Below are 44,728 nucleotides of genomic sequence, written 5' to 3' on the forward strand. Positions count from 1 at the left end.
TCCCTGCCGGGCGCCGAGAGCAGGGCCAGGGTGCACAGCCCCGGAGCGGCGATCTGCCCGTCCCCGGACGGCGCCCGCTCCACGGCCCGCAGCAGCAGACTCTCGGTCTGTACGACCTTGGTCGTGCCGGCGACGGCGGCCGCGGCCAGCGCGGGCGCGGCGGTGTCGGCGTCGGACAGCACGGTCGTGGACGCCTCCGCACCATCGGCCGCCGTCGCGCCGGACGCCAACGCGGCCGCCTGGTCGAGGAGTTCCTCGATGTGCTGGCCCAGCCGACGGTTGTACAGCCGCAGGACGAGCCGCAGGCGCGGGTTGAGCCGACGGGCGGTCAGCGCGGCCCGGATGTTGGTCTCGTCGTCGTCATGGACGAGCGCCAGCGCGGCGGCCCGTTCCACACCGGCCTCGGCGAGCACCGCCTCCGTCAGCTCGAAGGCCTCCAACACCCGCTCGCCGTCGGCCCGGTGGGCACTGCCGCCGTTACCGCCGTTGCCACCGCTCCCCGTCGTCCCGTTGCCGCCGTTGCCACCGCCCAGTCCGACGGCGGCGCTGACCACCCGGTCGAGCAACGCGGCCGAGGCGGCCCGGGCCCGCCCCACCACCGGGGGCCGTGCCGTGCGCTCGCTCGGCGGCACCACGAGGGTGACCTGCTCGCCGTGGACTCCGCGCAACTCGGCCGCCAGCCGGTGCGCGAGCCCGTCGTCACCGCAGACCACCATGTGCGCCGCCGGGGCGCCGGACCCACCTTGATACGGAACGCTCGCCACGAGGGAAAAGACTGCTCCAAGGAGACAGGTGGTTCCAGCAACCAAGTGAACACCCGTGCCCGCCCTCGCGTATTGATGGGGAGGGAGAGGCAGCGCACAGCCGGAGGTACTCGCCCGTGGCCATCACCGAAGACGCCCCGCCCGGCGCCGCCGAACGCGACCCGGCGCGCCCGTCCGACGACGGACCGGGCGAACGGCCGGGACAAGCAGGCCGGGAGGGCCACGCAGGTCAGGACGGACAGGAGAGCCGGCGCCTCAGCTCCCCGCTGATCCTCACCATGACCCTGCTGCTGGCGGTGCTCGCCCAGTCCCCGATCCGCGGGGTCCTCGGCACCCCGCTGATGCAGAGCTGGATGACGGTGTTCGTGGCCGTGACGGTCCAGGCGCTGCCCTTCCTCGTCCTCGGGGTTCTCCTCTCGGCGGCGATCGCGGTCTTCGTGCCCCCGTCCTTCTTCGCCCGCGCCCTGCCGAGCCGGCCCGCCCTGGCCGTACCGGTCGCCGGGATGGCGGGCGCGGTGCTGCCGGGCTGCGAGTGCGCCTCGGTGCCGGTGGCGGGCGCGCTGGTCCGCCGGGGCGTGACCCCCGCGGCGGCCCTGGCCTTCCTCCTCTCGGCCCCCGCGATCAACCCGATCGTCCTGACCGCCACGGCCGTAGCCTTCCCGCGCAACCCGGAGATGGTCCTGGCCCGGTTCCTCGCCAGCCTCCTGGTGGCCTGCGCGATGGGCTGGCTGTGGCAGCGGCTGGGCCGCACGGACTGGCTGCGCCCGCCGGCCCACGGCGCGCACGAGGGCGCGACCAGGGGCGAGACGTTCTGGAACTCCGTCCGGCACGACACCGTGCACGCGGGCGGCTTCCTGGTCCTGGGCGCGATGGCCGCGGCCACGCTGAAGGCGGCGACCCCGGCGACCTGGCTGCGCACGGCGGCCGACAACCCCCTGGTCTCCGTCCTCGCCCTCGCCGTACTGGCCGTACTGCTGTCGATCTGCTCGGAGGCGGACGCGTTCGTCGCGGCCTCCCTCACCCAGTTCTCCCTGACGGCCAAGCTGGTGTTCCTGGTGGTGGGCCCGATGATCGACCTCAAGCTCTTCGCGATGCAGGCGGGCACCTTCGGCCGCGCCTTCGCACTGCGCTTCGCCCCCGCCACGTTCGCACTGGCGGTCGCGGGCGCCGTGGTGACCGGGACGGTGCTCCTGTGAACCGCCAGGCCCAGGCCGCAGTGATGTTCCTGCTGGGCGCCGCCCTTCTGCACGCGGGCGCCACCGACCTCTACCTGCGCTACGTCAAGGCGGGCCTGCAACCGATGCTGCTCGCCTCCGGCGTGGTCCTGATCGCGGCGGCCCTGGCGACGGCGTGGTACGAGCGCAAGCGGAACAAGGCGGCGAAGGCCACCGCCCACGCCGGCCATGCGCACCCGGAGCCCCGTATCTCCTGGCTCCTCGTGCTCCCCCTGCTCTCCCTCATCCTCGTCGCACCGCCGGCCCTGGGCTCCTACAGCGCCCTGCGCACCGGCACCGCACTGCAACAGCCGTACGGCTACGGCAAGTTGCCCGCCGGTGATCCGGTCCCGCTCAGCGTGGTCGACTACGCGTCCCGCGCCGCCTACGGCCACGGCCGCTCCCTGCACGGCCGCCCGGTCCGCGTCACCGGCTTCCTGGCCCTGGACCACAGCGGTGCGCCCTACCTCGTCCGCATGGCCCTCAACTGCTGCGCGGCGGACGCCCAGCCGGTGAAGATCGCCCTCACCGGAAAGCTGCCCCCGGTCCTGCAACCGGACGCCTGGCTGGAGGTCACGGGCACCTACACCGCCAAGCTGACCCACGACCCCGTCAACAACGGCCCGATCCCGTACCTGTCGGTCACCTCGGCGAAGCCGGTGCCGACGCCGCAGGATCCGTACGACGAGACCTGGAACAACTGACGGACCGGGCGGTCAGCCCAGGCACACCACGAGCAGGCAGAGCTGGGACGGGGAGGTCGCGGCCGGGGAGGGGCTCGTTTGGGACGTGCCCGAGTCCGTGCCGCTGCTGGTCGAGGGCGCGGGAGCGGGGGTGGACGGCTGCTGGGCAACCGTGCCGGTGCCGGTGCTGCTGCCGTCGGAGGCCGGGGCGGTGGTCTGCCGGTGTGCGGCCGGCGTCTGCGCCGGGACCGGAGCGGCGGCGGCGTCCGGGTGGGTGTTCACCACGGTGGTCCGGGGTGCGGTGGCGGCGGTCTGCCGGTGCGGGGCGGCGGCCGCGGGCTGCTGGGTGTGGGCCGGGGTCGTGGTGCGCGGGGACCGGTGGTGGCCGGGGGGTGCCGACACCGGAGGCGTGCCGGCGTCGGTCTCCCCGTCGGTGGCGCCCATGGGCCGGTTGTCCGGGGCCGAGGCCGCCTGGGCCCGGTCGGGGGACTGGCGGTCCATCGAGGCCAGGGTGAGCCCGCCGCCGACGAGCGCGACGGCCGACGCGACCGCGGCCCGGCGCTTGTTCTTCTTCCACCGGGCCAGCTGGCGGCGCCGGGCGGCCCGTCCCTGCGAGGCGGCGGGCGCGTCCTCCACGTCGTCGGACGCGGCCTCGTCCCTCGCGGACGGCGTGGGCTGGACAGCGAGATCGTCGTCGTACCAGGCGGCGGAGGGGGTGGCGGACGGGGCGGCCGCTCGCGCCGCGGGGACGGCCGGCGGCGTGTGCGGGGCTATGTCCGGGGCGTACGCGCCGCAGCCGGGACACACCAGGGCGCCGTTCAGATGCCGACGGCACGAGGAGCAGTAGTCCATGTGAGGTCTTTCCGATTCGACGCGTTCGCACGTGGGATCGAGCGGCAACGCTAACGAGGCTTTCGGAAGACCGTGTGCGGCCCTTGTGGCACTCCTGCACACATTTACCTGGTCTCTTGTGAGGAGGCTCTCACGCCGGGGAGGAATCGCATCCCGTGACATCGGCGCGGAGCGTCGCGGCATCCGGCTTCCCGGGCGCGGAGTGCCGCTGCGGCTTGCTAGGCGGAGCCGGGTGAAGGCGAACGCGTTTGTCTGTGTTCGCCGATTGGGGTGACCCGTTTCGCGGGCCCGCACTGACGTGGTGGTTGTGCATGCTGCCGTACCGGCTGCGGATGTGAGGCGGGGCGGACGGTGGTGGTCCGTTCGCCCCGGTGCTGGGCTCGTTCAGCTCTGGCCGGCTTTGGAGCCGTGGTTGGCCTTCTTCTTGCGGGCGCGCTTCGACACGTACGTCAACACCTGCTTCTGGAAGGGTTCTTCAAGCGGTGCGGCCGACCAGCAGGTCCGCCAGTTTGCCGAGGCGCCTGACGGTGCGGTCCTCGGTCGCGGCCGGGGCGGGGTCGACGCGCTCGTCGCGGTCGTAGTAGGCGCCGTTGACGATCTCGACGGCCGGGTCGCACAGCCGGACCACGTGCGTGGCGCCCTCGGTGGGGGAGACGCCCTCGTGGGCGTAGAGGGGGAGCAGGGCGGTGTCGCAGACGCCCGGGTGGACGGACACGGCGGTGACGCGCGGGTCGGCCGCGAAGACCGTGAGGGCGAGCTGGGACTGGGCGTACGCGGCGAGGCGGGAGTAGCGGCGGGCGCGGTTGGGGTCGGCCCACTGGATGGAGGCCGTGCGGTGCAGGGAGGAGGAGACGTTCACGACCCGGCCGCCCGGGCCTTCCCCAAGCTCTCGACTTCGCTCGAGCAGGGGATACCCCAACGTCAGGGTCGGCTCCAGCAGGCACGTGAGCAGGTAGTGGGCGAGGAAGTTGACCTGGAAGGCGATCTCGTTGCCGTCGGCGGTGACGGTGTGCCGCTCGGGTGCCGCCATGCCCGCGTTGTTGACCAGGACGTCCAGGTGCGGGTGGGCGGAGACGATTGTGCCGGCGAGGGTCTCCACCTCTTCGAGGTGGGTGAAGTCGGCGCCGTACGCGTGCAGTTGGGTTGCGTGGACTCCTGCCGTGGCGATGAGACGGTTGGCCGCAGCCCGCGCCTCCTCGGCGGTGCGGCCGTGCAGCAGCACGGTGGCGCCGCGCTCGGCGAGGCGGCGGGCGGTTGCGTAGCCGATGCCGGAGGTGGCGCCGGTGACCAGGACGGTGTGAGAGGAAAGGGCGGAGTCGGACATGTCCCATCCGGGGTTGCGGGCACGCCGGCACGGCCCGGTGAGGGGTGGTGGGCGTGCGGTGGAGAAGGAGGAGCGAGGGGCGCCGGAGCCGATCACGGCGCCCCTCGGGTCACGGAAAGCGGCGTCGGCGGACGCGCGTCGGCGGGACGCGGGCGCTTCCGTTCAGCGCGGCTGACGACGCGACGGCCGAGCGGGACTCGGCGGCCGGTCGACGAGAAGCCAGGCGCTGTTCACAGGCTTCATGGAAGCCGTCCTGCATCCGCCGGGCAAGACGGAACGCCCTTCTCTGACGGGGCTCTGACGTGCGCATACGCGTCCTTGACGGGGCGCCTGACGGGCTTCAGCCAAGGCCGGGCACCCCCGACACGAGCAGGTCGATCAGCTTGATGCCCACGAAGGGCAGCACGAGTCCGCCGAGCCCCTACACGAGCAGGTTGCGGCGCAGCAGGCAGGCTCATGACGTTCAGGTACTCCAGGCCGGGGTACGAGCCCGCGAACATCGCCGGGATGGTCGCGAAGTACTTCGCGACGTCGTTCGTGATGGAGAACGTCGTCAACACGTCTCGGGTGATGAGGAGTTGCTTGCCGATCCCGGAGCCGCCGTCAAAGTGCCGTCAAACCGGGCTGAGTAGCCATCAGGAACGCGTCAACGTCAGCCATCCATGGCCGGATCCGGTCGCAGACTGATCGGCAACGGGGGACGGGCGACCGTCCGTGGCGTGATGTTGGAGGGACCGTGACTCTCACGGCCGAAACAGCGCAAGGTCCTCGGACCGAGGGGGGCACTCCGTCAGGACGGGACCCGTCAGGGGGCAGCCCCGGACCGCGGAGACGAGGGGGTTCACGGACGGGCGATCCGGGTCGGGGGCCGCGCCCCCAGCAGCAGGTCGTGGCCGCGCGGGCCGCTCTGCGCCGCCGTTTTTGGGCCACCGTGCCCGCACGGCTGCGTCTTCTGCGCGCGGCCACGCTCCTGCTCGCCGCCGCCGTGGCCGTACTGCTGACCGTCGCCGGGCTGGCCGCGAACGGCACCTGGGACAGCGTGGCCGGACGCGACGCGCCGCGCACCACCAGCGCCGCCGACCTCAACCTCGCCCTCAACGACATGGACGCCCAGGCCGCCAACATGCTGCTGTCCAGCGGCGACGCGGGCAAGGGCCGCCTGCGGACGCCGTACGAGAAGGCGGTCGGCTTCTACGGCGACGCCCGGCGCGAGATCGGGCACGACCTGCGGACACTCGCCGTCGCGGCACAGGGGGACCGGTCCGACGAGAAGACCGTGGAGAACCTGACCGACGACTTCGCCGAGTACCAGGAGCTGATCGGCCGCGCCCTGGAGAACGACGGGCACGCCGGCGGCAAGGCGTCCGCCCTGGTGGACTACCGCCGGGCGACGGACCTGCTGCAGAGCAGGCTGCTCCCCGAGTCCCGCACGCTGGTCTCCTCCAACGACCGTGCCTTCGACGGCGAGTACGGCGCCGCCCGCTCCGCCCTCGCCGGCCGGCTCGCCGCCGTCGTCGTGCTCGGCGTCCTCCTCCTCGCCGTGCTCGGCCTCCTGCAGTGGTACCTGGCCCGCCGCTTCCACCGGATCCTGAACCCCGGCGTCCTCGCCGCCACCGTGTGCGCCCTGCTCGCGGTCGTCCTCGGCGCGCAGCTGCTCGCCTCGTCGTCCGCGAACCTGCGCGCCGCCCGCCGCGACGCCTTCGACTCCGTCGTCGCGCTCTCCCGGGCCCGGGCCGTCGCCTACGACGCCAACGCCGACGAGAGCCGCTACCTGCTCGACCCACAGCGCCGGGACCAGTACGAGCGGGCGTTCCTCGCCAAGTCCCAGAAGCTGTACGGCATCCGGGGCGCCACCCTCGCCACCTACGACGGCGAGCTGGCCAACACCTGGCAGGCCTACGAGACCGACCACCACGACCTGCGCTTCACCGGCGAGTTCCGGCGCGAGCTGGACAACATCACCTTTCCCGGGGAACGCGCCGCGGCGGAGCGGACCGTGCGGGCGTACGTCGTCTACGAGCACGACGACCGCAAGATCCGCTCTCTGGTGGCGACCGGGCAGGAGCGGGCGGCCACCGAGTTCTGCATGGGCTGGGAGCCCGGCACGTCCAACGCCCACTTCGGCGCCTGGATGGCTGCGCTGGACAGGCTGACGGACATCAACCGGGCCCACTTCGACTCGTCGGTGCGCGACGGCCGTTCGACGGTGGACACGCTCCTGCCGTGGGCGGCCGGTCTGCTGCTCGCGTCGATGGCGCTCACGGCGCTCGGACTGCGGCCGAGGCTGGCGGAGTTCCGCTGACCCGCCACGACCCTCACGCGTCGGACAGCCGCGCCTCCTCCAGGTCCAGTGAGCGCTGGAGCCGGCGGCGCGTGGTGTCGCTGATGCGGTGGCCGTCGTAGAGGCGCTGGAGTTCCTCCGTCTCCACGGTGATCAGGTCGCGGCGGAGCTGGCGGTAGACCAGGTCGGCGGATTCGGTGGCCGTCGCGGTGCCCTTGCTCTCGGCGAGGCGGTCGCGGGCATCCTCCAGGCGGGCGTTGAGGCCGCGGCGCAGGCGGTCGAGGACCACGTCGGGTACGGCCTCCAGCTCGGCCAGTTCCTCCAGCCGGGCGAGTCCGGCGTGGGCGAGGCGGGAGCGTGCCTCGACCTCCTCGCGTTCGGTGTGGGCGGGCTCCAGGGCGATGCCGGAGCGCCGGACGACCGGGGCCAGGGTGAAGCCCTGGACGACGAGGGTGACCACCACGACCGAGGTGGTCAGGACGAGGACCAGGGGGCGGTCCGTGAGTGGGGAGCCGCTCTTCGTCATCTCGGGGATGGACAGGGCCGCCGCCAGCGGCATCACGCCCCGGGTGCCCGCCCAGGTCAGGACCACCGGCACCCGCCAGTTCAGGCGGCCGATGCCGCCCTTGCGCTGGACCACCGCCGACAGCGGCGCGAGCCACACCAGGCGTACGGCGATCAGCGTGGCGGCGACGGCGAGGGCGTACAGCGGCCAGGCCCGGTCGCCGTCGGCCAGCGCCCGCACCTGCGCGGGCAGCGCCAGCCCTATCAGCGAGAAGACCACGCTCTCCAGCAGGAACACGACCGTGCCGTACACGGCGTGCAGCTGGAGCCTGATGCGCGCGTTGGTGAGCCGGTCGCCGCGGCCGCCCAGGACCACCCCGGCCACCACGCACGACGTCACCCCGGAGGTGTGCGCGGCCTCCGCCAGGAGATACGCGGCGTACGGGGTGACCAGGGCTATCACGGTCTCCAGGACCGGTTCCTCGGTGCGCCGCCGGATCAGGGTCACCACCCCGGCCACCGCGGCGCCGATCACCGTGCCGCCGCCGGCCAGCAGCAGGAACTTGCCGCCCGCCTCGCCCCAGTTCGCCGCCGCCGACGCGACCGCGATGCCCGCGGCCACCCGGACCAGCACCAGGGAGGTCGCGTCGTTGAACAGGCTCTCCGCCTGGACGAGGACCTGCACCCTCGGCGGCAGGGCGAGCCTGCGGCCGAGCGCGGTCACCGCCACCGGGTCGGTACTGGCCAGCACCGCGCCCAGCACCAGCGCCATCTGCCAGGACAGCGGCGTCAGCGTGGCGGCCACCGCGCCCACGGCCGCGGCGGAGGCGAGGACCAGGCCGATGGCGAGGATCCCGACCGGCTTCCACACCGCCCGCAGCTCCCGCCACGGCATCTCCTCGGCGCTCGCGTACAGCAGCGGCGGCAGCACGACGAGCCCGATGATCTCGGGGCTGATCTCGATCTGCGGAGTGCCCGGCAGCAGAGCCACTGCGAGGCCGGCGACGACGAGCAGGGAGGGCGCGGGGATGCGCCAACGGCGCGCGAAGGTCGCTACGACGGTGGCCAGTACCACCAGTGCGAGAACCGTCCCGACGCTGCGCATGCCGTCCCCCTGGGCCTTCACAGGAGCCACCCTGGCTCCCGGCCGACCAGACTTCCCGGCACACCGCCTTCACCCTATCCGGCCACGGCATGTCAAGACAGTGTCAAGGTCCCCGGGACCGGTGCCAAGGAACCGCTAACACGGGCACCCGCCGGAGCCCTGAAGCGCTTCCTTAGGAGCAGTGATCCGCCCTCCCGAGGGAGTTGAGCCAGTGAGCGGAGTGCGTCGGCGGCGATGAGTGACGTACGGCCCGGACGACTGAAGGTCTACCTCGGGGCGGCCCCGGGGGTCGGCAAGACCTACCGGATGCTCGACGAGGGGCGGCGCCGTGCCGCCCGCGGGGCGGACGTGGTGGTGGGGTTCGCCGAGTGCCACGGGCGGCCGAGCACGGAAGCCATGCTGGACGGCCTGGAGGTCGTCCCGCGGGCCCGGTGCGGCTACCGGGGCGGTGAGTTCGAGGAGATGGACCTGGTCGCGGTGCTCGCCCGGCGCCCGCAGGTCGCGATCGTGGACGAGTTCGCCCACAGCAACGTCCCGGGCGGCGGCCGCAACCCCAAGCGGTGGCAGGACATCCAGGAACTCCTCGCGGCCGGCATCGACGTGATCACCGCGCTGAACATCCAGCACCTGGAGTCACTGAACGACGTGGTCGAGAAGATCACGCACGTGCCCCAGCGCGAGACGGTCCCCGACGACGTCGTCCGCCGGGCCCAGCAGGTGGAACTGGTCGACATGCCCCCGGAGGGGCTGCGCCGCCGCATGGCGCACGGCAACATCTACGCGCCCGAGAAGATCGACGCGGCCCTCGCCAACTACTTCCGGCCCGGCAACCTGACCGCGCTGCGCCAGCTGGCGCTGCTGTGGGTGGCCGACCGGGTCGACGCGGCGCTGCAGGAGTACCGCACCGAGCACGGCATAGGCCGGGTGTGGGAGACCCGCGAGCGGGTGGTCGTCGCGCTCACCGGCGGGCCCGAGGGGGACACGCTGATCCGGCGGGCCGCGCGGATCGCCGCCCTCCCCCAAGCTCTCAACTTCGTTCGAGCAGGGGGGACCCCCATCGCCGGAGGCAACCTGCTCGCCGTGCACGTGGCCCGCAGCGACGGCCTGGCCGCCGGCGTCTCGCACGCCTCGCTGGCCCGGCAGCGCCGGCTCGTGGAGGACCTGGGCGGCAGCTACCACTCGGTGGTCGGCGACGACATCGCGACGACGCTGGTGGAGTTCGCCCGCGCCGAGAACGCCACCCAGCTGGTCCTCGGCACCAGCCGCCGGGGACGGCTGGAACGGTTCGTCACCGGACCCGGCACCGGCGAGACCGTCACCGAGCTGTCCGGCGACATCGACGTCCACCGCGTCACCCACGAGCGCGCCGGACGCGGCACCCTGCTGCCCTCCCGGCGGCGCACCCTGTCCACCGCGCGGCTGATCGCCGGACCGGTGGCCGGGCTCGTGCTCCCGGTGCTGCTGACGATCGGCCTCGCCCAGGTGCGCGGGACGCTGAACCTGACGAGCGAGGCGCTGCTGTTCCTGCTCGCCGTGGTGGGCGTGGCCTGCATAGGCGGGGTCACCTCGGCGGTGATCGCGTCGATCACGGCGTCCCTGCTGCTCAACTACTGGTTCATCCCGCCCATAGGACAGTTCACGCTGAACGACCCGAACGCGCTGCTCGCCCTCGCGGTGTTCATGGTCGTCGCGGCCACGATGGCCGGAGTCGTCGACCGCTCCCTCAGGCTGTCCCGCCGCTCGGCGCGGGCCACCGCCGAGGCCGAGACCATGTCGTCCCTGGCCGGCACCATCGTGCGCGGCGGCGCGACCATCCCGGCGCTGCTGGAGCGCACCCGGGAGACCTTCGGCATGGAGTCGGCGGAGCTGGTGGACGAGCCGCCCGACGCCGGGGATGTGACGGCCGTACCGGCCGGTCCCGGGGAGCATCTGGTGCTGCGCGGGCGGACCCTGTCCTCCTCCGAGCGGCGGGTGCTGGCCGCGTTCGCCGCGCACGTCGGCTCCGCGGTCGAGCGGGCCCGGCTGGCCGAGGCGGCGGCCGAGGTCGAGCCCGTCAAGGCCGCCGACCGGATGCGTACGGCGCTGCTGCGGGCCGTCGGCCACGACCTGCGCACCCCGCTCGCCGCGGGCTGGGCCGCCGTCACCTCCCTGCGCAGCAGCGAGGTCGAGTTCTCCGCCGCCGACCGCGAGGAACTCCTCGCCACCGCCGACGAGTCCATGGCCAAGCTCAACCGCCTGGTGGAGAACCTCCTCGACCTCAGCCGCCTGGACGCGGGCGCCCTCACCCTGAACCTGCGCGCGACCTCCCTGGAGGAGGTACTGCCCACGGCACTGGCGGACGTCCCCGGCGTCGAGGTGGCGGACACCGAGGCGATCCCGGCGGTGCTGGCCGACCCGCCGCTGCTGGAGCGCGTGATCGCCAACCTCGCCGGCAACGCCGCCCGGCACACCCCGCCCGGCCGGAAGGTGCTGGTCACCGCCAGCGCGCTGGCGGGCCGGGTGGAGCTGCGGGTCGTCGACCGGGGGCCCGGGCTTCCCCAGGCCGGACGGGAGCGCCTCTTCGAGCCGTTCCAGCGGCTCGGCGACACCGACAACACCACCGGCCTCGGCCTCGGGCTGGCCCTCGCCCGCGGCCTGACCGAGGCCATGAGCGGCACCCTCACCCCCGAGGACACCCCGGGCGGCGGCCTGACCATGGTCGTTTCGCTGCCCTTCGCACAACAGCACGCACACCCTCAGAGTGCGCAGAGCGCAGGAGGTGCCTGATGAGCACCGAGACCAGCACATTCCGACTGCACCGCACCGGCCGGGCACGCCCGGGGCCGGCCGCGTGGCCACTGCGGGACCGGCTCGCCCTCGCGGCGGGCGTGGTGGCCCCGCTCGTGGTGGCGGCCGCTCTGGTGCCGCTGCGCGCGGACCTGTCGCGGACGAACGCCGCGCTGGTCCTCGTGGTCGTGGTCGTCGCGGTGGCCGCGCTGGGCAGCCGTGCGGCGGGTGTCGTGGCGGCGGTGTCGGCGGCGGCTTGGTTCGCCCGCGGCGCAGCCGCAATCGGACACAGCTTCTTGACCCGGCCGTACGAGACGTTCGACATCACCGCGTCCGGGGACGTGGAGACGGCGGTCCTGCTGCTCGTCGTCGGTCTGATCGTCTCCCAGCTCGCCGCCCGTGCCCGCCGCCTGGAGGTCGTCGCCGTGACCGACGCGGCCCATCTGGACCGGATCCACCGCACGGCCGCCCTCACCCAGTCCGCCAACTCCGCGGACGTCGTGGTCGGCCACGTGCGCCAGGAGCTGACCGAGCTGCTGGGCCTGTGCGCCTGCCGCTTCGAGTACGGCACCCTCATCGGGCGCCCGCCGCGGCTGGAGAAGGACGGCACCGTGACGGTGGGCCGGCGCAGCTGGGACGTGGACGGCGCCGGCTGGCCCGAGGGCGAGACCGAGCTGCGGGCGTACGGCAACGGGCACTACCTCGGCCGGTTCATGCTCACCCCCGGCCCGGGGCCCGTACCGCCGCTCCAGGCGCGGCTGGTCGCGGTGACCCTGGCCGACCAGACCGGGGCCGCGCTGGACACCTCGGGGCCGGTCACCTGAGTCAGCCGGGTGACTCAGTCGAGCCCGGAGGCCTTGAACACAGCCTGGGCCGTCTCGGAGTCGATGCGCCGAGCCAGGCTCCGCAGGGCGGTCGCCCCGCACAGCAGCAGGCCTTCGTCGGCCGCCCTGCGCGTGCCCTCGTCCAGGCGGCGCCACAACTCCGGGTTGTTCACGAGGACTTCGGGATCGATCTCCACCCGGCCGCCGAGCGCGTCCTTCAGCACGAGGCGCTGGGCGACGCCGTCCAGGAAGCGGACGGACACCAGCAGGTCCGTGCGGACCCGGCGTTCGCGCAGCAGCCGCCGCGAGGCCAGCCAGTCCTGGCCGGCCGAGACCCGGGCGGGGTACAGCACGAGGAACAGCAGCAGGGCGAGGGCGCACCACAGCGCGAAACGCCAGGGCGCCAACCGGCCCGAGCCCAAGTCGACGAGCACGAGCAGGGCGAGCAGGACCCCGGCGCAACGGACGGAATCCCGCACGTCCTTGGGCCGGCGGCGGTCGTGTGCTGCCTGTTCCATGGTGGTGACGGTAGGGAGCCGAGCGGCCGGACAGAACCGTTTTGATGCGATCTTGACAGATATCGGGTAATTCCCGATGTCACCCGCCAAGATCCCGTCAAAGTCGGACGGTTGGGCGCGAAGAAGCCGCAAGGAGCAGTCGGACCCGGCCGCGAACGGACACAACCTGGGTGCACCCGCGCACCGTTCGGACCTGGTGCGCGGCTGAACGGAGAAGGAGCACGCACCCATGTCCGTCCTGACCCTCCAGCCGGGCGCCGCCCCCGCCGACGAAGAACCGCCTGATACCGGGGAACGACACCGCCTCACCGCCGTCACCGGCCTCGCCGCGCTGTCGCTGGACGCCATGGCGTCGGTGGCGTACGGCCCGGAGGCGATCGTGCTGGTGCTGGCCGCCGCGGGCGCGCACGGCCTCGGCTTCACCCTGCCGGTCACCCTGGCCATCGCCGGACTCCTCGTGGTGCTGGTGGCGTCGTACCGGCAGGTCATCGTGGCCTTCCCGGACGGCGGCGGCTCCTACGCGGTGGCCAGGACGCACCTGGGCGCGCGGACCAGCCTGGTGGCGGCGGCCTCGCTGATCCTGGACTACGTCCTCAACGTCGCCGTCGCGGTCACCGCGGGCGTGGCCGCCCTGACCTCCGCCTTCCCGGGCCTCTACGACGACCGGCTGTGGCTGTGCCTGGCGGTGCTGGTGCTGATCACGGGCGTCAACCTGCGGGGCATCGTGGAGTCGGCGAAGGCGTTCATCGTGCCGACCGTCGTGTTCGTCGGCTCGATCTTCGTCCTCATCGTGGTCGGCCTCTTCCGCTCCCACCCCGTGAGCACGGTCACCGCGGCCGGGCACGCCTCGGTCGTCTCGGACAACGCCACCACCGTGGGCACCCTGCTCCTGCTCAAGGCGTTCGCCTCCGGGTGCAGTGCCCTGACCGGTGTCGAGGCCATCGCCAACGCCGTTCCCTCCTTCCGCGTCCCGCGGGCCCGGCGGGCCCAGCGCGCGGAGGTCGCGCTCGGCGCGGTGCTCGGCCTGATGCTGATCGGCCTGTCGGTGCTGATCTCCCGCTTCCACCTCCAGCCGGTCGAGGGCGTCACCGTCCTCGCCCAGCTCGCGGATGCCTCGCTCGGCCACAACTGGGCCTTCTACGTCATCCAGTTCGCCACGATGATCCTGCTGGCGCTGTCCGCGAACACCTCCTTCGGCGGTCTGCCGGTCCTGCTGAAGCTGCTCGCCCGCGACAATTACCTGCCGCACGTCTTCGCCCTGAAGGCCGACCGCCAGGTCCACCGGCACGGTGTGCTCGCCCTCGCCCTGGTCTCCGCGGCCCTGCTGGTCTTCTCGGGCGGCGACACCAACACCCTGGTGCCGCTGTTCGCCATCGGGGTGTTCGTCGGCTTCACCATCGCCCAGGTGGGCATGGTCCGGCACTGGCGCCTGGAGCGCGGCAAGGGCTGGCGGGGCAAGGTGCTGCTGAACGGCTTCGGCGCACTGCTCACCGGCGTCGCGACCGTCGTCGTCACCGCGAGCAAGTTCACCGAGGGCGCCTGGCTGATCGTGGTCGCGCTGCCCCTGCTCGTCGCCGCCTTCGTCGCCGTGCACCGCGCCTACGGCCGGATCGGCGAGCGACTCGGACTCGGCCGCATACCCGAGGTCCCGCACCGCGACCGCTCGCTGGTGATCGTCCCCGTGTCGACCCTGTCCCAGCTCACCTCCGAGGCCCTGACGGCCGCCGCCTCCCTGGGCGACGAGGTCCGCGCGGTCACCGTCTGCTACCCGGACCCGGAGGACCGCACCCAGCTGCACACCCTGGAGCGTGCCTGGGCCGAGTGGGACCCGGGAGTGCCGCTGGTGCGGCTGTCCTGCGAGCGGCGCAGCCTGGGTCGCCCCATCGCCGCGTACGTCCGCGAAGTGGCCGCCGCCGAGCCGGCCACTCGGGTCACCGTCCTGATCCCGGAGACGGAGCCCGAGCGGCTGTGGCAGTGGCTGCTGCAGAACCAGCGGGGCGCCGTCGTCGCGCACGCCGTGCGGCGGGAGACGGACGCGGTGATCTGCCGACTGCGCTTCCGGCTGATGTGACCCAGGTCACCGACAGTCACGGCCGCTTACCGACCGGTACGGATCAGGGTCCGTAAGAGACCCGTCAAAGCCGTGAGGGAGGCCGTAAGAGGGTCGTCAACGGGTGGCCATATTCGGCCACGGAGGCGCTTTCCTCGAACCGTCCGTTTCACCGAACCTCACTCCAGGAGTTCGCGATGGCCGATCTGGCCTTCGTCGTCACCGTGATCGCGGGTTTCGCGCTGGTGGCTCTTGTCGCCAAGGGGGTGACCAAGCTGTGACCGTCGAGAACATCGTCGGCCTGGTCGTCGCCGTCGCCCTGCTGGGCTATCTCGTCCTCGCCCTGATCTTCCCGGAGAGGTTCTGAGAGCTGACATGGGTCCCGTACTGGCCGGCGTGCTCCAGCTCCTCGCACTCATAGGCGCGCTGGCGCTCGTCTACGTCCCCGTTGGCAACTACATGGCCCGGGTCTACTCCTCGACCAAGCACCTGCGTGTCGAGAAGTGGATCTACAAGGCCATCGGCGCCAACCCCGACGCCGAGATGACCTGGCCCGCGTATCTGCGCGGTGTCCTCGCCTTCTCGGCCGTAAGCGTCCTGTTCCTCTACCTGCTGCAGCGGCTGCAGGGTGTTCTGCCCGGCTCGATGGGCTTCGACTCGGTGAACCCGGCGCAGTCGTTCAACACGGCCGTCTCGTTCGTGACGAACACGAACTGGCAGTCGTACTACGGCGAGCAGACCATGGGTCACGTCGTGCAGACCGCCGGTCTGGCCGTGCAGAACTTCCTGTCCGCGGCCGTCGGCATCGCCGTCGCCGTGGCTCTGGTGCGCGGCTTCGCCCGCTCGCGCACCGGTGAGCTGGGCAACTTCTGGTCCGACCTGGTGCGCGGCACCCTGCGGATCCTGGTGCCGGGTGCGGCCATCGCCGCCGTCGTGCTGGTCGCGTGCGGTGCGATCCAGAACTTCTCCGGGATCCATGAGGTCGGCCAGTTCATGGGCGGCTCGCAGCAGTGGAACGGCGGCGCGGTCGCCTCCCAGGAGGCCATCAAGGAGCTGGGCACCAACGGCGGCGGCTACTTCAACGCCAACAGCGCCCACCCCTTCGAGAACCCGACGCCCTTCACCAACCTCTTCGAGATCTTCCTGATCCTGGTGATCCCGTTCTCGCTGACCCGCACCTTCGGCGTGATGGTCGGCTCGGTGAAGCAGGGCTACGCGATCCTCGCGACCATGGGTGTCATCTGGGTCGGTTTCGTCGCCCTGATGATGGCGACGGAGTTCGCGCATCACGGCCCGGCGCTGCAGGCCGCGGGCGGGGCGATGGAGGGCAAGGAGGTCCGCTTCGGCGTCGGCTCCTCGTCGATCTTCGCGACCTCGACCACGCTGACGTCGACCGGTGCGGTGGACTCCTTCCACTCCTCCTTCACCGGGCTCGGCGGCGGTATCGCCATGCTGGGCATGATGCTGGGCGAGATCGCGCCCGGTGGTACCGGCTCCGGCCTCTACGGCATGCTGATCATGGCGGTCATCGCGGTGTTCATCGCCGGTCTGATGGTCGGCCGTACGCCCGAGTACCTCGGCAAGAAGATCGGCGCCCGCGAGATGAAGCTGGCGGCCGCGTACATCCTGATCACCCCGGCGCTGGTGCTGGTCTTCTCCGCGGCGTCCATGGCGCTGCCGACCCCGCCGAACTCGATGCTCAACTCGGGCGCGCACGGCTTCTCCGAGGTGCTGTACGCCTTCACGTCGGCGTCGAACAACAACGGCTCGGCCTTCGCGGGCCTGAACGCGAACACCGACTGGTTCAACACCATGACCGGACTCGCGATGCTGCTGGGCCGCTTCCTGCCCATGATCTTCGTTCTGGCGCTGGCCGGCTCGCTCGCCGAGCAGAAGCCCGTCCCGGTGACCGCGGGCACCCTGCGCACCGAGAAGCCGCTGTTCACCGGCCTGCTGGTGGGCGCGATCCTGATCATCACCGGTCTCACGTACTTCCCGGCCCTCGCCCTGGGTCCGCTCGCGGAAGGACTGGCGTGATGACCACCCGTATAGAGAAGACAGAGAACCCAGAGGACTCCATGTCCACAGCCACACCCACCAGGGCGCCGCACAGCGACGTCCCCACCGGGCACAAGCCCGCCGAGGGCCGTGTCGGAGCGGGCCTGTTCGAACCCAAGGCACTGATCAAGTCGCTGCCGGACGCGTTCCGCAAGCTCGACCCGCGGGTGATGGTCAAGTCCCCCGTGATGTTCGTGGTGTGGATCGGCTCCGTGCTGACCACGGTGTTCTCCTTCAAGGACCCGAGCGACTGGTTCGGCTGGACCATCAGCGCCTGGCTGTGGCTGACCGTGCTCTTCGCCAACCTCGCGGAGGCCGTCGCCGAGGGCCGCGGCAAGGCGCAGGCCGACACCCTGCGCAAGGCCAAGACCGACACGGTCGCGCGCCGGCTGCTGGGGGACGGTTCCGAGGAGCAGGTGCCGGGCACGGCGCTGACCATCGGCGACCTGGTGGTCTGCGAGGCGGGCGACATCATCCCCGGTGACGGTGACGTCATCGAGGGCGTCGCGTCCGTGGACGAGTCCGCGATCACCGGTGAGTCCGCTCCGGTCATCCGTGAGTCCGGCGGCGACCGTTCGGCGGTCACCGGCGGTACGAAGGTCCTCTCCGACCGGATCGTCATCAAGATCACGACGAAGCCGGGCGAGACCTTCATCGACCGGATGATCAACCTGGTCGAGGGCGCCGCGCGCCAGAAGACGCCCAACGAGATCGCGCTGAACATCCTGCTCGCCTCGCTGACGATCGTCTTCCTGCTCGCGGTGGCCACGCTGCCGCCGTTCGCGAACTACGCGGGCACGCACCTGACCATGGTCGTGCTGGTCGCCCTGTTGGTCTGTCTGATTCCGACCACCATCGGTGCCCTGCTCTCCGCGATCGGCATCGCGGGCATGGACCGCCTGGTGCAGCGCAACGTGCTGGCGATGTCGGGCCGTGCGGTCGAGGCCGCCGGTGACGTCTCCACGCTGCTGCTCGACAAGACCGGCACCATCACGCTGGGCAACCGCCAGGCCGCCGAGTTCGTGCCGGTGCGCGGGACGACGGAGGCCGAGGTCGCGGACGCGGCCCAGCTGTCGTCGCTGGCCGACGAGACGCCGGAGGGCCGTTCCATCGTCGTCCTGGCGAAGGAGAAGTACGGGCTGCGCGAACGCCACCAGGGCGAGCTGGCGCACGCCGAGTGGATCGCCTTCACCGCCCAGACCCGTATGTCCGGCGTGGACGTCGACGGCCGCAAGGTCCGCAAGGGCGCCACCGCCTCGGTCATCGCCTGGGTGGAGGAGCAGGGCGGTGAAGTGGCCGAGGACGCTCAGGCGTTGACCGACCGGATCTCCGAGGCCGGCGGCACCCCGCTGCTGGTCGCCGTCGAGGACGAGCAGGGCGCCCGCGTCCTGGGCGTCATCCACCTCAAGGACGTCGTCAAGGAGGGCATGCGGGAGCGGTTCGAGGAGCTGCGCCGCATGGGCATCAAGACGGTCATGATCACGGGTGACAACCCGCTGACCGCCAAGGCGATCGCCGAGGAGGCGGGCGTCGACGACTTCCTCGCGGAGGCCACTCCCGAGGACAAGATGGCTCTCATCAAGCGGGAGCAGGCCGGCGGCAAGCTGGTCGCGATGACCGGTGACGGAACGAACGACGCGCCCGCGCTCGCGCAGGCCGACGTCGGCGTGGCGATGAACACCGGTACGTCGGCCGCCAAGGAGGCCGGCAACATGGTCGACCTCGACTCCAACCCGACCAAGCTCATCGAGATCGTCGAGATCGGCAAGCAGCTGCTGATCACCCGCGGTGCGCTGACCACGTTCTCCATCGCCAACGACGTCGCGAAGTACTTCGCGATCATCCCGGCGCTGTTCGCGGCGGTCTACCCGGGCCTGGACAAGCTGAACATCATGCAGCTGTCCTCGCCCGACTCCGCGATCCTGTCGGCCGTCATCTTCAACGCGCTGATCATCATCGCGCTGGTGCCGCTGTCCCTGAAGGGCGTGCGGTACCGGCCGATGAGCGCGGACAGGATGCTGCGGCGCAACCTCGGGATCTACGGCATCGGCGGCCTGATCGCCCCCTTCATCGGCATCAAGATCATCGACGTGATCATCTCCTTCATCCCCGGGCTGTAATTTCTTGAAAGCGTGCTGATCGCCATGAACAACTCCGTAACCAACACCGTCCGGTTGCTCGGGGCGGGCCTGCGGGCGCTGCTCGTACTGACCCTGGTGACCGGCGTCATCTACCCGCTGGTCGTCACCGGCATCGCCCAGGGGCTGTTCCACGACAAGGCGAACGGCTCCGAGATCAAGGCGGACGGCAAGGTCGTCGGCTCGTCCCTGATCGGGCAACAGGGTTACAGCCTCAAGTACTTCCAGCCCCGCCCTGCGGGCGGACTGGGTACGAACTCGGTCAACACCCAGTACAAGCTGATCCTTTCGGGCGCGACCAACCTGGCTGCCGACAGCAAGGACCTGGTCAAGCAGGTCGAGGACGCCAAGGCCAAGGTGGTCAAGGACAACTCCGTGCCGGGCTACACCGTCAGCCCCGCGCAGGTCCCCGCCGACGCCGTCACCTCCTCCGGCTCCGGCCTGGACCCGGCCATCTCCCCGGAGTACGCCGAACTCCAGGTGCACCGGGTCGCCGCGAAGAACAACCTGCCGGTCGCGCAGGTCGAGAAGCTGGTCAAGGACCACACTCAGGGCCGCACTCTCGGCTTCATGGGCGAGCCCCGGGTGAACGTCCTCGAACTCAACATCGCGCTCAAGGATCTCGCGGCCAAGCAGTGACGGCCTTACGCGACCCGCACGGGAGCCGGCGGACCGGGAGACATCCCGGCACCGCCGGCTCCCGCAGCCATGACAGGAGAGGCGTACGCCCATGACCCGGGTGCTCGTGGTGGAGGACGACCCGCAGCTCGTACGGGCCCTCGTGATCAATCTGCAGGCCCGCAAGTACGGCGTCGACGCGGCCCCCGACGGCGCCACCGCGCTGCGGCTGGCGGCTGCCCGCCAGCCGGACGTGGTGCTGCTGGACCTCGGCCTGCCCGACATGGACGGCGTCGACGTCATCAAGGCCGTGCGCGGCTGGACCCGGGTACCGATCCTGGTCCTGTCCGCCCGGCGGTCCTCCGACGAGAAGGTCTCGGCCCTCGACGCCGGCGCCGACGACTACATCACCAAGCCGTTCAGCATGGACGAACTCCTGGCCCGGCTGCGGGCCGCCGTCCGCCGCACCGAGGACCTGCCGACGGTCCCGGAGACCACGCTGGTCCAGACGGACGGGTTCACCATCGACCTGCTCGCGAAGAAGGTCGTACGGGACGGCCATGACGTACGCCTGACCCCGACCGAATGGCACCTGCTGGAGATCCTGGTGACCCACCCGGGCCGCCTGATCACCCAGAAGCAGCTGCTGCACGAGGTCTGGGGCGTCTCCCAGAGCAACAAGACCAACTATCTGCGGGTCTACATGGCCCAGTTGCGACGCAAACTCGAGTCCGATCCCTCGAGTCCCCGTTATCTCATCACCGAGCCCGGCATGGGCTACCGCTTCGAAGGGTGACCATGGCACGCGGCAAACTCCGTATCTACCTCGGCGCGGCTCCAGGCGTCGGCAAGACCTACGCCATGCTGTCCGAGGCGCACCGCCGGGTGGAGCGGGGCACCGACTGCGTGGTCGCGTTCGTCGAGCACCACCACCGGCCGCGCACCGAGGTGATGCTGCACGGTCTGGAGCAGCTACCCCGCAAGGAGATCGAGTACCGGGACAGCACGTTCACCGAGATGGACGTCGACGCGGTCCTCGCCCGCCGTCCCCAGGTGGCCCTCGTCGACGAGCTGGCGCACACCAACGTCCCCGGATCCCGGAACACCAAGCGCTGGCAGGACGTCGAGGAGCTGCTCGCGGCCGGGATCGACGTGATCTCGACCGTCAACATCCAGCACCTGGAGTCGCTGGGCGACGTGGTCGAGTCGATCACGGGGGTGCGGCAGCGGGAGACGGTGCCCGACGAGGTCGTACGGCGGGCCGGGCAGATCGAACTGGTCGACATGTCGCCGGAGGCGCTGCGCCGCCGTATGGCGCACGGCAACATCTACAAGCCGGACAAGGTCGACGCGGCCCTGTCCAACTACTTCCGGCCCGGCAATCTCACCGCCCTGCGCGAGCTGGCGCTGCTGTGGGTGGCCGACCGGGTCGACGCCTATCTGCAGGAGTACCGCACCGAGCACCGGGTCTCGAAGATCTGGGGCTCGCGCGAGCGGATCGTGGTCGGCCTGACCGGCGGCCCCGAGGGACGCACCCTGATCCGGCGCGCGGCCCGGCTGGCGGAGAAGGGCGCCGGCGGTGAGGTGATGGCCGTCTACATCTCCCGCAGCGACGGCCTGACCGCGGCCTCCCCGAAGGAACTCGCCGTCCAGCGCACCCTGGTGGAGGACCTCGGCGGCACCTTCCACCACGTGGTCGGCGACGACATACCGGACGCACTGCTGGACTTCGCGCGGGGCGTCAACGCCACCCAGATCGTCCTCGGCGTCTCCCGCCGCAAGGGCTGGCAGTACGTCTTCGGGCCCGGCGTCGGCGCCACGGTGGCCCGGGATTCCGGCCCGGACCTCGACGTCCACCTCATCACCCACGACGAGGTGGGCAAGGGCCGCGGACTGCCCGTGGCCCGGGGCGCGCGGCTCGGCCGGGCCCGGATCAGCTGGGGCTGGCTGGTCGGTATCGCCGGGCCCGTCCTGCTGACCTGGCTGCTGAGCGGTGTGTTCCCGGACGTCGGGCTCGCCAACGACATGCTGCTGTTCCTGACGGCGACGGTGGCGGCGGCTCTGCTGGGCGGCCTCTTCCCGGCCCTGGCCTCGGCGGTGGTCGGATCCCTCCTGCTGAACTGGTACTTCACCCCGCCCGTCCACACCCTGACGATCGCCGACCCGGAGAACATCGTCGCCATCGCGATCTTCGTCGCGGTGGCCGCGTCGGTCGCCTCGGTGGTGGGCCTGGCGGCCCGGCGCACTCACCAGGCGGCGCGGTTGCGAGCGGAGTCGGAGATCCTGTCCTTCCTCGCGGGCAGTGTGCTGCGTGGCGAGACCGGCCTGGAGGACCTGCTGGAGCGGGTCCGGGAGACCTTCGGCATGGAATCGGTGGCCCTGCTGGAACGCGAGGGCGACGTGGCGCCCTGGACCTGCGCGGGCAGCGTGGGCCCGCGCCCCTGCAGCGCTCCCGAGGACGCGGACGTCGAGGTCCCGGCCGGCGACCACATGTCCCTCGCCCTGTCCGGCCGTGTCCTGCCCGCCGAGGACCGCCGGGTGCTGGCCGCCTTCGCCGCACAGGCCGTCGTGGTCCTGGACCGCCGCCGCCTCCAGCAGGAGGCCGACCAGGCCAAGGAACTGGCCGAGGGCAACCGCATCCGCACCGCCCTGCTGGCCGCCGTCAGCCACGACCTGCGCACCCCGCTCGCCGGCATCAAGGCGGCGGTCACGTCCCTGCGCACGGACGACATCGAATGGTCGGAGGCCGACCAGGCGGAACTCCTCGCCGCCATCGAGGAGGGCGCCGACCGCCTGGACCACCTCGTCGGCAACCTCCTCGACATGTCCCGCCTGCAGACCGGCACCGTCACCCCGCTCCTGCGCGAGACCGACCTGGACGAGGTGATCCCGATGGCGCTGGGCGGCGTACCCGAGGACAGCGTCGAGCTGGACATCCCGGAGACCCTGCCCATGGTCGACGTGGACCGTGGCCTGCTGGAGCGGTCGGTCGCCAACGTCGTGGAGAACGCGGTCAAGTACAGCCCGCCGGGCGAGCCGGTCCTGGTCGCGGCCAGCGCCCTCGCCGACCGGGTGGAGGTCCGCGTCGTCGACCGCGGCCCGGGCGTGCCCGACGAGGCCAAGTCCCGCATCTTCGAACCCTTCCAGCGCTACGGCGACTCACCCCGCGGCGCCGGAGTGGGGCTCGGCCTGGCGGTGGCCCGCGGCTTCGCGGAGGCGATCGGCGGCACGCTGAACGCCGAGGACACCCCCGGAGGCGGGCTCACGATGGTCCTCAGCCTGCCGAGGTCCGGGGCGGTCCCGGCCCGGCCGGCGCCGGGACCACGGGAGACGGCGATCACCTGAACGCCTGCTCCACAGGTCGGAGCGGGTGGCAACACGGCAAGATAGACCGCCCGGACACTGCCGGGATCCGCACAAGAACCGGCGGCGTGCTGGGACGGAAGCTGTACACCATGACCAATGTTCAACCGCATCCGCGCCGCACCGCGGGCAGGGGCCCGGTGGGGTCGCCGGCCCTCTGCGCGCTGTTGCTCGTGGCCGCCGGCGTGGCCGCGTGGTTCATCCCGAACGCCGCGTCGGACGAGCAGGCCTGGCGCCGGGCCACGCCCTGCACGGTCCAGACGTCCGCCGCCGGGCGGGACGACTGCCTGTCCACCGTCCCGGCGGTGATCGCGAGCACCGACGTCAACGCGCCCAAGCAGCCCAGCTGGCTGTACTTCACGGACAGCCGGCCGATGCACCGACTCCGGGTCTCGGCCGAGGCGGCCCAGGACTTCGAGGCCGGCGACCACGTGGAACTGACCGTCTGGCGCGGGCAGGTGATGAAGGTGGCCGGCGCGGGGAACAGCTGGCACGAGCACATCACCACCGCCCGCTCCCTGGCCGTCGTGGCCGCGCTGCTGGCCCTGGCCGCGGGCTACCCGGCGGCGAAGGTGCTGATGCGTCTGCGGGGACGCCGGCTGCCCGACGACGAAGTCCTTCCCTCGGACCTGCCGTTCGCGGGCGCGCTGGCCGGCACCGCCCTGTGGCTGCTGCCCCTGTGCTTCCTGCACCCCACCGACCTGCTCGCCTCGCCCACACAGATCACCTGGGCGGCCGCGGGCTCGCTGCTCACCCTGGCCCTGCTCGCCTGGGCCTGGCGCGCGACCCGCATCCTTACGCCCGAGGGCGCGGCGGCGGCCGGACGACCGGAGGGGAGCGGGGCCGACGCAACGGCCCAACAGCGGGATCAGGGCGAGGTGTTCGTGTCCGCCCGGTTCCTGGAGTCCACCGACTTCAACCCGAACGGCTTCGGCACCCACATCGCCCTCGGGGACGGCGCACCCGCGGTGACCCCGGGTCCGGGCCGCTTCGCGGCGAAGCGCATCCCGGTCGAGCGGCTCACCGTCAGGAACGTACGGCGGGCCCGGGACAGCGACGGCGACACCGTCCCCAGAAGCTGGCACATCGCCGAACTCGACGACGCCGGCACCCCGATCCGCCTTGCCGCGGCCCCGGCCGACCTGACGCGCATCATCCGCGCGCTGGGGCCGGCCAGGGTCTGACGACGGTTCGAGAACCTGCTCAGCGCACGGTCACGGACGGGGTCGTGGCCGATCCGTTGGTCCAGCCGTAGCGGTGGGCGGTGACCTTGACGGTGATCTTCTGGCCCCGGTCGGCCTTCACCGGCACGTAGGTGGAGTTGGTGGCGCCGGTGATGGTGATGCCGTTGCGCTTCCAGGAGTAGGTGTAGGAGGTGGCGGTCGGCGACCAGGTCCCGTGGGCCGCGGTCAGCTTGTAGCCGACCTTCGCGGTGCCGCTGATGGAAGGGGCCGTGGTGACCTTCAGGGCGGGGCCGACGGCGACCGTGACGGCCGGAGAGGTGGAACTCGTCGCCCCGGCACCGTTGCTGACCGTGACCTTGCAGGACACCTTGTGGGTGTAGTCGGCGGAGGTCAGGGTGCGGGTCTTGCCGGTGGCACCCGAGATCGCCTTGCCGTCGCGCAGCCAGGACCAGGCGGCCGTGGCGTTGTAGCCGGTCCAGGCCGCGTTGCAGGTGAGCTTGGAGCCGGTGCGGGCGGTTCCGCTGACGGCGGCCTTGGAGGTGATCTGCGGCTTGGTCAGCAGCGTCTGGGACTGGGCCCACAGCTGGGAGGTGTAGCTGCCGGGGGAGATGTCCACCGCCTTGCGCCACACCAGCGTGGCCCGGCCGTCGGGGCCGGCGGCGATCTCACCGGACAGCGCTTCCGTGTCGGGGACGGCGGCGACGGGCGTGCTGTTGAGGGCGGTCGCCTTGCTCCACGTGCCGTCGGCCCGGACCGCCCACTCCAGGTAGTGGTCGTTGCCGTTGTCGACGGAGGGCGTCTGCGGCCACACCACCTGGACGGTGCCGTCGGCGCCGATGGCGGCGGACACCTGGTGGTCGACGTACCCGGTGGACAGCGTCTTCGGCGCGGACCAGGTACCGGTGGCGGCGCTGCGGGTGGTGGTCTGCACGACCGGGGTGCCGGCGCTGCTGCTCCAGCCCTCCCACACGTAGGTGACGTCCCCGTTGGGGGCGGCCAGCGGGCCGCTGTCATCGCCGTCGTCGATCGAGCCGACCGCGGTCTGCGCGGAGCCCCAGTCCCCCGTGGGCGTCGTCCGGGTCGCGGACTTCAAGTCGGTCTTGTCCGTGGTGGCGTTGGCGTCGTGCCACAGCACGGTGGTGCGGTCGTGGGCGTCCATCGACACCTGCGCGTCGCCGGCGGTGGCGGTGGTGCCGGGCAGGACCGCGGGGCTGCTCCAGTCGCCGGTGGCGGAGGAACGGGTGACGGTGGAGACGACGTGCTGGTCGTCGTCGAGCTTGTCGCGGGTCTCCCACACCGTGGTGGCCGCTCCGTCGGGGGCCACCGCGAGGTCGAGGCTCCAGAAGGATCCCTTGTCGAAGGAGCCCAGCGGCTCGGCCGCGGACCAGGCGGACGCGCCGGGGGCGAGGGTGGCGGTCATCACCTGGTAGTGCAGGGAGCCGTCACCCTGGTCCCACACGGCGGTGACGGTGCCGTCGGCCGCGGCGGCCAGACGCGGAGTGGACATGTCCAGGCCGTCGTGGGTCGCGAGCGTGCCCGGGTCCGACCAGCCGCCCGCCGCCGCGTCCCAGGCGGTGAAGCGGGCGGCCAGCGAGCCGTCGGCGCCGTTGCCGGTCAGCCAGGTCACCACGGCACCGCCGTCGGCGGTCACCGCCAGCACGGCCCTGGCGCTCGCGCCCTGGTCCGTGAGCAGCGTCCTGGGCGCGCCCCACGTGTCGCTGCCGGCGGGCCGGACGGCGGCCCGGACCTCCCAGCTGGAGGCCCCGGCCTGCTTGTCGCGCCACAGCGCGAACGCCGTGCCGTCACCGGCCACCTTGACGTCGATCAGACTCTGCTGGCCGTCCGAGCCGGTCACGGCGGCCGCGGTGTTCCACGGACCGGCCGAGGCCGTGTACCCGGAAGCGGCGGCGGGCAGGGCGGGGCCCCATACGACCGCGGCCGCCGCTGCTGCCGCGAGTGCGACGGCGGCGGCTCCCGGTCTCCGTATCTTCACTGCCACTACGACTCCTGATCCCCTGGACGACGGCACCGTGCCCGGCGCCGGCTGGAGGATGACGGTATCCGGCCAACATTTGCATTGCCCGGAACCGGCAGTCTCGGGTGGATCAAGATTTCCGGCTGCTGCTTACCCGGCAATGCGCAGGCGAGCGTCATTGCCGGGGCGCGGACGCCGTGAGTCGGGTCAGCGTGCTGCCGTGGCCTGGAATCGCCGGCGCAGAACGATCCCGCCGAGGAGCAGGGCCACGCTCGCGCCGGCGACGGGCAGCATGCCGTCCGCACCGGTGTGCGCGAGCGGGGTCGTGCCGGGGTGCACGGTGATGACGTGACCCGGCTGCGGCTGGCCCACGGGCGGCTTCTTCACCGGAGGCACGGTCTTGACCGGCGGGGTCTGGACCGGCGGGGTCCCGACCGGCGGGGTCTTGACGGGCGGCGTCTGGACCGGCGGGGTCTTGACCGGCGGGGTCTGGACCGGCGGGGTCTGGACCGGCGGGGTCTTGACCGGCGGCGTGGTGACGCTGGAGCCGCCGTTCACGGACGTGTTGCCGAACACCGGGTTGAGGGCCCCGGGCGCGTTGACCGTGTTGCCGCTGACGTTCACCGGCGAATGCACGGGCAACTGGATGTTGTTGCCGCTGATGACGCCCGGGGAGTCCGTGGCCGCGCCCGCGGCCGTCGCCCCGGCGGAGGTGCCGCCCGCGCCGCCCACGTTGGCACAGGAGTTGCCCGCGGCCGGGTTCAGGAGCCCCACGACGTTCACGGTGTTCCCGCAGACGTTCACCGGGACGTGCACCGGGAGCTGGATGGTGTTGCCGGAGATCACACCGGGCGAACCGGCCGTGGAGCCGTTCGCCGTCGAGTCGGCGTACGCCGACCCCGCCACGGCCATCGCGCCCGAGGCGGCCACGACAGCAATCACGCTGTTTCGGGTAACCCGCTTCATAGGTTCCCTGCCTTCCATACATGGTCGCGGGCACTCGCCCGCACAGGGTGAAACGGTCGGTTACCCGTCCGGGTTATGACGAATCAGCCTTTCGCTTCGCCGAACCGAACAATCCGCTGGTGGCACGTGCGCACAGAATGTGCCGCCAAGTCGGCATCTCCTCGTACGTTCCTCTAGTAGCTTTGCTACATGTATCCGACGATTCCCCGGGACAGGCCCCCGGTCCGGCCGGTGGCGACGCACGACGCCGTCCTGGTCGTACCCGGGATCATGGGCACGGAGTTATACGAGGCCGCCACCGGGCGCATGCTCTGGGGTATGGCCAAGGTGGCCGAGTACGCCGCCCGTTGGGACCTCGACAAGGGCATGGACGCGCTCGCGCTGACCGAGGACGAGCGAGCGGGCCGTCTCGGCCGGGTGGTGCCCGGCCGACTGCTGCGCACGCCCGCCTGGATGCCGCTCACCGACGGGTTCGAGCCGTACACGCCGCTGGTGAAGAGCCTGCGCAAGGTGGCCGCCCATCGCGACGCGGTCGCCGAGTTCGGCTACGACTGGCGCCTTCCCGTCGAACACAACGCCAGGTTGCTGGCCGACGCGGTAGACCGGCATCTCACCGCCTGGCGTGCCCACCCCGCCTGCGTGGCGGCCCGCGACCGCGCCCCCGACCAGCGGCCCGCCCGGATCGTCCTCGTCGCGCACTCCATGGGCGGCCTGCTGACCGCTGCGCTCGCGCTGATACCCGGCGCCGTCGACGAGGTGCGCGCCGTCCTCACCGTGGGCACGCCCTTCCACGGTGCCGTCAAGGCCACGGAGATCCTCAACAGCGGCCGCGGCATGCTGGGTCTGCCCGCGAAGAACCTCAGCCGCCTGGCCCGTACCCTGCCCGGAGTGCACGACCTGCTGCCCAGCTACCGCTGCCTGGACACCGGGGACGACGTCGTGGCGCTGACCCCGTCCGACGTGGAGAGCATCGGCGGGGACCATGAACTGGCCCGCGACGCCTTCGAGTTGCACGCCCGACTGGACAAGGCCACGCTGCCGGGCCACCGGATCGTGGAGGGCACGGCCCAGCCCACCACGCAGTCGCTGCGCATCCGCGACGGGGTGGTCGAGGCCCGGCACGTCGGCTACGACCGGCACGACGACGGCGAACTCCTGCGCGACGGGATCGGCCGGCTGGTCGAGTTCGACCACGGCGGCGACGGGACCGTCTACCGCTACTCGACCACGCACGGCGACGTGGACACGTACTCCGTGGCCCAGCAGCACGCCGCCCTCGCGGTCACCGGCTCGGTCGTCGACTTCGCCCAGGGCCTGCTCACCGGAGGCCGGCGCGGCGCCCGGCTCGGCGGCACCGACGTGGGCCTCGACCTCCCGGACCGGGTTCCGGCCGGCACCGAGTTCGAGGTCGTGGTGCGCACCGAGCAGGACCCGGGCCGGGTCAGCTGCCTGGTGGAGGACGCCGGTGCCGAGATGCTCCAGGACCCGGTCCGCAGGCCCGTGCTGATGCCCGTACCGGGGCGCGACGGCGTGCTCGGCGCCCGCGTCCGGCTCGACGCGCCCGGGCTGTACCGCGTGAAGGTGGGCGGCGGAGGCGACCCGGTGACCCGGCTGGTCATGGTGGCCTGACCGGGCCGAGGAAGCGGAGACGGGACGACGCACGGGGGGCTGGGGCCGCATGGACGGGGACGCAGAGGACGAGGGCTTCGCCGTCGTCACGGTGCCGATGGACAGCTATGTCGACGGCGACCGGTTCGCCGAGGTCCACGAGGTCGTGGCCGAAGCGGACGCCGTGGCCCGGCTGCTGAGCGACTGGGGCGGTGAGTACCGGGCCTGGAAGGGTGAGGACCGCACCCTGGGCGCCGCTCAGGTCCGGCTGCGGGAATGGTCCTCGGCACGCCCGCCGCGCAACTCCATGCTGCTGTGGTTCGGCCATGGCGAGTCCAACCAGGACGACGCCCTGCTCGCCGTGCGCGGCGCCGGCACCGACGGTGAGGACGACTCCGTCACGCCCGAGGAGCTGGGCAAGCACCTCGTGGACAACTTCCGGCGCCGGGCGGTCGAGGACCGCTGGGCGGTCGTGGTCGTCGAGGCCTGCGGTGCCGCCCGGTTCGTCGAGAAGCTGCTGGCGTACGTCCTCCAGCGGCGCGCCGCCGTCCGCCTGCTGCTCATCGGCTCGGGCGCGGACCAGGGCAGCGGGTACGTGGCCTCCTTCCGCGAGGTGCTCACCCGGGTGCTGGCCGAGTTCTCCGACAACTACAGCCACATCCGGCTCAGGGACCTGGCGCAGCGCATCCAGGACCTGCTGTCGCCGGGCCGGGTGCTGTGCCTGCTCGAAGGAGACGAGCAGGTGGCCCGCCGGAACCCGGCGGGCCGGCCCGTGATCATGACGCTGGAGGACTACGCCCGGCCGCGCGGGGAACTCCTGCCGTCCCCGGAGCCGGCCGGATCGGCCCCGGCCGAGGCCGTGGTGCCGCCGCCGCGTACCCCGGTCGAGGCGGACGCCCCCACCGGCGAGCTGTCATGGTTCTTCGTCGGCCGGACCGAGGAGCGCAGCCGGATCGCCGACTGGCTGGCGGCCGCCGACCACGGCCTGCTGGCGGTCACCGGACCGCCCGGCTGCGGCAAGTCCGCGCTGCTTGGCCACATCCTGTTACGGACCGGCCGGTCCGCGGAGCCGGCCACCGCCGGTGACGCACCCCGGCACGAGCCGTGGCCCGTGGGCGTCCCGCTGCCCCGCGCGGACACCTTCCTGAACCTCACCGGCGCCTCGGTCCGGCAGGTCGTCGGCCAGCTGGCCCAGGTGTTCGCCGTACCGGCCCCGCCCGACACGGCGGGCGACGACGAACGCATACGCGCCCTCCTGGACGCCGTCCGGTCCGGCGGTCGGCGGCGCCGGACCCTGTTCGCCGACGGGCTGGACGCGTCCGCCGACCCGAACCGGCTCGCCGACCTGCTGCGCCTGCTCGGCGCGCTGCCCGGCGTACGGGTGGTGGCCGGCACCCGGCCGTCGTCCGCGGACAGCCTCGACGTACCGCGTGCCGTCACCGAGGACCTGCTCGACGGGCTGGGGTGCGACGCGGCGAACACCCTGCGCCTGCGCCCGGATCCGCAGGATCTCGCCATCTACGTGCGCGAGGTCCTGCGCGCCGAACGCGCCGCGTTCCAGCACCTGGACATCGACCTGGAGGCGGCCGTGCAGCGCGTCGGCGTCCTCGTCGTGGCACCGCAGGCGGGCGCGGAGCGCGACTTTCTCTACGCCACGCTGGCCGTGCACGAGATCATCGCCGACCCGTCGCTGCTGCTGGACAGCAGACGGGCGGACCTGGCCGACCTGCTCGGCAAGGACCACCGACGGCTGTTCGCCGCCGTCGTCCGGCGCCTGCAGGTCGCGCTGCCGGGCAGTACGGCCGTGCTGCGCGCGCTGGCCTTCGCGCAGGGCCACGGGCTTCCGCGGGCCGAGCGGATCTGGGCCACCGTCGCCTCGGCGCTGAGCGACACCCCCGTCGACGCCGGGCTCCTGGAGGCCGTGGCGCAGGCGGCGGCGCCTTACATCATGCTCGACGCCGAGGACGGACAGGCCGTCTACCGCCTGGCGCACCGCACCTTCCGCGACTTCCTCCTCGGCGACGACACGCAGGCCGGCGACGGACAGACCGGCGACCGACAGGACGACGCCACGCAGGACACCGCCCGGGCGCGAGACGACCGGCTCGCCGTCGTCACCGCCCTGACCCGCCTCGCCGCGACGAAGGACGAGCGGATGACGGCCCTGCCCCGGCCGCACCCCTACCTGCTGCGCCATCTCTCCGCGCACGCCGCCGAGGCGGGCCCCAGAGGATGGCGGGTGCTGGCCGACCACCCCGGGGTGCTCGACCATCTCGACCCGGCGGCGCTGGCCGGCGCCGCGCTGCGGTCCGGCGCCGGGCTCGGCGCGCTGCCCCCGGCGGTCACCGGGGCCCTGGCCCTGGTGCACCTGGCCGTGACCGCGGGCCCGGGCGACCGCAGAGGACTGCGCGAACTCGGCACCTGGCGGACCACGGGCGCCGCCCCGGCCCCGCCCGCCCAGGACTACGACGGTCCCGCCGCGCCCTGGACCGTGCGCTGGGCCGCGCTGCAGCCGCACGCCCCGCACGTGACCCTCGCCGACCTGCACGTCCCGATGCGGTCCCTGCGGGTGCTAGCCCGGCGCACGGACGGGCGGCAGCTGCTGGTCGGCGCCGGGGACGCCGGGGTGGTGCGGGCCTGGGACCTGAGCACCGGCCTCGAAACGGCGCCCGCGCTGCGCGGCGGACCCCAGGACGGATCCCAGTGGGTGCTCGCCCCGCTGTGCGGACCGAGCGGCAAGGACTGGCTCGCCGCCGCCGGGGACGACCGGACGCTGCGGCTCTGGGACGTGCTGACCGGACGCCCGGCGAACACGGAGTACTCGCTGCTCGGGGACGCCGTACGGGCCATGGCGCCGTTCGCGGGAAAACTGGCGATCGGCGATCTCCAGGGCCGGCTCTGGCTGTTCGACCCGGCCGAGGAGCGGGAGGACCGGCACCACCGCACCGGCCACCGTGGCCCGGTGCACGGCATAACCGTCTACACGCTGCCCGGTCCCGGGCCACGACGCGAGCGGCTCGTCACGGCCGACGGCAAGGGCTGGGTCCTGGTGTGGCGGCTGGACCGCCGCCGTTTCGAGCGCGAGTGGCGGGCCCACGACACCGGCGTGCACGCGGTGACGACGTACACCGATCCGCAGGACGGGGTGGTGCTGGCGACGGCGGGTCGGGACGGGACCGTGCGGCTGTGGGACCCGCGGGACGGGCGGGAGTTGGGCCGGCTCGCGGGGCATGAGGGTCCGGTGCACGCGGTGACGGCGTACACGGATCCGGAGGACGGGGTGGTGCTGGCGACGGCGGGTCGGGACGGGACCGTGCGGCTGTGGGACCCGCGGGACGAGCGGGAGTTGGGCCGGCTCGCGGGGCATGAGGGTCCGGTGCACGCGGTCACGGCGTACATGGATCCGCAGGACGGGGTGGTCTTGGCGACGGCGGGTCAGGACGGGACCGTACGGCTGTGGGGTCCGCGGGCCGGGAGCGCGGTCGGGCAGCCCGCGCCGCCGCCGTCCCCGGTCCGCGCCCTGGCCGAGGCCGTCGACCCGGCCGACGGCGGCCTGCTGTGCGTGGCGTACGCCGACGGCGGTGTCGCCCGCTTCGGCGCGGCCGACGGCGCCCGCCGCACCGCGCCGGACCCGGGCGGCCCCGTCGTCGCCATGGCGTCCCTGGAGGACACCGCGGGCGGCTGGCTGCTGGCCACGGCCCACACCGACGGAAGCGTCCGGATCGGCGGCGTCGCCGACGCGGCGGAGCGGATCGAGGCGGCCGTACCGGCCGGGCCGGCGCCGGGTGGCGGGCCGGTGCAGTTCCTGGCCGGGCTCAGGCTCGCCGACGGACAGCAGGCCTTCGCCGGGCTCACCGAGTCCGGCGGGCTGTGCTGGTGGGACGCGCGCACCGGAACCCTGCTGGGGGCCGCCGACACGGGGCTGCCCGGGCCGTTCACGGCGCTGACCGCGATCCCGTACGGCGCGACGACCGCCCTGGCCGTCACCGGTGAGGGCGGCCACCACGTCTGGTGGTCGGCCTCACCGGACGGGCACTGGAACCCGCTGTTCCCCGGGCACACGGGGCGGCTGGCCGCGCCGGCGGTGGTCCGCGGCCCCACGGCCGGGCACCGCGCGCTGGTCACCGTGAGCCGCGAGGGCGAGCTGCGGGTGTGGGACCGCACCGGCACCCGGCTGCTGCACACCGTACGGCTGGGACTGCGCTGCCACGCCCTGACCGCACTGGGCGAGGGCCAGGTCGCGGTGGGGACCCAGGACGGGATCGTGGTCCTCGGCCTCGACCCGAGCGCGTGGGCCGACGAACCCGGCGAGGAGGACACGGGATTGAGCCATGTGGTGTTCGGCGAACGAGCTGACAGGCCGTCGGGTGTCGCCTGAGAATGTCTGGTGCGAGGTACGTCGAGGGGGACGGGCGCATTGAAGAACGTCGCACAGTGCAAGGAACTGATCGACCGGCTCTTCTGCCGTGACGAGGCTCAGTTCGGGGGCTACACGCTGGTCGGGGATCCGGAGATCGTGGTACCGGAACGCCTGGTGCGGGCGACCCTGAACCGCCGCACCGAGACCCACGGGCACGACGCCTACCAGCTCACGATCTTTCTCCAGATCACCGGCCTGGCCGGGGAGTTATGGGAGCACACCGCCCGCAACCTGCTCCGGGTCGGAGCGCTCAACCACCCCGCACTGCCGCAGATCGCCATGGGCAAGTTCGTCCCGAACGAGGACATCGCCTTCACGCTCACCCGGGAACGCGGCAAACCGATCAACATCGACCACACCGTCGCCTGGGCCCGGCGCGCCCCGCGCAGGGCGCTGGAGCACTTCAGCAAGCTGCTGGACGCCCTCAACGAGTTGCACTCGGCGGGCATCATCCACCGCAACCTCACCGCGGCCTCGCTCAACACGCATGTGATCGACGTCTGGGACCCGGACAAGGTCGAGATCGTCCTGTCGCGGTTCGAGATGAGCACCCTGATGGGGAACGTCATCCGGACCGTGGGCGCGGGCAGCAGCCCCGACACGGTGGCCGAGGTCCGCCAGTTCTACACGGCCCCCGCCGGCATCGACCCCGAGCGCCATCTCGCCTTCCTCGCACCGGAGTTGCACTCCTACCTGTTCGACGAGCACACCAGCGTGCGCCGGGACTGGGTGAGCACCGACGTCTACGGGCTGGGGGCCACGGCCTGGGAGTGGTTCTGCGGCCGCATCCCCGACGTCCTGCCCGAACCGTACGCGGAGGTGAAGCAGGCCGGCCCGGCGGACCGCAAGGCCGCGCTTGCCCGGCTGCAGCGGGCCATGGTCTCCCACCTCACCACCGCCAGACTGCCCGAGGCCCTGGCCCAGGCGCTGCGCCGCATGATGGAGCCCCACCCGGACAGCCGCTGGACCGCGTACACCGCGGCGAAGCACCTGGACGAGAACTGGCAGCAGATCCAGGCCCACTGGGCCGGGCCGGAGGACAAGACACCCCGGCTGGTCGCCTTCATGCCGGACGAGAGCGTGCAGATGCTCTACGAGGAACGGCAGTGGATCCGGCACTCCCCGGCCACTCCGGCCGGCCGGGAGGAACTGCGGTTCTTCCTGGAGCGGGAACTGGAGGAGGCCGAACTGGTCCACTCGGAGCGCGGGGCCCTGGGGTACGCCACCGGACCGGAGGACCGGCTCAAGGAAGCCCAGTGGGTGCTGATCGGGCAGCGCGCCGTCTGGTTCTGCGCCGTCCTGTACGACCCCGTCCCCATGACGAACACGCGCAAGCACTTCGAACAGGTCCTGGTCATCAAGTACCTGCGCGACAAGGACATCACCATGGAGCTGGTGACGGCCAAGCGCAGACGCAAGATCGAGAGCCGGCTCGAACTGATCCCCTTCCGGCCCGGACAGGACATGTCCAAGGTCGTCGAGGGCAGGCGCTCGTGGACGGACCTGCAGGAAGAGGTGAACGGGCACGCCGGCAGCGACACGCTCAACGAGATGTACCTGCGCTCGCTGCAGTTCCTCCTCAGCTATCAGCGGGTGGTGCTCCAAGCCCGGTCCTACCCGTTCCGCAAGGTCGAGACCGGCCACCAACAAGGCACGGTGACCATCGAGTTCGACGAGGAAGCGGACGCCGAACGCCGGCACGCCAGCCCGATGCTGGCCGCCTACGCGCTCGACGAGCGGCGCCGGCCGCGGTTCGGGGACTTCTTCACCGGGCTCGACGGCGAACGCGAGGGCAAGGCCACCCTGCTGAACGTGGTGCGCCGCGGCTCCACCCGCGAGCCGTACTTCGGCGGCTCGGGGGTCACCGCGGTCTTCCAGGAGTACGTCGACCCCCAGACGATCAGGGTCACCGTGCAGGGCGGGGGCAGCATCCCCAAGACGGGCTGGATCCGGCACGTCGACGACGGCGGCAGCGGCCCCCAACTCGACCGGCAGGAACGCGGACTGGCCCTGCTGAGGGCGCAGCCGCTGCTCATCGAGTCACTGCGCGCGCCGTTCTCGTTCGACCTGGGGCGCGGCCGCTGGATCGACCCCCATCCGCTGGAGGGCGAGGTCGACTTCGGCCCCACCTCCCGCAAGCTCATCGAGCGGATGCTCGGCACCCACCCGCTCTTCGCCCTGCAGGGACCGCCCGGCTCCGGCAAGTCGACCCTCACGGCCGCCGCCGTACGCCGCAACCTGGCCGTGGAGCAGGGGGCCCGGATCCTGGTCACCTCGCAGTCCAACCACACCCTCGACGGCCTGGCGCGCAAGCTCATCCAGCAGCAGGGCCCGCGCACCCTCATCCTGCGCGAGACGCCCGCGGAGAAGGAGGACGAGGTACGGGACGAGTTGGTGCGCTCCCACACGCTCACCCACCTGACCCGGTCGGTGCAGGACGCCTCGACCCGGTTGCTCAGGGCCAGGCTCGCCCGCAAGTCCTACGAGCACCCGCCCTACGCCGACGCCCCGTACCCGCGCGAGCTGGTCGAGCTGGGGAACCGCTGGTGGATCGACCTGCCGAACCTGCCCCCGCTGGAGGAGGCGCGCCGGGACCTGGCGGAGCAGTGGCTGCAGCACATCACCTCCAACCAGCTCGAACTCAGCGAGCGGATCCGCAGCGGGGCCAGTGTGGTCCTCGCCACCTGCTCCATCGCCGCGACCATCAACGACGGCCGCTGGGATCCGAGAGACCTGTTCGACTGGGTGATCGTGGAGGAGGCCGCCAAGGCGTGGTCGACCGAGATCATCGTCCCGCTGGTCCTCGGGGTGCGCTGGACCCTCATCGGCGACCACCTGCAGCTCGGGCCGCACCGCGGGGAGGAACTGGAGGCCTTCCTCGACTCGCTGCGGGGCCACAAGGACCCCCTGGTGGCCCTCGAGTACGAGCAGAAGGACGACCACCTCAACGCCCTGCGGCTGTTCGAGCAGATCTTCGCGGACAAGACCGAACGCGACTACCAGCAGATGGACTCGGCCGTGGGCCGTATCGAGAAGCAGTTCCGCATGGACAAGACCATCGCCGAACCGGTCAGCAGGGCCTTCTACCCCCGCGTCCCGCCGCGCGAGGAGAACGGGCTGCCTGTCAGCTTCCTGGAGACCGATCGGTACAAGCCGCACGACCTGACCGCCCCGAACTTCCTGCGCGGCAGGTCGCTCGTCTGGGTCGACACCAGCGGCTGCGAGGGATTCGGCGACGAACCCCGCTGGCGCAACATGGGGGAGGTGGACCTGGTGGACCGGATCGCCCAGTGGATGCAGCCGGCCTCCGCGCCTCCCGACCGCCTCGACGACGACGGCAGCCTCGCCGTACTCACGCCCTACAAGGCCCAGTTGGACCTGCTCGGCGGCCGGGACTCGCTGCGCGGCCGCGAGTACACCGTGCACTCCTTCCAGGGCCGGGAGGCCGACCGGGTCATCGTGTCCCTGGTGCGCAGCACCGCCGACCCGAGCGGCGGCATCGAGCGGAACGTGGGCCACGTGGGTCGGCGCGAGCTGATCAACGTGCTGATGTCACGGGCCAAGCGGCTGCTCGTCGTCGTGGGCGACCTGCAGCACTTCGCCACCTACGGCGGTGAGCACTGGGCGACGGTCGCCAAGGTGCTGCGTCACTACGGCACCGTCGTCTCCGCCGACGAAGTGGGGCGGCCGTGATCAACGACCTGGTCCAACTGGCGCTGCCGTGCCGCATGCTGACCCTCAAGATGCAGGTCGGCCCGGAGGACGGCGAGACCACCCTGGAGACCCTCGTCACCAAGGCCATCGGCACCGGGCTGACCAAGGTGCAGGACCTGGCCGACCTGTTCGTCCTGCCGTACCGGGTCGTGCTCGACGTGGTGACCTCGCTGTGGGCGCGCGGGCTGGTCTCCATCGACCTGGAGAGCGGCGACCTCGAACTGAGCGACGGAGGCCGCGACAGCATCGAAGCGGGCTCCGCGGCGGCCGAGGAGAACGGGGTGCAGGAGAGCCGGTCGTACCTCTTCGAGCCGATCACCGGCAGCTTCTTCGCGGAGCGGGAGGGCACGGCCAAGTCGCCGCCGGGGGCCCTGCGCGCCCCCGTGGACCACGGGCTGAAGGCCTCGGACCTGCCGCCGCGCGACTTGTTGGCCGCGGTCCGCGCGGCCACCCGGTACGGCGGTGGGGCCGGCTTCCGGCGTCGCATCCTCAACGTCAGCTTCGGCAACCCGCTGCTCCAGCCACCCCAGGAGATCCGCTGGTACACCGTCGGGGTCCTGGTCCGGGCCGACGACGACAGCGGGCGGCTGACCGTGTCCGTCGCCGACCCGGGCAAGCGGTTCTGGAGCGCCCGTGCCGAGGCCCGCTTCCAGGAGTACTTCGCCCGGCTCGGCGACGAACAGCCGGACAGCGGCCTGGTGCAGGCGCTGCGCGGGAGGGCGAGCCGGGTCCTGCTCGAACCCGAGGGCGTCCCGCAGCTTCTGACCCGGCTCGCGACCGAGGTCGAGAAGCTGCCGCGGGTCGAGGCCCCCCACACCGGGCAGGCGCAGCAGAAGCTGGAGGACGTCGGACGCCAGATCCAGCAGCGGCTGCGGGGACTGCTCCAGGCACGCGCGGATCTGGAGCCGATCGAGAACTCCCAGGGCCACGAGTGGGCGCTGAAGGAACTGCTGGCCGAGGCGGACAAGCAGGTCGTCATCGTCTCCCCGTCGATCCGCTACTCCACCCTGAAAGCCCTGCTGCCCGAGCTGCATGACGCGCTCAAGCGCAAGGTCCGGCTCGTCTTCTCCTGGGGACGCACGATCGGCGACTCGCTCGCCCCCGAGGTGCGCACCGCGCTCAGCGAGCTGGCGGCCAAGTACCCGGGGCGGGTGCTGCTGTCCGCCGCGAGCGTGCGCACCGCGGCCTGCGTCGTGATCCAGGACAACGTGCGCGCCTACGTCAGCGCCCACAGCCCGCTCGACCTGGTGAGCGGTTCCGACGGCCAGCTGACGGGACTGCTGATCGAGCCGTCGAAGTATGGTCCCGAACTGCCCGCGTGCGTCGCGGACCTGCTGCTGTGGGTCCGCCGGACCGGGTTCTCCGGCCAGGAGCGGCTGCAGGTCCTCACCCACCAGGACGAGTTCCCCGCGGCCGACGACGTCGAGCCGCTCGGCGCCGAGATCGCCGAGACGCCGCTGCCGCCGGGGCCCGCCGACGACACCCCCGAGATGAGGCGGATCTGGGCGGCGAGCTGGCACGAGCACCAGGCCGCGCTCGCCGACGCCGTCCGGCAGGCCACGGACGAGGCGCCGAGCGTGGAACTGGTGGAGGACGGCGCCCACCAGGACTACCTGTGGCAGGCGCTGCACGGCGCCACCGAGCGGCTGGTCCTCGCCGACGACCGCATCAGCGCCCGGGCCGCCACCGAACGCGTCGCCGGAGCCCTGCGGGAGTGCGCCGACAGGGGCGTCGCGGTGCACCTGGTGCAGCCCTCCCCGGGCCGGGACGCCGACGCCGTAAAGGCGTTCACCAAGGTCGTCGAGGGAACCCGGGGCATCACCGTGCACCGGCGGCGCTCCGGGGTGCGGCTGGTGGCCCGTGACGACACCCTGCAGCTCGGCAGCTTCGCCCCGCTGGGGCGGGTCTCCCCCCGGGCGGAGGGCACCGGCACCCCCAGCCAGCTCGGGGTACGGGTGCACGGCTCCCGGCTGGTGACCGACCTGCTCTCCCGGCTGGGCGTCGAGCAGGACCCGGACCCCGCACCGCGGCAGCAGGAGCCCGCCGCACCCGCCCCGCCGGTCACCGACGGCGCGACCGCCGCGTACGGCGCCCTGGTGACGGCGCGTCAGGCCGACGCCGAGGGCCGGTACGGCGAGGCGCTCACGGACATCCTGCGCGACCTCGACGACCCCTGGCGGGTCCTGGAGGTCTGGGAGGAGCGCAAGGTCTCCGCCACCGATCTGCGCCGCGCCGCCGCCACGCTGTTGCGCCTGGGCGACCGGGTGCCGTCCGTGCACCGCCGGCGCTGGTGCCGGTGGCTGGTCAGGGACGCCTGGAGCCGGTCCGCCTTCTTCGAGGCCGCGCTGGTCGGGCGCCTGCTGCCGAACAACGGCGAGCGGCTGACGGCGGCCGTGTGCACGGCGGCGCTGCCGCTGGAGTTCGGCCCGGTCGGCGAGGCGCTGGAGCTCGCCGCCCTGGAGGTCGAGAACGAGGACGACCAGGCGGTCGCGGCCGTCGGCGGGCTCGCCGAGACGCTGCTGTGGGGCGGCTCCTCGGGCGGCCAGGTGGTCGACCTGTACGGCGAGACCCTGTCGCCCCGCTGGCGTGAACTGGCCGACGCCGTCCGCGAACTGGGCCTGCCCGAAGGGCGCGGCCTGCCGCTGGACGCGTTCACCGCGGAGCTGGCCACGGCCCTGACCGCCGCCGAGGCGGAGGAGCGCTGGGCCGCGCTGGGCCACAAAATCGACGAGATCCGGCGGCGCCGCGGCCGCTTCAACTTCGACGCGGGACAGGCTTGGCACGACGGCATGTTCGCCGCGGACGGCATCCTCACCCGCATCGAGGCGGCGACCACGGAGCCCCCGCTCCGCCCCGGGCTGGGCCCCGACCTGCCCACCGACGTCCGCCGCCACGTCGACCGGCTGGTCGCCGCAGCCGGGGAGGAACCCATCCAGTGGCGCAAACAGATGTCGCACCTCAACCGAATAGAGCAGCTGGTACTGGAGGCGCGCCGGCTGTCCGTCGGCGCCGTGAGCCGGGCCGAGGCCGGTGAACCGGTCCTGGGCCACTTCCGGAGGTTCGCCGTGCTGACGGCCCAGGCCTGGGACGGGCTGTTCAGCGAGGCCGACGTCCTTCAACCGCCGTATCGCCATCCCCCGCTGGCGCTGCTGGAGCGCCTGAAGCCGGTGGCCGAGTGGGCAAGGGTGCACGCATGACCGACGACCCCGTGATCGAACTGCTGGGCCGCTGGCCGGGGCGCTTTTGCTACGGCCGGCTGGCGGTGGAGCTGCGCAGGCCGGAGCGGCTGGACGACGACACCCTCACCGATGCCGTGCTGCGCGGCATCGCCGAGGACGAGGACGAGCAGGCGGTCTTCGAGAGCCTGCTGCGGGAGGGGGAGGTGGAGGCCGCCGAGTACCTCCTGGAGAACGGCCCGTTGCCGGACCAGGCCCAGCTCTCCCGTCGCCTGCAGGCCGTCACGGCCCGCCGGCAGGAGCTGCTCGGGGAACTCGACTCCCGCTGGGCCGCCGTGCAGAAGCAGGCCCTGGAGGCGGACCTGCCCCTGCCCGACCTGGACCTGGCGGAGCTGGAGAGGCGGTGCGTCGTCTCCTGGCCCGAGACGCTGCCCCTGCTCGAACAGGCCGAAGCCGATTTTGGGCAGAGGCTGCGGGACGAGCAGGAGGAGCTGCATGAGCGGCTGAGGGAGCGGCAGGCCGCGGGCACGGTCGACGCCGCGGGGGCGGAGTCGAGCCGCGCGCTGATCGACGCGGGGCTGCTGCGGGCCGCGGCCCGGGAGATCGACGACGGCACGCGCAGCTCCGGCCCGGAGCGGGTGCCCGCCCTGCCCGCCTGGATGCCGGGGGTGTCCCCGGAACAGCTCCTCGAATGGCACCTCGATCCGGTCCAGCAGCAGCGGCAGGCGCGCTACGCCGCCTGGGCACCGGCCGACGGCTCGGCCCGGCAGCTGGTCGAGGCGTACGCCTCCCTGGCCGACGGCGGCTTCGACACGGCCCAGCGCTTCGCCACGGCGCTCAACTGCTTCCTGAACCGGGACGACGCCGAGGACGTCAGGCCCGACGAGGTCACGGGCGGATATCTCACCACCGTGTCGCGGGCGTTCGCCGATCCGGAGATCGCGCGCTTCAGGCCCCTCGGCAACCTGGACCTGTTCATCGGCGGGCCCGAGACCCGGGAGCCCGAGGGGATGGAGAAGGTTCCCCCGTTCGTGGCCGTGGGCCCGGCCCTGCAGGCATCGGCGGGCCGCGGCGGGTGCGCGGTGCTCGGTCTGCGGGCACTGCTGCAGCTGGCCACCCTGCGCACCGGACGCTCCACGGCACTGCTGCGGGTGCTGGGACCCCAGTGGCCACTGGCCGCGTTCACGGGCCGTACACCGGACGAACTCGACGAGCTGCTCGGACCGGACGAGTCCACGAGGTGGCTGACCCTTCGCTGGATCCTCGACCTGACCGGCCTCGGCGGCATCACCGTCGCCGACGCGCTCGCGTACGCGACCGGCTGGGACCCCGCGCTGCTCCACCTCTTCCTGCAGGCCCTGGCCGAGCGCCACGGCCGGGCCGGCGGCGGCCGGCGGTGGCTGCCCCAGTGGCGTCAGGACCGGCCGTTCACGGCGGCCGTCGAGGACACGGTGCTCAGGCCGCTCGGCCCGTCCCTCGTCGCGCGGATCGCGTTCTGGGCCGCGCTCGCGGCGGCACCGCCCGGCGAGGAGGTCACGGCGGAGGAGCTTCTGACGGAGGCGCAGTACGCGGCCGACGTGATCCCCGACGCCGAGGCGGTCAGGGCCGCCATGGCCGGGCTCGTGCGGCTCCGGTCGGCCGAGGATGCCTCCGCCGACCGAGTCCGGTTCCGCCGCTGCGGAGTCCTGGCCGTCCTCGGCGACCAGGCGCACCAGCGGCTGGACGCGGCTCTGCGGGACTGGGCGGCTCTCCCGCAGGACGCCGCGCCCGAGGACGACGGCCACGCCGTACGCCAGTGGGAGGCCCGGCGGCACGGCCTCAGCCCCGCGTACGACGACTACATGGCGGCCCTGTCCGACTCCGCTCCCGCCGCCGACCTGGACACCCGGCTGGCCGAGCTGGCGGCGCAGACCGCCGAGAACCCGGTGGACCGACAGCGCGTCGAGGGCACCACGGACCTGGTCCCGCTGCTGCGCGAGATGGCCGGCATGTGGCAGCAGGCGTTCCCCGGTCCGCAGGTGGAGATCGGCGCTCCGGCCGCGGCCGTGGCCCGGATCAGCACGCGTGCCGCGCAGGTGCTGTTGTACGAGCTGCTGGCGAACGCGGGGGAGGCGCTGGCCGGTTCGGACACCGGGCGCGTCGCGATCCAGGTCGAGCCGTCCGGGGACGAATGGCTGGTCGACGTCAAGGACAGCGGCCCGGGCATCACCTACCCGGTGGGCCGGGAGGACCTGGTCTTCCGTGCGGGCCGCTCGACCAAGAGCAAGGACCGGGGAGACGGTCTCCACCGCGCCCGGCGCATCGCCGAGGCGGTGGACGGAGACGTCCTCCTGGCCTCGCGCTCGCACGGCCACCCGGTCCTGAAGGGCGCCCACTTCCGCCTGATAGTGCCGATGGGCTGAGCGGAGGGATCCCGCTCAGCCCATCGGTCAGGGGGTTCAGCGCAGGCGCAGGGCTTCGCGGATGGTGGTGAACAGGTCGGTCTGGTCGGTGACGCCGAGGACGCGGAACGCCTGCGGGCCCTGGGCGGCGATGCGGACCTGGGTGCCGGTGTGCTCCTGGGACTGGCCCGGGGTGTTGGTCGAGTAGTTGACCTTCAGCTGCTGGCCCTCGTTGGTGACGAGCGTGGAGGACAGGCCGGGCGGGGTGGCCTCCAGCGGGACGATCTGGCTGGTGTGGCCGTGGTCGGCGGTGGTGACGACCAGGGTGTCGGGGTGCTTGGTGGCGTAGGCGCGGGCCACCTTGACCGCGCGGTCGAAGGCGGCGGTCTCACCGATCTGGCCGCACGGGTCGGCCGCGTGGTCCTGCTTGTCGATCGAGGCGCCCTCGACCTGCAGGAAGAAGCCCTGGTTCGAGTGCTTGGCCTTCTGCTTGGCCTCCAGCAGCTGGATGGCCTTCGTGGCGGAGTCGGCGAGGCTCGGGGTGGTGGCCGGGCGGTTGGGGTTGGAGGTCACGCAGCGCTGCGCGTCGGTGCCGCCGACGGCGGCCGCCTTGCCGGTCCACTCGACGGGCACGTTGCCCGTGGCCAACGCGGCGCGACGCGCTCGCGCCCACCGCTGCTGACGCGCTGAAGAACCTCACCGACCGCGGTGTCGCCGTGAAGATCCTCACCGGCGACCACCCCGGCACCGCCGCCCGCGCCTGCCGCGACCTCGGCATCCCCGTCACCGAGGGCGCGATTGCCGACGCCGGCCGCACCGACACGCTCACGGACGCCGAACTGTGCGCCCTCGCCCGCCGTACGACCGTCTTCGCCCGCTGCACCCCGGACCACAAGGCCCGGATCACCCGGGCCCTGCGCACCGCGCCGGACACACCGTCGGCTTCCTCGGCGACGGCGTCAACGACCTCCCCGCGCTGCGCGCCGCCGACGTCGGCATCGCCCCGCGCACCGCCGCCGACGTGACGCGCGAGGGCGCTGACGTCGTACTCGCCGGGAAGGACCTCACCGCGCTCGACCACGCCATCGCCGCGCGCCGGCACGCGGGCGGCAACATCGCCACCTACCTGCGCATCACGCTCTCCTCCAACCTCGGCAACGTGATCGCGATGCTCTCCGCCGGCCTGCTCCTGCCCTTCCTGCCGATGCTCCCGGCGCAGGTCCTCACCCAGAACCTGTGCTTCGACGCCGCCCAGCTCGCCTTCGCCCACGACCGCCCGCACCCCTCGGTGCCACGCCGGCCGACGGGACTGCGCCCGCGCGACCTGCTGCGCTTCATCACCGGCTTCGGCACGCTCAACGCGGTCGCCGACCTCGCCACCTTCGCCGTCCTCGCGCTCGCCCTGCACGGGCCGGGGACCGGGGACGACGAGGCGGTGTTCCACTCAGGATGGTTCACCGAGAACCTCCTCACCCAGTCCCTGGTCATGGTGCTGCTCCGGGCCGGCCGCCACACCGCCGGCCGTCGCAGACCGGGCCCCGTCACCTGGGCCGCGCTCGCCCTCGCCGCCATCGGCCTGGCGCTTCCACCGTCACCGCTCGGCCCGGTGCTCGGCCTGACCGGCCTCCCGGTGCTGTACTACGTCCTGCTCGTCGCCGTCCTGGCCGTGTACGCCGCCGGTCTCCTGGCGGCCGGCTCCCGCGCCGCGCGCAGGCTCCAGCCGGCCCGCGGGGTGCCTCACCTGTGAATTGTGTGTGGATCTGTGCTGCTCGGGCCAGGGGTTTGTTAGATTGCGCAATCACGCAACCAAGGTGATGGGCCCGACCGTCGTGGGAGTGGGTAGATGAGCGAGCCGTGGGACGGCCGGGGTGGCCAGGCCACGCGCAGCCGCAGCGCCCGGGTGCCCGGACAGCGCACGGGCGAGCCCGACGGCCCGCGCCCGGGCGGCCGGGCCGCGGCCCGCGCCGCATCCCGCTCGCACGGCAGCTCACGGTCGCATGACAGCAGGCGTTCGCACGGCACCACGCGTTCACGACGCCGGGCCCGCCCGGCAGGGCGCGGCAAACGGGTGCTGAAGATCCTCGCGATATGCCTGTCCGTCCTCGTCGTGGTCACCGCCGGCGCGGGTTGGTGGTTCTACCAGCACCTGAACGGCAACATCCGGAGTGTGTCGCTGGACGGCAAGGGTGGTACGGAGAAGGCCGATGCGTTCGGTCGTACGCCGATCAACATTCTGGTGATG

General features: G+C 72.5%; 24 protein-coding genes and 5 pseudogenes (1 of these 29 only partly in view). 20 read left to right on the plus strand and 9 right to left on the minus strand.

From position 1 onward, the window contains the following. A protein-coding gene (locus tag ACFY3C_RS18220) for an NAD-binding protein (protein ID WP_390771460.1) crosses the window boundary here: on the minus strand, window positions 1-716 show its start. The gene continues 1,141 nt to the left of window position 1, outside the view; 716 of the gene's 1,857 nt are visible here — the first part of the coding sequence; it begins with the start codon at window positions 714-716; its stop codon lies beyond the left edge, outside the window. Between the two features lie 164 nt (window positions 717-880). Between ACFY3C_RS18220 and ACFY3C_RS18225 the strand changes: the two genes are divergently transcribed. Both ACFY3C_RS18225 and ACFY3C_RS18230 read left to right on the plus strand, forming a co-directional pair. Beyond that, window positions 881-1,960, plus strand: coding sequence for a permease (locus ACFY3C_RS18225; RefSeq protein ID WP_390771433.1), 1,080 nt, complete (start codon window positions 881-883; stop codon window positions 1,958-1,960). Then, a complete protein-coding gene (locus ACFY3C_RS18230) occupies window positions 1,957-2,682 on the plus strand; it encodes a TIGR03943 family putative permease subunit (RefSeq protein ID WP_390771434.1) in 726 nt (241 codons plus the stop codon). Before ACFY3C_RS18225 ends, ACFY3C_RS18230 begins: the two co-directional genes overlap by 4 nt. Before the next feature lie 12 nt (window positions 2,683-2,694). Here the strand turns inward: ACFY3C_RS18230 and ACFY3C_RS18235 are convergent, their stop codons facing one another. The 3 genes and pseudogenes from ACFY3C_RS18235 to ACFY3C_RS18245 all read right to left on the minus strand — a co-directional run. Continuing rightward, a complete protein-coding gene (locus tag ACFY3C_RS18235) occupies window positions 2,695-3,513 on the minus strand; it encodes a hypothetical protein (RefSeq protein ID WP_390771435.1) in 819 nt (272 codons plus the stop codon). Between the two features lie 475 nt (window positions 3,514-3,988). Beyond that, window positions 3,989-4,837 carry an SDR family NAD(P)-dependent oxidoreductase gene (locus ACFY3C_RS18240; protein ID WP_390771436.1) on the minus strand — a complete coding sequence of 283 codons (849 nt, stop codon included), beginning with the start codon at window positions 4,835-4,837 and terminating at the stop codon, window positions 3,989-3,991. A gap of 340 nt (window positions 4,838-5,177) precedes the next feature. Beyond that, a pseudogene (locus ACFY3C_RS18245) lies at window positions 5,178-5,427 on the minus strand (potassium-transporting ATPase subunit B); the annotation flags it as partial. Window positions 5,428-5,726: 299 nt separating this feature from the next. Between ACFY3C_RS18245 and ACFY3C_RS18250 the strand changes: the two are divergent. Further along, a complete protein-coding gene (locus ACFY3C_RS18250) occupies window positions 5,727-7,139 on the plus strand; it encodes a hypothetical protein (protein WP_390771437.1) in 1,413 nt (470 codons plus the stop codon). 13 nt (window positions 7,140-7,152) lie between these two features. On the opposite strand, the gene ACFY3C_RS18255 is transcribed toward ACFY3C_RS18250, so the two are convergent. Beyond that, window positions 7,153-8,727, minus strand: coding sequence for a Na+/H+ antiporter (locus tag ACFY3C_RS18255; protein WP_390771461.1), 1,575 nt, complete (start codon window positions 8,725-8,727; stop codon window positions 7,153-7,155). 234 nt (window positions 8,728-8,961) lie between these two features. Here ACFY3C_RS18255 and ACFY3C_RS18260 point away from each other — a divergent pair, with 234 nt between their 5' ends. Beyond that, the gene (locus ACFY3C_RS18260) at window positions 8,962-11,493 is read left to right on the plus strand and encodes an ATP-binding protein (protein WP_390771438.1); all 2,532 of its coding nucleotides are present in this window, start codon (window positions 8,962-8,964) and stop codon (window positions 11,491-11,493) included. Continuing rightward, window positions 11,493-12,317: a DUF4118 domain-containing protein gene (locus tag ACFY3C_RS18265; protein WP_390771439.1), complete on the plus strand. Its 825-nt coding sequence runs from the start codon at window positions 11,493-11,495 to the stop codon at window positions 12,315-12,317. The genes ACFY3C_RS18260 and ACFY3C_RS18265 overlap by 1 nt, the downstream gene beginning before the upstream one ends. A gap of 14 nt (window positions 12,318-12,331) precedes the next feature. Here ACFY3C_RS18265 and ACFY3C_RS18270 read toward each other — a convergent pair whose 3' ends face one another. Beyond that, window positions 12,332-12,835 (minus strand): hypothetical protein, encoded by a 504-nt coding sequence (locus tag ACFY3C_RS18270; RefSeq protein ID WP_390771440.1) that lies wholly within the window; start codon window positions 12,833-12,835, stop codon window positions 12,332-12,334. Between the two features lie 229 nt (window positions 12,836-13,064). On the opposite strand from ACFY3C_RS18270, the gene ACFY3C_RS18275 reads away from it, so the two are divergent. The 8 genes and pseudogenes from ACFY3C_RS18275 to ACFY3C_RS18310 all read left to right on the plus strand — a co-directional run. After that, entirely contained in the window at window positions 13,065-14,906 is a 1,842-nt protein-coding gene (locus tag ACFY3C_RS18275; protein ID WP_390771441.1) for an APC family permease, read from the plus strand. A gap of 256 nt (window positions 14,907-15,162) precedes the next feature. Further along, window positions 15,163-15,252, plus strand: a complete 90-nt coding sequence (kdpF, locus tag ACFY3C_RS18280; RefSeq protein WP_067057375.1) for a K(+)-transporting ATPase subunit F — start codon at window positions 15,163-15,165, stop codon at window positions 15,250-15,252. Between the two features lie 8 nt (window positions 15,253-15,260). Next, a complete protein-coding gene (kdpA, locus tag ACFY3C_RS18285) occupies window positions 15,261-16,922 on the plus strand; it encodes a potassium-transporting ATPase subunit KdpA (protein ID WP_390771442.1) in 1,662 nt (553 codons plus the stop codon). Next, window positions 16,922-19,063, plus strand: coding sequence for a potassium-transporting ATPase subunit KdpB (gene kdpB / locus ACFY3C_RS18290; RefSeq protein ID WP_390771443.1), 2,142 nt, complete (start codon window positions 16,922-16,924; stop codon window positions 19,061-19,063). The genes kdpA and kdpB overlap by 1 nt, the downstream gene beginning before the upstream one ends. Window positions 19,064-19,087: 24 nt before the next feature. Beyond that, entirely contained in the window at window positions 19,088-19,720 is a 633-nt protein-coding gene (locus ACFY3C_RS18295) for a potassium-transporting ATPase subunit C (protein ID WP_390771444.1), read from the plus strand. A gap of 91 nt (window positions 19,721-19,811) precedes the next feature. Further along, complete coding sequence (locus ACFY3C_RS18300) at window positions 19,812-20,495, plus strand: response regulator (RefSeq protein WP_386573099.1); 684 nt, start codon at window positions 19,812-19,814, stop codon at window positions 20,493-20,495. A 2-nt stretch (window positions 20,496-20,497) separates the two neighbouring features. After that, window positions 20,498-23,044: a DUF4118 domain-containing protein gene (locus ACFY3C_RS18305; RefSeq protein WP_390771445.1), complete on the plus strand. Its 2,547-nt coding sequence runs from the start codon at window positions 20,498-20,500 to the stop codon at window positions 23,042-23,044. A gap of 137 nt (window positions 23,045-23,181) precedes the next feature. Further along, a pseudogene (locus ACFY3C_RS18310) lies at window positions 23,182-24,246 on the plus strand (PH domain-containing protein); the annotation flags it as partial. Between the two features lie 19 nt (window positions 24,247-24,265). On the opposite strand, the gene ACFY3C_RS18315 reads toward ACFY3C_RS18310, so the two are convergent. Both ACFY3C_RS18315 and ACFY3C_RS18320 read right to left on the minus strand, forming a co-directional pair. Beyond that, entirely contained in the window at window positions 24,266-26,245 is a 1,980-nt protein-coding gene (locus ACFY3C_RS18315) for a hypothetical protein (RefSeq protein WP_390771446.1), read from the minus strand. A gap of 183 nt (window positions 26,246-26,428) precedes the next feature. Next, window positions 26,429-27,163 carry a chaplin family protein gene (locus ACFY3C_RS18320; protein WP_390771447.1) on the minus strand — a complete coding sequence of 245 codons (735 nt, stop codon included), beginning with the start codon at window positions 27,161-27,163 and terminating at the stop codon, window positions 26,429-26,431. Window positions 27,164-27,376: 213 nt separating this feature from the next. Here ACFY3C_RS18320 and ACFY3C_RS18325 point away from each other — a divergent pair, with 213 nt between their 5' ends. From ACFY3C_RS18325 to ACFY3C_RS18345, 5 genes are read left to right on the plus strand one after another with little or no spacing between them, the layout of a single operon-like run. After that, a complete protein-coding gene (locus ACFY3C_RS18325; RefSeq protein WP_390771448.1) occupies window positions 27,377-28,816 on the plus strand; it encodes an esterase/lipase family protein in 1,440 nt (479 codons plus the stop codon). 49 nt (window positions 28,817-28,865) lie between these two features. Further along, window positions 28,866-33,173: an AAA family ATPase gene (locus ACFY3C_RS18330; RefSeq protein WP_390771449.1), complete on the plus strand. Its 4,308-nt coding sequence runs from the start codon at window positions 28,866-28,868 to the stop codon at window positions 33,171-33,173. 39 nt (window positions 33,174-33,212) lie between these two features. Continuing rightward, window positions 33,213-36,908, plus strand: coding sequence for an AAA domain-containing protein (locus ACFY3C_RS18335; RefSeq protein ID WP_390771450.1), 3,696 nt, complete (start codon window positions 33,213-33,215; stop codon window positions 36,906-36,908). After that, window positions 36,905-40,126 carry a hypothetical protein gene (locus tag ACFY3C_RS18340; RefSeq protein WP_386573106.1) on the plus strand — a complete coding sequence of 1,074 codons (3,222 nt, stop codon included), beginning with the start codon at window positions 36,905-36,907 and terminating at the stop codon, window positions 40,124-40,126. The genes ACFY3C_RS18335 and ACFY3C_RS18340 overlap by 4 nt, the downstream gene beginning before the upstream one ends. Further along, a complete protein-coding gene (locus ACFY3C_RS18345) occupies window positions 40,123-42,507 on the plus strand; it encodes an ATP-binding protein (protein WP_390771451.1) in 2,385 nt (794 codons plus the stop codon). Before ACFY3C_RS18340 ends, ACFY3C_RS18345 begins: the two co-directional genes overlap by 4 nt. Window positions 42,508-42,543: 36 nt before the next feature. Here the strand turns inward: ACFY3C_RS18345 and ACFY3C_RS18350 are convergent. Then, window positions 42,544-43,131 (minus strand): annotated as a pseudogene (locus ACFY3C_RS18350) (alkaline phosphatase); the annotation flags it as partial. A gap of 2 nt (window positions 43,132-43,133) precedes the next feature. On the opposite strand from ACFY3C_RS18350, the pseudogene ACFY3C_RS18355 reads away from it, so the two are divergent. Together ACFY3C_RS18355 and ACFY3C_RS18360 are read left to right on the plus strand one after the other, a co-directional pair. After that, a pseudogene (locus ACFY3C_RS18355) lies at window positions 43,134-44,233 on the plus strand (HAD-IC family P-type ATPase); the annotation flags it as partial. Window positions 44,234-44,329: 96 nt separating this feature from the next. Next, window positions 44,330-44,728: pseudogene (locus ACFY3C_RS18360) on the plus strand (LytR family transcriptional regulator); the annotation flags it as partial.

Origin of the sequence: Streptomyces sp. NPDC001410, from assembly GCF_042895235.1 — a bacterium.
Taxonomy (GTDB): Bacteria; Actinomycetota; Actinomycetes; order Streptomycetales; family Streptomycetaceae; genus Streptomyces.

Coding starts and splice junctions, on each gene's coding strand:
- ACFY3C_RS18295 (WP_390771444.1), top strand. CDS start 19,088: ATGAACAACTCCGTAACCAACACCGTCCGGTTGCTCGGGGCGGGCCTG.
- kdpB (WP_390771443.1), top strand. CDS start 16,922: ATGACCACCCGTATAGAGAAGACAGAGAACCCAGAGGACTCCATGTCC.
- ACFY3C_RS18345 (WP_390771451.1), top strand. CDS start 40,123: ATGACCGACGACCCCGTGATCGAACTGCTGGGCCGCTGGCCGGGGCGC.
- kdpA (WP_390771442.1), top strand. CDS start 15,261: ATGGGTCCCGTACTGGCCGGCGTGCTCCAGCTCCTCGCACTCATAGGC.
- ACFY3C_RS18270 (WP_390771440.1), bottom strand. CDS start 12,835: ATGGAACAGGCAGCACACGACCGCCGCCGGCCCAAGGACGTGCGGGAT.
- ACFY3C_RS18300 (WP_386573099.1), top strand. CDS start 19,812: ATGACCCGGGTGCTCGTGGTGGAGGACGACCCGCAGCTCGTACGGGCC.
- ACFY3C_RS18275 (WP_390771441.1), top strand. CDS start 13,065: ATGTCCGTCCTGACCCTCCAGCCGGGCGCCGCCCCCGCCGACGAAGAA.
- ACFY3C_RS18305 (WP_390771445.1), top strand. CDS start 20,498: ATGGCACGCGGCAAACTCCGTATCTACCTCGGCGCGGCTCCAGGCGTC.
- ACFY3C_RS18240 (WP_390771436.1), bottom strand. CDS start 4,837: ATGTCCGACTCCGCCCTTTCCTCTCACACCGTCCTGGTCACCGGCGCC.
- ACFY3C_RS18330 (WP_390771449.1), top strand. CDS start 28,866: ATGGACGGGGACGCAGAGGACGAGGGCTTCGCCGTCGTCACGGTGCCG.
- ACFY3C_RS18260 (WP_390771438.1), top strand. CDS start 8,962: ATGAGTGACGTACGGCCCGGACGACTGAAGGTCTACCTCGGGGCGGCC.
- ACFY3C_RS18265 (WP_390771439.1), top strand. CDS start 11,493: ATGAGCACCGAGACCAGCACATTCCGACTGCACCGCACCGGCCGGGCA.
- ACFY3C_RS18255 (WP_390771461.1), bottom strand. CDS start 8,727: ATGCGCAGCGTCGGGACGGTTCTCGCACTGGTGGTACTGGCCACCGTC.
- ACFY3C_RS18325 (WP_390771448.1), top strand. CDS start 27,377: ATGTATCCGACGATTCCCCGGGACAGGCCCCCGGTCCGGCCGGTGGCG.
- ACFY3C_RS18235 (WP_390771435.1), bottom strand. CDS start 3,513: ATGGACTACTGCTCCTCGTGCCGTCGGCATCTGAACGGCGCCCTGGTG.